Source organism: Aeromonas sp. s9 (assembly GCF_040907765.1).
Lineage (GTDB): Bacteria > Pseudomonadota > Gammaproteobacteria > Enterobacterales > Aeromonadaceae > Aeromonas > Aeromonas caviae.
Genome location: NZ_JBFOCK010000031.1, coordinates 56,683 through 110,176, shown reverse-complemented (window position 1 = coordinate 110,176; position 53,494 = coordinate 56,683). Strand labels below are relative to the sequence as shown.

Annotated in this window: 58 protein-coding genes, 2 pseudogenes and 1 riboswitch (1 of these 61 cut by a window edge); of the genes and pseudogenes, 33 read left to right on the top strand and 27 right to left on the bottom strand. The window is 62.7% G+C overall.

Annotated elements, in window-relative coordinates:
* Positions 1–33: 33 nt before the first annotated feature.
* The 3 genes from AB5Y54_RS06060 to AB5Y54_RS06050 form a co-directional block, all read right to left on the bottom strand.
* Positions 34–237, bottom strand: a complete 204-nt coding sequence (locus AB5Y54_RS06060) for a hypothetical protein (protein ID WP_041212219.1) — start codon at positions 235–237, stop codon at positions 34–36.
* 159 nt (positions 238–396) lie between these two features.
* Complete coding sequence (locus tag AB5Y54_RS06055) at positions 397–1,119, bottom strand: MarC family NAAT transporter (RefSeq protein WP_045522936.1); 723 nt, start codon at positions 1,117–1,119, stop codon at positions 397–399.
* 120 nt (positions 1,120–1,239) lie between these two features.
* Entirely contained in the window at positions 1,240–2,556 is a 1,317-nt protein-coding gene (locus AB5Y54_RS06050; RefSeq protein ID WP_039040437.1) for an MFS transporter, read from the bottom strand.
* 154 nt (positions 2,557–2,710) lie between these two features.
* On the opposite strand from AB5Y54_RS06050, the gene AB5Y54_RS06045 reads away from it, so the two are divergent.
* A complete protein-coding gene (locus AB5Y54_RS06045) occupies positions 2,711–3,388 on the top strand; it encodes an ATP-binding domain-containing protein (protein ID WP_041214318.1) in 678 nt (225 codons plus the stop codon).
* Positions 3,389–3,533: 145 nt separating this feature from the next.
* On the opposite strand, the pseudogene AB5Y54_RS06040 reads toward AB5Y54_RS06045, so the two are convergent.
* Both AB5Y54_RS06040 and AB5Y54_RS06035 read right to left on the bottom strand, forming a co-directional pair.
* A pseudogene (locus AB5Y54_RS06040) lies at positions 3,534–4,306 on the bottom strand (neutral zinc metallopeptidase); the annotation flags it as partial.
* Positions 4,307–4,380: 74 nt separating this feature from the next.
* The gene (locus AB5Y54_RS06035; protein WP_201997438.1) at positions 4,381–4,644 is read right to left on the bottom strand and encodes a hypothetical protein; all 264 of its coding nucleotides are present in this window, start codon (positions 4,642–4,644) and stop codon (positions 4,381–4,383) included.
* A gap of 139 nt (positions 4,645–4,783) precedes the next feature.
* Between AB5Y54_RS06035 and AB5Y54_RS06030 the strand changes: the two genes are divergently transcribed.
* The gene (locus AB5Y54_RS06030; protein ID WP_010672652.1) at positions 4,784–5,305 is read left to right on the top strand and encodes a GNAT family N-acetyltransferase; all 522 of its coding nucleotides are present in this window, start codon (positions 4,784–4,786) and stop codon (positions 5,303–5,305) included.
* A gap of 103 nt (positions 5,306–5,408) precedes the next feature.
* Here the strand turns inward: AB5Y54_RS06030 and AB5Y54_RS06025 are convergent, their stop codons facing one another.
* Both AB5Y54_RS06025 and AB5Y54_RS06020 read right to left on the bottom strand, forming a co-directional pair.
* Positions 5,409–5,585, bottom strand: a complete 177-nt coding sequence (locus AB5Y54_RS06025) for a hypothetical protein (RefSeq protein ID WP_368153368.1) — start codon at positions 5,583–5,585, stop codon at positions 5,409–5,411.
* Between the two features lie 471 nt (positions 5,586–6,056).
* A complete protein-coding gene (locus tag AB5Y54_RS06020; protein WP_041214319.1) occupies positions 6,057–7,334 on the bottom strand; it encodes a sodium:proton antiporter in 1,278 nt (425 codons plus the stop codon).
* Between the two features lie 204 nt (positions 7,335–7,538).
* Here AB5Y54_RS06020 and metH point away from each other — a divergent pair, with 204 nt between their 5' ends.
* The 3 genes from metH (at position 7,539) to rimK (ending at position 13,458) form a co-directional block, all read left to right on the top strand.
* Entirely contained in the window at positions 7,539–11,234 is a 3,696-nt protein-coding gene (gene metH, locus AB5Y54_RS06015) for a methionine synthase (RefSeq protein WP_324034236.1), read from the top strand.
* A 67-nt stretch (positions 11,235–11,301) separates the two neighbouring features.
* The gene (locus AB5Y54_RS06010; protein ID WP_201997436.1) at positions 11,302–12,369 is read left to right on the top strand and encodes a Gfo/Idh/MocA family oxidoreductase; all 1,068 of its coding nucleotides are present in this window, start codon (positions 11,302–11,304) and stop codon (positions 12,367–12,369) included.
* Between the two features lie 192 nt (positions 12,370–12,561).
* Entirely contained in the window at positions 12,562–13,458 is an 897-nt protein-coding gene (gene rimK / locus AB5Y54_RS06005) for a 30S ribosomal protein S6--L-glutamate ligase (RefSeq protein ID WP_010672657.1), read from the top strand.
* 154 nt (positions 13,459–13,612) lie between these two features.
* On the opposite strand, the gene AB5Y54_RS06000 is transcribed toward rimK, so the two are convergent.
* The gene (locus AB5Y54_RS06000; protein ID WP_103261571.1) at positions 13,613–14,869 is read right to left on the bottom strand and encodes a HAMP domain-containing sensor histidine kinase; all 1,257 of its coding nucleotides are present in this window, start codon (positions 14,867–14,869) and stop codon (positions 13,613–13,615) included.
* Positions 14,866–15,534 (bottom strand): response regulator transcription factor, encoded by a 669-nt coding sequence (locus AB5Y54_RS05995; protein WP_039040446.1) that lies wholly within the window; start codon positions 15,532–15,534, stop codon positions 14,866–14,868. Before AB5Y54_RS05995 ends, AB5Y54_RS06000 begins: the two co-directional genes overlap by 4 nt.
* Before the next feature lie 90 nt (positions 15,535–15,624).
* Here AB5Y54_RS05995 and AB5Y54_RS05990 point away from each other — a divergent pair, with 90 nt between their 5' ends.
* The 9 genes from AB5Y54_RS05990 to AB5Y54_RS05950 all read left to right on the top strand — a co-directional run bounded on the left by AB5Y54_RS05990 (position 15,625) and on the right by AB5Y54_RS05950 (position 24,873).
* A complete protein-coding gene (locus AB5Y54_RS05990; RefSeq protein ID WP_029313554.1) occupies positions 15,625–16,053 on the top strand; it encodes a hypothetical protein in 429 nt (142 codons plus the stop codon).
* 78 nt (positions 16,054–16,131) lie between these two features.
* Entirely contained in the window at positions 16,132–16,620 is a 489-nt protein-coding gene (locus AB5Y54_RS05985; RefSeq protein WP_042864552.1) for a hypothetical protein, read from the top strand.
* A gap of 62 nt (positions 16,621–16,682) precedes the next feature.
* A riboswitch (TPP riboswitch) is annotated at positions 16,683–16,796 on the top strand.
* Between the two features lie 257 nt (positions 16,797–17,053).
* Positions 17,054–19,057, top strand: coding sequence for a phosphomethylpyrimidine synthase ThiC (thiC, locus tag AB5Y54_RS05980; protein WP_279988167.1), 2,004 nt, complete (start codon positions 17,054–17,056; stop codon positions 19,055–19,057).
* Positions 19,054–20,661 (top strand): thiamine phosphate synthase, encoded by a 1,608-nt coding sequence (gene thiE / locus AB5Y54_RS05975; protein ID WP_319869418.1) that lies wholly within the window; start codon positions 19,054–19,056, stop codon positions 20,659–20,661. Before thiC ends, thiE begins: the two co-directional genes overlap by 4 nt.
* The gene (locus AB5Y54_RS05970) at positions 20,651–21,430 is read left to right on the top strand and encodes a HesA/MoeB/ThiF family protein (RefSeq protein WP_319869420.1); all 780 of its coding nucleotides are present in this window, start codon (positions 20,651–20,653) and stop codon (positions 21,428–21,430) included. The genes thiE and AB5Y54_RS05970 overlap by 11 nt, the downstream gene beginning before the upstream one ends.
* Positions 21,431–21,432: 2 nt before the next feature.
* Entirely contained in the window at positions 21,433–21,633 is a 201-nt protein-coding gene (gene thiS / locus AB5Y54_RS05965) for a sulfur carrier protein ThiS (protein WP_010672666.1), read from the top strand.
* Positions 21,634–21,718: 85 nt separating this feature from the next.
* The gene (locus AB5Y54_RS05960; protein ID WP_042057215.1) at positions 21,719–22,486 is read left to right on the top strand and encodes a thiazole synthase; all 768 of its coding nucleotides are present in this window, start codon (positions 21,719–21,721) and stop codon (positions 22,484–22,486) included.
* Positions 22,483–23,754 (top strand): 2-iminoacetate synthase ThiH, encoded by a 1,272-nt coding sequence (thiH, locus tag AB5Y54_RS05955; protein WP_319869422.1) that lies wholly within the window; start codon positions 22,483–22,485, stop codon positions 23,752–23,754. The genes AB5Y54_RS05960 and thiH overlap by 4 nt, the downstream gene beginning before the upstream one ends.
* A 579-nt stretch (positions 23,755–24,333) precedes the next feature.
* Positions 24,334–24,873, top strand: coding sequence for a transposase (locus AB5Y54_RS05950; protein WP_201985583.1), 540 nt, complete (start codon positions 24,334–24,336; stop codon positions 24,871–24,873).
* 118 nt (positions 24,874–24,991) lie between these two features.
* Here the strand turns inward: AB5Y54_RS05950 and AB5Y54_RS05945 are convergent, their stop codons facing one another.
* The 4 genes from AB5Y54_RS05945 to AB5Y54_RS05930 all read right to left on the bottom strand — a co-directional run bounded on the left by AB5Y54_RS05945 (position 24,992) and on the right by AB5Y54_RS05930 (position 27,526).
* The gene (locus AB5Y54_RS05945; protein ID WP_201985585.1) at positions 24,992–25,690 is read right to left on the bottom strand and encodes a hypothetical protein; all 699 of its coding nucleotides are present in this window, start codon (positions 25,688–25,690) and stop codon (positions 24,992–24,994) included.
* Between the two features lie 207 nt (positions 25,691–25,897).
* The gene (locus AB5Y54_RS05940) at positions 25,898–26,446 is read right to left on the bottom strand and encodes a GNAT family N-acetyltransferase (RefSeq protein WP_201985855.1); all 549 of its coding nucleotides are present in this window, start codon (positions 26,444–26,446) and stop codon (positions 25,898–25,900) included.
* Positions 26,446–26,862, bottom strand: coding sequence for a GNAT family N-acetyltransferase (locus AB5Y54_RS05935; protein WP_368153367.1), 417 nt, complete (start codon positions 26,860–26,862; stop codon positions 26,446–26,448). The genes AB5Y54_RS05940 and AB5Y54_RS05935 overlap by 1 nt, the downstream gene beginning before the upstream one ends.
* 28 nt (positions 26,863–26,890) lie before the next feature.
* Positions 26,891–27,526, bottom strand: coding sequence for a Vat family streptogramin A O-acetyltransferase (locus AB5Y54_RS05930; protein ID WP_201985857.1), 636 nt, complete (start codon positions 27,524–27,526; stop codon positions 26,891–26,893).
* A 223-nt stretch (positions 27,527–27,749) separates the two neighbouring features.
* Between AB5Y54_RS05930 and AB5Y54_RS05925 the strand changes: the two genes are divergently transcribed.
* On the top strand, positions 27,750–28,334 hold the full coding sequence (locus AB5Y54_RS05925) for a hypothetical protein (RefSeq protein WP_010672673.1): 585 nt from the start codon (positions 27,750–27,752) through the stop codon (positions 28,332–28,334).
* A 327-nt stretch (positions 28,335–28,661) separates the two neighbouring features.
* Entirely contained in the window at positions 28,662–29,552 is an 891-nt protein-coding gene (locus AB5Y54_RS05920; RefSeq protein WP_052814437.1) for a sensor domain-containing diguanylate cyclase, read from the top strand.
* Positions 29,553–29,615: 63 nt separating this feature from the next.
* On the opposite strand, the gene AB5Y54_RS05915 is transcribed toward AB5Y54_RS05920, so the two are convergent.
* The gene (locus AB5Y54_RS05915) at positions 29,616–30,254 is read right to left on the bottom strand and encodes an exopolysaccharide biosynthesis protein (RefSeq protein ID WP_010672675.1); all 639 of its coding nucleotides are present in this window, start codon (positions 30,252–30,254) and stop codon (positions 29,616–29,618) included.
* Positions 30,255–30,455: 201 nt separating this feature from the next.
* Here AB5Y54_RS05915 and AB5Y54_RS05910 point away from each other — a divergent pair, with 201 nt between their 5' ends.
* Together AB5Y54_RS05910 and AB5Y54_RS05905 are read left to right on the top strand one after the other, a co-directional pair.
* Positions 30,456–31,070, top strand: coding sequence for an outer membrane beta-barrel protein (locus AB5Y54_RS05910; protein WP_103259388.1), 615 nt, complete (start codon positions 30,456–30,458; stop codon positions 31,068–31,070).
* A gap of 45 nt (positions 31,071–31,115) precedes the next feature.
* Positions 31,116–31,645: pseudogene (locus AB5Y54_RS05905) on the top strand (GNAT family N-acetyltransferase).
* Here the strand turns inward: AB5Y54_RS05905 and AB5Y54_RS05900 are convergent.
* Positions 31,626–31,931 carry a monooxygenase gene (locus tag AB5Y54_RS05900; protein ID WP_039040460.1) on the bottom strand — a complete coding sequence of 102 codons (306 nt, stop codon included), beginning with the start codon at positions 31,929–31,931 and terminating at the stop codon, positions 31,626–31,628. The pseudogene AB5Y54_RS05905 and the gene AB5Y54_RS05900 overlap by 20 nt on opposite strands.
* A 121-nt stretch (positions 31,932–32,052) precedes the next feature.
* Here AB5Y54_RS05900 and AB5Y54_RS05895 point away from each other — a divergent pair, with 121 nt between their 5' ends.
* Positions 32,053–32,409, top strand: a complete 357-nt coding sequence (locus AB5Y54_RS05895) for a helix-turn-helix domain-containing protein (RefSeq protein ID WP_042015355.1) — start codon at positions 32,053–32,055, stop codon at positions 32,407–32,409.
* Here AB5Y54_RS05895 and AB5Y54_RS05890 read toward each other — a convergent pair.
* The 3 genes from AB5Y54_RS05890 to AB5Y54_RS05880 all read right to left on the bottom strand — a co-directional run bounded on the left by AB5Y54_RS05890 (position 32,381) and on the right by AB5Y54_RS05880 (position 36,323).
* Positions 32,381–33,418, bottom strand: a complete 1,038-nt coding sequence (locus AB5Y54_RS05890; protein ID WP_368153365.1) for an acyltransferase — start codon at positions 33,416–33,418, stop codon at positions 32,381–32,383. The genes AB5Y54_RS05895 and AB5Y54_RS05890 overlap by 29 nt on opposite strands.
* A gap of 176 nt (positions 33,419–33,594) precedes the next feature.
* Positions 33,595–34,215, bottom strand: coding sequence for a PepSY-associated TM helix domain-containing protein (locus tag AB5Y54_RS05885; protein WP_181023106.1), 621 nt, complete (start codon positions 34,213–34,215; stop codon positions 33,595–33,597).
* 65 nt (positions 34,216–34,280) lie between these two features.
* Positions 34,281–36,323 (bottom strand): TonB-dependent siderophore receptor, encoded by a 2,043-nt coding sequence (locus tag AB5Y54_RS05880; protein ID WP_039040464.1) that lies wholly within the window; start codon positions 36,321–36,323, stop codon positions 34,281–34,283.
* Between the two features lie 272 nt (positions 36,324–36,595).
* On the opposite strand from AB5Y54_RS05880, the gene AB5Y54_RS05875 reads away from it, so the two are divergent.
* Positions 36,596–37,078 (top strand): GNAT family N-acetyltransferase, encoded by a 483-nt coding sequence (locus AB5Y54_RS05875; RefSeq protein WP_069785524.1) that lies wholly within the window; start codon positions 36,596–36,598, stop codon positions 37,076–37,078.
* Positions 37,079–37,548: 470 nt separating this feature from the next.
* Entirely contained in the window at positions 37,549–38,286 is a 738-nt protein-coding gene (locus AB5Y54_RS05870; protein ID WP_201985864.1) for a bifunctional 2-polyprenyl-6-hydroxyphenol methylase/3-demethylubiquinol 3-O-methyltransferase UbiG, read from the top strand.
* 59 nt (positions 38,287–38,345) lie between these two features.
* On the opposite strand, the gene AB5Y54_RS05865 is transcribed toward AB5Y54_RS05870, so the two are convergent.
* Complete coding sequence (locus AB5Y54_RS05865; RefSeq protein WP_029313567.1) at positions 38,346–39,404, bottom strand: porin; 1,059 nt, start codon at positions 39,402–39,404, stop codon at positions 38,346–38,348.
* Between the two features lie 218 nt (positions 39,405–39,622).
* Between AB5Y54_RS05865 and glpX the strand changes: the two genes are divergently transcribed.
* Both glpX and AB5Y54_RS05855 read left to right on the top strand, forming a co-directional pair.
* Positions 39,623–40,633: a class II fructose-bisphosphatase gene (gene glpX / locus AB5Y54_RS05860; RefSeq protein ID WP_039040467.1), complete on the top strand. Its 1,011-nt coding sequence runs from the start codon at positions 39,623–39,625 to the stop codon at positions 40,631–40,633.
* 355 nt (positions 40,634–40,988) lie between these two features.
* Positions 40,989–41,240: a YkgJ family cysteine cluster protein gene (locus AB5Y54_RS05855; protein ID WP_010675884.1), complete on the top strand. Its 252-nt coding sequence runs from the start codon at positions 40,989–40,991 to the stop codon at positions 41,238–41,240.
* Between the two features lie 163 nt (positions 41,241–41,403).
* Here the strand turns inward: AB5Y54_RS05855 and murA are convergent, their stop codons facing one another.
* The 7 genes from murA to mlaF are packed head-to-tail and all read right to left on the bottom strand — an operon-like array spanning position 41,404 to position 45,925.
* Positions 41,404–42,660: a UDP-N-acetylglucosamine 1-carboxyvinyltransferase gene (gene murA / locus AB5Y54_RS05850; protein ID WP_041211853.1), complete on the bottom strand. Its 1,257-nt coding sequence runs from the start codon at positions 42,658–42,660 to the stop codon at positions 41,404–41,406.
* Positions 42,661–42,679: 19 nt separating this feature from the next.
* A complete protein-coding gene (gene ibaG / locus AB5Y54_RS05845; protein WP_010675882.1) occupies positions 42,680–42,937 on the bottom strand; it encodes a BolA family iron metabolism protein IbaG in 258 nt (85 codons plus the stop codon).
* Positions 42,937–43,209 (bottom strand): lipid asymmetry maintenance protein MlaB, encoded by a 273-nt coding sequence (locus AB5Y54_RS05840; RefSeq protein WP_010675881.1) that lies wholly within the window; start codon positions 43,207–43,209, stop codon positions 42,937–42,939. The genes ibaG and AB5Y54_RS05840 overlap by 1 nt, the downstream gene beginning before the upstream one ends.
* Positions 43,206–43,838 carry a phospholipid-binding protein MlaC gene (gene mlaC, locus AB5Y54_RS05835; RefSeq protein WP_039040470.1) on the bottom strand — a complete coding sequence of 211 codons (633 nt, stop codon included), beginning with the start codon at positions 43,836–43,838 and terminating at the stop codon, positions 43,206–43,208. Before mlaC ends, AB5Y54_RS05840 begins: the two co-directional genes overlap by 4 nt.
* A 2-nt stretch (positions 43,839–43,840) precedes the next feature.
* Positions 43,841–44,338, bottom strand: coding sequence for an outer membrane lipid asymmetry maintenance protein MlaD (gene mlaD / locus AB5Y54_RS05830; protein WP_010675879.1), 498 nt, complete (start codon positions 44,336–44,338; stop codon positions 43,841–43,843).
* 7 nt (positions 44,339–44,345) lie between these two features.
* A complete protein-coding gene (gene mlaE, locus AB5Y54_RS05825; protein WP_010675878.1) occupies positions 44,346–45,125 on the bottom strand; it encodes a lipid asymmetry maintenance ABC transporter permease subunit MlaE in 780 nt (259 codons plus the stop codon).
* Positions 45,125–45,925, bottom strand: a complete 801-nt coding sequence (mlaF, locus tag AB5Y54_RS05820) for a phospholipid ABC transporter ATP-binding protein MlaF (protein ID WP_029314846.1) — start codon at positions 45,923–45,925, stop codon at positions 45,125–45,127. The genes mlaE and mlaF overlap by 1 nt, the downstream gene beginning before the upstream one ends.
* A gap of 206 nt (positions 45,926–46,131) precedes the next feature.
* Between mlaF and AB5Y54_RS05815 the strand changes: the two genes are divergently transcribed.
* From AB5Y54_RS05815 to npr, 10 genes are all read left to right on the top strand, one after another.
* Positions 46,132–47,127 carry a KpsF/GutQ family sugar-phosphate isomerase gene (locus tag AB5Y54_RS05815; protein WP_029314845.1) on the top strand — a complete coding sequence of 332 codons (996 nt, stop codon included), beginning with the start codon at positions 46,132–46,134 and terminating at the stop codon, positions 47,125–47,127.
* The gene (gene kdsC / locus AB5Y54_RS05810) at positions 47,127–47,681 is read left to right on the top strand and encodes a 3-deoxy-manno-octulosonate-8-phosphatase KdsC (protein ID WP_041211851.1); all 555 of its coding nucleotides are present in this window, start codon (positions 47,127–47,129) and stop codon (positions 47,679–47,681) included. Before AB5Y54_RS05815 ends, kdsC begins: the two co-directional genes overlap by 1 nt.
* Complete coding sequence (gene lptC, locus AB5Y54_RS05805) at positions 47,678–48,238, top strand: LPS export ABC transporter periplasmic protein LptC (protein ID WP_039040473.1); 561 nt, start codon at positions 47,678–47,680, stop codon at positions 48,236–48,238. Before kdsC ends, lptC begins: the two co-directional genes overlap by 4 nt.
* The gene (lptA, locus tag AB5Y54_RS05800) at positions 48,225–48,743 is read left to right on the top strand and encodes a lipopolysaccharide transport periplasmic protein LptA (RefSeq protein ID WP_010675873.1); all 519 of its coding nucleotides are present in this window, start codon (positions 48,225–48,227) and stop codon (positions 48,741–48,743) included. The genes lptC and lptA overlap by 14 nt, the downstream gene beginning before the upstream one ends.
* A gap of 12 nt (positions 48,744–48,755) precedes the next feature.
* Positions 48,756–49,481, top strand: a complete 726-nt coding sequence (gene lptB / locus AB5Y54_RS05795) for an LPS export ABC transporter ATP-binding protein (protein WP_010675872.1) — start codon at positions 48,756–48,758, stop codon at positions 49,479–49,481.
* 65 nt (positions 49,482–49,546) lie between these two features.
* Positions 49,547–50,986, top strand: coding sequence for an RNA polymerase factor sigma-54 (locus AB5Y54_RS05790; RefSeq protein ID WP_041211850.1), 1,440 nt, complete (start codon positions 49,547–49,549; stop codon positions 50,984–50,986).
* 20 nt (positions 50,987–51,006) lie between these two features.
* The gene (gene hpf / locus AB5Y54_RS05785) at positions 51,007–51,294 is read left to right on the top strand and encodes a ribosome hibernation promoting factor (protein WP_005305957.1); all 288 of its coding nucleotides are present in this window, start codon (positions 51,007–51,009) and stop codon (positions 51,292–51,294) included.
* A gap of 2 nt (positions 51,295–51,296) precedes the next feature.
* Positions 51,297–51,743, top strand: coding sequence for a PTS IIA-like nitrogen regulatory protein PtsN (gene ptsN / locus AB5Y54_RS05780; protein WP_010675870.1), 447 nt, complete (start codon positions 51,297–51,299; stop codon positions 51,741–51,743).
* Between the two features lie 40 nt (positions 51,744–51,783).
* Complete coding sequence (gene rapZ / locus AB5Y54_RS05775; protein ID WP_279976251.1) at positions 51,784–52,650, top strand: RNase adapter RapZ; 867 nt, start codon at positions 51,784–51,786, stop codon at positions 52,648–52,650.
* 20 nt (positions 52,651–52,670) lie between these two features.
* Complete coding sequence (gene npr / locus AB5Y54_RS05770) at positions 52,671–52,943, top strand: PTS phosphocarrier protein NPr (RefSeq protein WP_005305943.1); 273 nt, start codon at positions 52,671–52,673, stop codon at positions 52,941–52,943.
* A gap of 15 nt (positions 52,944–52,958) precedes the next feature.
* On the opposite strand, the gene AB5Y54_RS05765 is transcribed toward npr, so the two are convergent.
* Positions 52,959–53,494, bottom strand: the 3' portion of a protein-coding gene (locus tag AB5Y54_RS05765; protein ID WP_368153362.1) for a transcription antiterminator. The gene runs 1,369 nt beyond the window's last position; the window shows 536 of its 1,905 coding nt (coding positions 1,370–1,905); its start codon lies beyond the right edge, outside the window — the gene reads right to left on this strand; it ends in the stop codon at positions 52,959–52,961.

Below are 53,494 nucleotides of genomic sequence, written 5' to 3'. Positions count from 1 at the left end.
CCGGCAGGCGCCGGGGCTGGGAAAGGGGTCGGGTCAGTTGACCGAAATGGCGCGGGCGTCGATGAAGAAGCGGGCATGGCCGTGGTCATCCACCCTTATCTGGGCGAGCAGGCGATCCTTTCGCTTGAACTCCCATCCTGTCTTGATCCGGGTCAGCGCGGGGCTGGCGGCACCGACCACATTCAGATACTCATGAAACAGGCTGTAGCTTCCAATCTCGGTCAGCATCTTTTCCATTTGCATATCTCCTCAAGTAATGGGCTCAGCACATGCCACGCTAGCGGCAACCTTCTGAACCCTGCCTGTACAAAAACCAGACTACCCCATCAAGATGAAGGCAATATGATCAGGCGCAAGATTAGGAGGGATTTGTACGAAAAATGACACCGTTTTCAATCAGGGCTGGCGCGGCACGGCGAGATGATCGAAGGCGGTGGATCCGGCATGGGACGGCAAGGCGGCAGCGGGTTGTTCCATCACCTGACCATGGAAGACGGGATCCTGCGCCACCTCCTTGACGCCGTTGATACAGAACTGCATACCCATGCACACCAGCAGGAAACCCATGATGCGTGTCATGGCGTCGATGCCGGTGGCACCCAGGATCTTGCACACGGGATCTGCCAGCTTGAGCACACCCCAGCTGATCAGGCTCATCAGGGCGAAGGCGGTGACCATGGCGGCATAGATGACGACGCGATCGGCCTCGGCCGGCAGCTCGGCGATCTGGGCCGCGCCGCTGATCACCAGCGCCATGGTGCCGGGTCCGCACATGCTGGGCATGGTCAGGGGCACGAAGGCGATATTCTGGTTGGCCTCGACCCCGGCAGACTGGTTTGGCGAGGGGAACAGCATGCGAAAGCCGATGAAGGCGATGATGAGGCCACCGGCCAGGCGCAGGCCGGGAATGGAGATCCCGAACAGATCCAGGATGGAGGATCCGATGAAGAAGCTGACGCACAGGGTGGCGAACAGATAGAGGGCGGCCATGTTGATCTGGCGGCGAATGTGCTCGCGGGACATGCCCTTGCTCAGTCCCAGCAGCAGGGTGGCCGTGGTGGGCGGGTTGACCATGGGCAGCAGGGCCAGCAAGGCGAGAAAGATGACCTGGAAGAACATAGTGGACCTCGGGCAGGTGGACGGATTGGGGTGAGCTGGCAGGTCCGCAGCGGACCGCCACCCGGTCGATGATATCCGCAAAGAACAAGCCCCGACAGTGCGGGGCTTGCTTGGGAAGGATCAGGCGGCCTGCGGGGTGGCCTGGCGTTGGCCGCGCTGGCGCAGCCAGAGCCAGATGCCGAGCACGAAACCGAGGGCGGCCAGGCTGACCACATAGTGGGAGGGGGCCAGCACGTCCTCCTTCATCCAGAGGGTGACCAGCATGGGGGTGAGGCCGCCGAAGATGGCGTAGGCCACGTTGTAGGAGAACGACAGCCCGGAGAAGCGCACCACCGGCGGGAAGGCATTGACCATGACGTAGGGAACGGCGCCGACGATCCCCACTGCAAAGCCCGCCAGCATGTAGAGGGGCACCAGCTGATCCGTGCCGGCTGCCAGGCTGTGGTAGAAGGTATAAGTGGCGCCGGCCAGCAGCAGGGAGCCCAGGATGAAGGTAGGGCCGCTGCCGATGGCATCGATCAGGCGGCCATAGACGATGCAGCCCAGGGTGAGGGCGACGATGGCCAGGGAGTTGGCGGTCAGGGCATCGGCCGGACTGATGCCGTGGACCTTCTGCAGATAGGTCGGGGTCATCAGGATCACCACCACGATGCCGGCGGAGAGCAGCCAGGTCAGCAGCATGGAGACGACGACGCTGCCCTTGTGCTCACGCAGCACCGTCTTGAGGGGCAGCTCCTCGGCCAGGGACTTGTTGGCCTGCATCTCTGCGAAGACCGGAGTCTCGTGCAGCCAGCGGCGCAGGTACATGGCGACGATGCCGAACACGCCGCCGAGCACGAAGGCCAGACGCCAGCCCCAGTCGCTCACATCCCCCGGGCTCATGCCACGGTTGATGGCGGTGGCCACCAGGGAGCCGAGCAGGATGCCGGCGGTCAGCCCTGCGGTGAGGGTACCGCAGGCGACACCGACCCGGCGGGCGGGCACGTGTTCGGCCACGAAGACCCAGGCTCCGGGGACTTCCCCGCCGATGGCGGCCCCTTGCAGGATCCGCAGCAGCAGCAGCAGGAGGGGGGCGGCGATGCCGAGCACGGCGTAGGTGGGCAGCAGGCCGATCAGCAGGGTCGGCAAGGCCATCAGGATGATGCTGAGGGTGAACATCCGCTTGCGGCCGATGAGATCGCCAAAGTGGGCCATGATGATGCCCCCCAGGGGGCGGGCCAGGTAGCCGGCGGCGAAGATGCCGAAGGTCTGGAACTGGCGCAGCCACTCGGGAATGTCGGCCGGGAAGAAGAGCTCGCCGATGACCACGGCGAAGAAGACGAAGATGATGAAGTCGTAGAATTCGAGGGCGCCGCCCAGCGCCGCCAGGCTCAGGGTCTTGTAATCCTGTCGATTGAGGGGGCGACCGTGGTCGTGCGATGTGCTGACTTTACTCATATCCTTATGTTCCCCATCGTTTTTTTAGTTATTCTCCCCGGTGTGCTGCGGGGATACGCTCACCCACGAGGGTATGCTTTTGTGTCCCGCAATGTAAATCGCACAATTCGCAACACTGTCTTGCAGCACGGTGCGGCAAGTAGCTGGAGAGATCATGACGAAGAAAAAGGTACTGCTCTCCTGGAGCAGCGGAAAAGACAGCGCCTGGGCCTTGCATCGCCTGCGCCAGGATCCGGCCATCGAGGTGGTGGGGCTGTTCACCACCCTCAACCAGGCGTTCGAGCGGGTGGCCATGCACGGGGTGCGCAAGCAGTTGCTGCTGGCACAGGCTGAGTGTGTGGGCTTGCCGCTGACCACCATCGACCTGCCCTGGCCCTGCAGCAACGAGGAGTATGGGCGCATCATGACGGGCTTCATCGCCGATGTGCAGGCCAAGGACATTTACCACATGGCGTTCGGGGATCTCTTTCTTGAGGATGTGCGCGCCTATCGGGAGCGGCAACTGGCGGGGACCGGCATCACGCCGCTCTTCCCGCTCTGGGGCAGCGACACGACCGAGCTGGCGCAGGCGATGATCGACGCCGGGCTCAAGGCCAGGGTCTGTACCCTGGATCCGGGCAAGCTGGACGCCGGGTTAGGTGGTCATGAATTCGGCCCGGCCTTGCTGGCTGCCCTGCCCGCCGGGGTGGATCCCTGCGGCGAGAACGGGGAGTTCCACACCCTGGCCTGGGATGGCCCCATGTTCCTGCATCCCTTGCCCATCCGGGTGGGGGAGACGGTGCTGCGGGACGGCTTCGTTTTCACCGATCTGCTGGCGGAGGATCCCGAATGAGGGAAGACCCCCTCGGGTGAGAAAGGAAAGGGGCCGGCTCCGTGAGGAATCGGCCCCTTTGCGTTTGTCCCCTTCAGCGGGCGGCGAAGGTGTCGCAGCTGGCGGGCTTGCCGCTGTCAAAACCGCGTTTGAACCAGGTGAGGCGCTGGGCCGAGGTGCCGTGGGTGAAGCTGTCGGGAACGCCCGGCCCTGACCCTGCTGCTGCAACCTGTCGTCGCCGATGGCCTGGGCGGCGTTGAGCGCCTCTTCTAGATCGCCGCGCTCCAGCACCTGCTCTTTTTCCATGTAGTGGCCCCAGACCCCGGCGAAGCAGTCCGCCTGGAGTTCGAGCTTGACCGACAACCGGTTCTGGGCGACCTGGCTCAGCCCCTGTTGCTGCTGGCGCACCTTGGTGGAGATGCCGAGCAGGTTCTGCACGTGGTGGCCCACCTCGTGGGCGATCACATAGCCCTGGGCGAAGTCGCCGTCGGCCCCCAGCTTGTCGCGCATGTCCTGATAGAAGGAGAGATCGATGTAGACGGTGCTGTCGGCCGGACAGTAGAAGGGACCCATCACCGACTGCCCCTGGCCGCAGCCGGTGAGGGTCGCGCCGCGATAGAGCACCAGTCTGGGGGCCTGATAGTGGTTGCCGCTTTGCTGGAACATCTCGCCCCAGGCGTCCTCCGTGGAGGCGAGCATCACCGAGGTGAAGCGGGCGAGGGGATCGTTGGCAGTCTGGGACGAGTTCTGACGCTGGGGCTGGCTCTGCGGGGCCGGATCCTGCAGCAGGGGGCCGAGGTCCACGCCGTAGTACCCCGCCACCATGACCACCACCAGCAGGATCAGGCGCCCCTTGCCGCCGATGGGCAGGCCGCCGCCCCCGCCTTGCTGGCGTCGGTCTTCCACATTGTTGCTCTCACGGCGATCTTGCCAGCGCATATCCCCATACTCCCGTCATTGGTGGTGGCAGTAATGATAATGGCTGGCGCCGGGGCTTGCCTAATCGGCCCGGGTCATTCGGCCCAGGGCATCTCGGGCAGGCTGTCGAGAAACTCGCCGTAACGGACGAGGTTGAAGGGGCTCTGTTCGGCTTCCATGGCCATGAGTTCGGCGCCCAGGGCGCAGGCGATGTATTGCAGCGCTTCTTCCCGCGGGGTGCCCTTCATCACCAGGCGCATCAGGGTGGCTTTCACCTGGAGGGGATGGCCGTCGGCGAGCTGGTTCTCCACCATCTCCAGCAGTGTCTCTTCATCAAAAAATTCGGGGGTATCGGTCATGGCCGTTCTCCTGCCTGTTCCATGGGGTGGGCAGTATAGCGGGGACGCGGCTCCCGGGGCGAAAATATCGTCCGGGTCTTGCCAAGGAAGCGGGGCGGGAGCAGTCTTGGACACTCTCTCTGCCGAACGAGCCCATGTCATGATCCTCTCCGAGCGCCTGGAACTGCGCGAACTGACCATTGTCGATGCCCCCTTCATTCTCGAACTGCTCAACGATGGTGATTTTCACCGCTACATCGGCGATCGCGGGGTGCGTACCCTGGCGGATGCCGAAAACTATATCCAGCAGGGGCCTGCGGTCAGTTATGCCCGCCACGGTCACGGACTCTATCTGGTGGTGCGGCGGGAAGACGGGGCCAGGCTCGGCATCTGTGGTCTGATCAAGCGCGATACCCTGCCCTGTGAAGACATCGGCTATGCCTTCCTGCCCGCCTGGCGCGGCCAGGGCTATGCCATCGAGGCCGCGCGGGCGGCCATGGCAGATGGCCGTGAACGGCTCGGTATCGAGCGGGTGGTCGCCATCGTCACCCCGGGCAATGAGCGCTCGGTCCGGCTACTCGCCAAGCTGGGGCTGAGTCAGGGCAAACGGGTCAGGCTGGGAGCCGGCGAGGAGGAGTGCCTGCTGCTGGAGGCGCCGGACAAGGAGACTTGCGGGGTCTAGTCATCGCTCGGGTGGTGGGACCATGCAGACTATGACGTCAGGCAAGGAGGCCGCCGTGAGTTGCGGCCTGTCTGCATCGGGCGCTGCCGGTGGGCAGGCAAAGTCAGTTGAGCTCTTCGATGGAGAACTCGCCGGCGATACCATCACAGGAGATGGCGAAGCCGCCGCTGAAGCGGGTGCTGAACTGGATCAGGAACGCATCGTCGTCGTGTTCTTGCACGGGCAGGTTGATGGGTTTGCTGCGACGCAGGGGGTTGCGGATTTGTACGTGTTTCATCATGGTATTTCTCTATATAAATTAAGTGTTTGCTCCTTGTATTGGCAAATGTCAGGTCAATGGGCGCGGTCAGCACGATGGCGGACGAGCGCGCAGGAATACCCAGCCCGGTTCAGGGGCGTCTGCACTTTCAAGGAAGGCGCCAAGGACCATGCGGATGCATGATGCTACTTGGGAGTGGGCAGATCGGGTCTGCACCGTGAGAGCCGGGCAACGCAGGCAGACAGCCTGAACGGTTCTCAAGGCGAGTAAATCAGAAGAAGGTTATGCGGGTACTGGCAGGATTCATCGTGAGGTGAAGCATTGCGAACATAATCAGGGCTGATTAACTAGCCGACGCGCATTCTCTCCTCGAAATGTGTAAAAAGCAAACACTAATTGTGCGTTCACCCAGTCATTCCCTGTTTTTCACGGCCACGGGGACGGCAAAAGGGCTCCCGAGGGAGCCCTTTTCATTGCCGGTCAGGGACGGGCTCAGGCGTCGCCGCAGGCCTTCTTGGCGGCGGTGATCATGGGGGTAATGGTCATGCCCTGTACCACGATGGAGAACATCACCACCGAGTAGGTCATCACCAGGATCACCTGGCGCAGATCGACGTTGTGCTCCGGGATCATCATGACACCGGATGGCAGTGCCAGGGCCATGGCCATGGCCAGACCGCCACGCAGGCCGCCCCAGGTGAGGATGCGCACCGAGAAGGTGTTGTAGCTGCGGAACTTGCGGAACGTCACATAGGGCAGGGAGACGCTGATGAAGCGGGCGGCCAGGCAGAGCGGCACCGCGATGACCAGCAGGATCCAGTCGCGCCAGTCGAGGTCCAGCAGCACCAGTGCCAGACCGATCAGCAGGAACAGCAGGGCGTTGAGGAACTGATCCATCAACTCCCAGAAGTGATCCAGGTGGTGCTGGCTCTGCTCGGAGAAGCCGGAATGACGGGTCCAGTTGCCGATCATGATGCCGGTCACCACCATGGCCAGGGCGCCGGAGACGCCGATCATGTTGGCGAAGGCGAAGCCCGCGGTCGGGATGCAGAGGGTCAGCAGCAGCTCCAGGGAGCCGTCGTCGGTGGCGCTGATCATCACGTGGGCGATGAGACCCAGCACGGCCCCGAACAGGATGCCGCCGAGAGCCTCATGCAGGAATAGACCGGCCACGCTGCCGAAGGTGGGCTCCACGCCGCCAAAGGCCACGGCAAACACGGTGGCGAAGATGACCAGACCGACACCGTCGTTGAACAGGGATTCCCCCTCGATCTGGATGGCGATCTGGGGTGGCGCCTTCATCTTTTTGACGATGGCCAGTACGGCGATGGGGTCGGTGGGGGAGATCAGGGCACCGAACAACATGCAGTAGACCAGTGGCACATCCCAGCCCAGCAGCTTGGCGATGAACCAGAAGCCGTAGCCGATGAGGAAGGTGGAGAGCAGGGTAGCGGCTATGGCCAGAATGGTGATTTCCCACTTCTGGCTACGCAACGCCTTGAGGTTGATGCCAAGCCCGCCGGCGAACAGCAGGAAGCCCAGGATCCCCTTCAACAGGAAGTTCTGGAAGTCGATGCTCTCCATGGTCTTGATGGCGAGAGGCTCCAGATTGAACCAACCCAGTTTGCCAAACAGCACCAGCAGCGCGGAGATCAGCATGGAGCCCGCAGTGATGGCGATGGTGGTCTGGATCTTCACAACATACTGGTTGGCAAAGGCGATGAAGATCGCCAACGCTGCCAGGAAGCAGAGTGTGTAGTAGACGCTCATAGTTATTTTTCTCTTTGGTAAACAGCAAGCACGTATCCCTCTTGAGGACGGGCATAGGGTACTCCCGGGTTAGATCATGCTCATTACCTATTTATGGTTATATTTAATCGTCACCACGGACAGATAGACGGCTAGATTTCCATTTGATTTGATTGCTGCTAGGATGGGCATCACGCAGTTGCATGGATGTAAGGGGTACGAGCGGTGTCGAGCAGAGAGTCGAACAAGAAAGCGGATGTCACAACCAGGCTGGAAGCCTGTCTCAAGGAGCGGATCCTGATCATCGACGGGGCCATGGGCACCATGATCCAGGGTTACAAACTCGGTGAGGCGGACTATCGGGGGGAGCGGTTTGCCGACTGGCATACCGACATCAAGGGCAACAACGACCTGCTGGTGTTGAGCCGTCCCACCGTCATTCGCGAGATCCACGACCAGTATTGTGCCGCCGGGGCCGACATCCTCGAGACCAACACCTTCAACGCAACCCGCATCGCCATGGCGGACTACGAGATGGAAGCGCTCTCGGCCGAGATAAACCGGGAGGCGGCCCGCCTGGCCCGCGCCGTGGCGGACGAGTGGACAGCCAAGGACCCGGCCAAGCCGCGCTTTGTGGCGGGGGTCCTGGGTCCCACCAACCGTACCGCCTCCATCTCGCCGGACGTGAACGATCCGGGCAAGCGCAACGTCACCTATGACGAGCTGGTGGCCGCCTACACCGAATCGACCCACGCCCTGATCGAGGGCGGCGCCGACATCATCCTGATCGAGACCATCTTCGACACCCTCAACGCCAAGGCGGCCGCCTTCGCGGTGGACCTGGTGTTCGAGGAGCTGGGTTACAGCCTGCCGGTGATGATCTCCGGCACCATCACGGACGCCTCCGGTCGTACCCTCTCGGGCCAGACCACCGAGGCCTTCTATCACTCCCTTCGCCACGTCAAACCGGTCTCCTTCGGCCTCAACTGTGCGCTGGGGCCGGACGAGCTGCGCCAGTACGTGGAGGAGCTCTCCCGCATCAGCGAGACCCATGTCAGCGCCCACCCCAATGCCGGTCTACCCAATGCGTTTGGCGAGTACGATCTGGACGCGGTCGAGATGGCGGAGCATATCCGCGAGTGGGCCCAAAGCGGCTTCCTCAACCTGGTGGGCGGCTGCTGCGGCACCACCCCGACCCACATCCGCGCCATGGCGGACGCCGTGGCGGGCATCAAGCCCCGCGCCCTGCCGGATCTGCCGGTAGCCTGCCGGTTGTCGGGCCTGGAGCCTCTCATCATCACGGCGGACTCCATGTTCGTGAACGTGGGTGAGCGGACCAACGTCACCGGCTCGGCCAAGTTCAAGCGCTTGATAAAAGAGGGGCTCTACGACGAGGCCCTCGACGTCGCCAAGCAGCAGGTGGAAAACGGCGCCCAGATCATCGACATCAACATGGATGAGGGGATGCTGGATGCCGAGGCGGCCATGGTGCGCTTCCTGAACCTCATCGCCGGGGAACCGGACATCGCCCGGGTGCCGGTGATGATCGACTCCTCCAAGTGGGAGGTGCTGGAGGCGGGCCTCAAGTGCGTGCAGGGCAAGCCGGTGGTCAACTCCATCTCCATGAAGGAGGGGGAGGACAAATTCATCGAGCAGGCGAAACTGCTGCGTCGCTACGGCGCCGCCGTCATCGTCATGGCGTTCGACGAGGTGGGCCAGGCCGATACCCGGGCCCGCAAGTTCGAGATCTGCCAGCGCGCCTACCGCATTCTGGTGGACCGCGTCGGCTTCCCGCCGGAAGACATCATCTTCGACCCCAACATCTTCGCGGTGGCGACCGGCATCGACGAGCACAACAACTACGCGGTGGACTTCATCGAGGCGGTGAAGGACATCAAAACGCACCTGCCCCACGCCATGATCTCCGGCGGCGTCTCCAACGTCTCCTTCTCCTTCCGTGGCAACGAGCCGGTGCGCGAAGCCATCCACGCCGTCTTCCTCTACCACGCCATCAGGAACGGCATGGACATGGGGATCGTCAACGCGGGCCAGCTTGCCATCTACGAAGACATCCCGGTCGAGCTCAAAGAGAAGGTCGAGGCGGTGGTGCTGAACCTCAACGACAACGCCACCGAGGCGCTGCTGGCCATCGCAGAGAAGTATCGCGGCGCGGGTGCCCAGGCGGAGGATCCGCGGGATCAGGAGTGGCGTAGCTGGCCGGTGGGCAAGCGGCTCGAACACGCCCTGGTCAAGGGGATCACCGACTTTATCGAGGAGGATACCGAGGAGGCGCGCGCCCAGGCCGAGAAGCCGCTGCACGTCATCGAGGGGCCGCTGATGGATGGCATGAATGTGGTGGGCGATCTGTTCGGCGCCGGCAAGATGTTCCTGCCCCAGGTGGTGAAGTCGGCCCGGGTGATGAAGCGGGCGGTGGCCTACCTGCAACCCTACATCGAGGCGGAGAAGTCCGGCGGTTCCAGCAACGGCAAAATCGTGCTGGCCACCGTCAAGGGCGACGTGCACGACATCGGCAAGAACATCGTCGGGGTGGTGCTCCAGTGCAACAACTTCGAGATCGTGGATCTCGGGGTCATGGTCTCCTGCGAGACCATCCTCAAGACGGCCCGGGAAGTGAACGCCGATATCATCGGCCTGTCGGGCCTCATCACTCCGTCCCTGGACGAGATGGTGCACGTAGCGAAAGAGATGGAGCGTCAGGGGTTCAAGCTGCCGCTGCTCATCGGCGGTGCCACCACTTCCAAGGCCCACACCGCGGTGAAGATAGAGCAGAACTACTCCGAGCCTGTGGTCTATGTCTCCAACGCCTCCCGCGCCGTGGGGGTGGCCCAGAGCCTGCTGAGCCCGGAGCTCAAGCCCGCCTTCGTCGCCCGCATCGACAAGGAGTACGAGATTGCCCGGGATCAGCATGCCCGCAAGCAGCCGCGCTCCAAGCCGGTTTCCCTGGCCCATGCCCGGGCCAACCGCCATCAGCTGGACTGGGTCGGTTATGAGCCCCCGGCGCCCCGGGAGCCCGGCGTGCAGACCTTCGAAAACGTGCCCATCTCTGTGCTGCGCCCCTATATCGACTGGACGCCGTTTTTCCTGAGCTGGGAGCTGGCGGGCAAGTTCCCCCGCATCCTGGAAGATGAGGTGGTGGGGGAGGAGGCGACGCGCCTCTACGCCGACGCCAACGCCATGCTGGATCAGCTGGAGAAGGATCAGAGCGTGCGCTGCGCCGGTATCGTCGGCCTGTTCCCCGCCAACGCCGTGGGGGACAGCATCGAGGTCTACACCGACGAGACCCGCACCCAGGTGCGCAAGGTGCTGCACCACCTGCGCCAGCAGAGCGAGAAGCAGGGCTTCCCCAACTACTGTCTGGCGGACTATGTGGCGCCGAAGGAGAGCGGCAAGCCCGACTGGATCGGCGCCTTCGCGGTGACCGGCGGCATCGGCGAGGAGGCCATCGCCAAGGCCTACAAGGCGGACCACGACGACTACAACGCCATCCTCATCCAGGCGGTGTGCGATCGCCTCGCCGAGGCCTTTGCCGAATACCTCCACGAGCAGGTGCGCAAAGTGCACTGGGGCTATGCCCCGGACGAGGCGCTCAGCAACGAAGAGCTTATCCGCGAAAATTACCAGGGGATACGTCCGGCGCCGGGCTACCCGGCCTGCCCGGAGCACACCGAGAAGGGGAGCATCTGGGAGCTGCTGGGGGTGGAGCAGGCCATCGGTATGCAGCTCACCGAGTCCTACGCCATGTGGCCGGGGGCGGCGGTATCCGGCTGGTACTTCTCCCACCCCGAGAGCAAATACTTCGCCGTGGCCCAGATCCAGCACGATCAGGTGGAAGACTACGCCATGCGCAAGGGGATGACCCTGGCAGAGGCCGAACGCTGGCTGGGGCCCAACCTGCATTGATCCCCGTCTGCCCCGCCTCACGCGGTGCGGGGCAGACGCCGGGTACGCACGCCATATCGAGGTTGCCATGAAGATTGGATTTGTCGGTCTGGGGGCCGTGGTGCAGACAGCCTATCTGCCTGCACTCGCCGCACTGGCGGAAAATCCCAAGATATGGGGTTTTGATCCCGCCATCACCCTGCCCGGCGTCATGTCCGCCCCGACCCTGGAAGCCCTGCTGGCCGAACCCCTGGATCGGCTGGTGATCGCCACCCCTTCCCTGCTGCATCTGCCTGTGCTGGAGCAGGCACTGGCCAGCGCCATTCCCCTCATCCTGGTGGAGAAACCCGTGGTGGCCACCTTGGCCCAGCACGATCGTCTGCACGCCCTGCTGGAGGACCCCGAGGTCGCAGCCAGGGTGCTGGCGCTGGATCACTGGATGGCCCGCAATGCCGTCCAGCAGTTGCTGCTGAGCGGCAAACTGGATGAAGGCTGGCAGCCTCGGGAACCAGGCGGCGCCGGGGTCGGGCTGGCCACCCTCGCCGATATCAGCGCGGTGGAGGGCTTTTTGCTGGAACCCTGTGGCCTGGACGAGGCGGGGCATCCCTATGCCCTCAACTTCGCCACCGGGGAGCCGGATCGGCGGGTCCTGCGCCATCCAGACGGGGTGATCCTCGACATCGGCACCCATCTGCTGGCGATGATCCGGGAACTGCTGGTGGCCCTGGGTGGGGACGACCGCCTGCACCTGATCGCGGAGGGCGTCTGCGACCGGCTGGGGCAGCCCATCCGGCGCGGGGATCTGGAGACCGCCGAGGGGCGGGCCTGCCTGCGCGGCGAGGCGGCAGGGGTGCCCCTGACCCTCTGGCTCGACAAGTATGCCGGTCCCGGGGTGGAGAAGAAGGGGCTTTGCCTGCACTTCAAGGACGGGCGGCGCATCGAGCTGCTTCGCCGCGGCAACCTGGAGTGGTTGCACCATCACGACGTCGACGGGATGCGGGGCTGGCAACATGAGGGGCCCCTCTATCGCCACTGTATCGCCCAGACCCTGCTGGCCCCCGTGCCTTTGGGAGGCTGGGCCGGCACCACGGCGCGCCGTTTGCAGGAGGTCGCCCTGCTGCTTGAGTTGCAGCAAGGGCTGCGCGGCCCCCATTGACGTCGCTGTGCGTCATCCGGCATGAGGGCTGGTGGCTGGCGCCGTCTTGCAGAACGGTCCGTTCTTGAGTGCGGCACTCTCGGTTTTTGCCCGTTCTTGCAGAACCGCGCATGGTGAGGGGAAAGGATTGGCGTTGCCAGTCGTTCATGGCACCTTATACTCTCCAGTCCGATTATCAGGTCTGCCATTTCCATGAATATTGCCATTTTATCCCGTGAGCCCAACAACTACTCCACCCGCCGTCTGGTCGAGGTGGCCCGGGCCCGTGGGCATCAGGTCGAGGTGCTCGACACCCTGCGCTGCTACATGAACATCGCCTCCCACAGCCCCTCCATCCATTACGAAGGACGGGAGCTGGAGAGCTATGACGCCGTGATCCCGCGCATCGGTGCCAGCATCACCTTCTATGGCACCGCCGTGCTGCGCCAGTTCGAGATGATGAGCACCATGGCTCTCAACAGCTCGGTGGCCATCTCCCGCTCCCGGGACAAGCTGCGCGCCATGCAGCTGCTCTCCCGTCACGGCATCGGCCTGCCGGTGACCGGCTATGCCCACAGCACCCACGACGTACCGGATCTCATCACCATGGTGGGGGGCGCCCCCCTGGTGGTGAAACTGCTGGAGGGCACCCAGGGGATTGGCGTGGTGCTGTGCGAAACCCAGAAGGCCGCCGAGAGCGTCATCGAGGCCTTTATCCAGACCAACAACAACATTCTGGTGCAGGAGTACATCCGCGAGGCCAACGGCGCCGATATCCGCTGCTTGGTGGTCAACGGCAAGGTGGTGGCCGCCATGCGCCGCCAGGCCCAGCCGGGGGAGTTTCGCTCCAACCTGCACCGGGGCGGCACCGCCGAAGCCATCAAGATCACGCCGGAAGAGCGTGCCACCGCCGTGCAGGCCGCCAAGATCATGGGGCTGGACGTGGCCGGGGTGGATATTCTGCGAAGCGCCCGCGGCCCGCTGGTGCTGGAGGTGAACTCCTCCCCCGGTCTGCAGGGGGTGGAAGCCGCCTCCGGCAAGGACGTGGCGGGCAAGATCATCGAGTTCCTCGAGCTCAAGGCGAGCCGCAAGCACAAGCCGGCGGAATGAGTCCAAAACGAGTGTCAGACAGGTAAACACAGGGCGCCCTCGGGCGCCTTGTTGCTATCTGGCGGGTGGGCTGGAAGGCAGCGGGCTTGCCGGGAAGTGTCTCCCTTCTCCCGCTGTGTTGAACAGCCGGGGAGAAGGGCCGGGGATGAGGGGGTTATACCGCCCCGGGGGCGCCGGGGATCATCACCAGCCGGGCGCTGAAGACCCCCTCCACCAGGTGGGTCTCAATCTGCCAGCCCAGCTTCTCGCAGATGCGCTGGATGATGGTGAGGCCGCAGCCGTAGCCGAGGATCTGATCCGGCGCGGCGGCGGTGGGGTTGCTGATGGTGAGCACCTGCTCGTGCAGGGTGATCTCGATGTGCCCCTCGGCGTAGCTCAGGGCGTTTTTCAAGAGGTTGCCGAGGGCGATGGCGAGCAGAGAGAGGGGAGCCTGCACCTCGCTCTCCTCGTCCAGTTGCAGGCGAATGTCCAGCGTCTCCCGTTGCAGCAGGGGGGCGAGGCGGGTCAGCTCCCGGCGAATGAGCGGCGCCACCTGCTGGGGCGGGCGTTCCACGGCCTCCTTGCGTCCCAGCAGCAGGAAGGTTTCGGTGAGCAGGGCCATCTCGTCGGCGGCGGCGCGGATGCGGCTGACTGCGCGGGCTGCCGGGGCGGGCAGGTCATTCACCTTGCCGAGCAGGGCCGCGGATCCCTGGATCACCATGTTGGGGGTGCGCAGCTCGTGGCTGGCAAAGCGGCTGAACTCCTGTTCACGGGCAAACACGGCGGCTACCTCGTGCTTGCCCGCCAGCAGCGCCTGCTCTATCTCTCGCAGCTCCTGCCAGGGGGCATCGGGCACGAAGTCCCCCTGATCCGGGGTGAGGTGGGCGACCCGCTGGCGCAGCCGCTCCAGCGGCCTGGTGATGTGACGCACCAGCCAGATGCCGAAGGCGAGGCTCCCCAGCAGCAGGGCCAGGCCGATGAGGCGGGTCACCAGATGCAGCTTGGCTTCGTAAGGGTCCAGGTAGTCGTCCGCATCGTCGTTGAACACCAGATAGAGCAGCCCCTGACCCGAGGGGTGGGCGCGTACCAGGAAGTGCTTGTCCTCCCGGCCCAGCTGATGCTCGAAGAAGCCTGGGCTCTGGTAGGCCTTGAGCCAGGCGGGCAGGCGGCCCGCCTCTGTCCAGTAGCTGGAGAACTGGCGCGGGCTGGGGGCGGGGGCCGCCATTCCGAGGCGCAACCAGTCGTCGTCATAGCGGGTTGCCTCCGCCTCCAGCCAGTGGCGCAGGCTCAGCTCCTCCATCTTGTTCTCGGCCACCACCATCAGCAGGCTCAGGATCACCAGCAGCAGCAGACCGGCCCCTCCCAGCGCCAGCACCAGGCGCCGGCGCAGGCTCGGCAGGCCGGGGGCAAGGGGCGGCGTCGGGTTCGTCATGGGGTCACCAGCCGGTAGCCCTGGCCGTGCAGGGTCTCCAGCATGGGGGTGGGGAAGGGCTTGTCGAGGACATTGCGCAGGGCATAGATGTGGCTGCGCAGGGCGTCGGAGTCGGGCTCCTCGTCGCCCCAGACGGTGTCGAGCACCTCCTGGCGCGTCACCAGCTGGGGGGCGCGCTTCACCAGCAGGGTGAGGATCTGGAACGGGATCTTGCCGAGTTTGAGCTCGACCCCGGCGCGGGTGGCGCGGCCGCTGGCGGGATCCACCGTCAGATCGCCAAAGCAGAGCACGCCCATGTCCCCTCTGGGGCCACGCAGGCTGAGGGCCTCCAGGCGCACCTCCAGCTCCTCCATGGCGAACGGCTTGACCAGATAGTCGTCGCCCCCCGCCCGAAAGCCTGCCAGCTTGTCCTCCAGGCTGTCACGGGCGGTGAGAAAGAGCACCGGGGTCGCGATGCCGTCCGCACGCAGCCGCTCCACGGTACGCAGGCCGTCGAGGCGCGGCATCATGACGTCCATGATGATGACGTCGAAGCGCTCTTGGGCCAGCAGTTGCAGCGCGGCCTGGCCATGATAGGCGCAATCCACCCTGTGCCCGGCCAGCGCCAGATAGTCCATGATGGTCTCCGCCACCTGGGGACTGTCTTCCACCACCAGTATTTTCATGCTCTGATCTCCTGGTCTGTGCCGCTATTTCACGGCCATTTCACACCGGATGGGTCATCCTGTGTGCCAGTGTAACCCCGAGGATCCCCGATGAAGAAGTCTCTCTGCGCCTTCTGGTTATTGATTCTATTGCCTTTTGGTCTGGTGCAGGCGGCCGAGTTCAAGCTCACGGGCCGCACCACCTGGCAGCTTGGCCAGTTGATGGTCAACGGCATTCCCTTCGTGATCGATGAGCGCACCCGCTTCAAGGATGGCCTGGATGAGGACGATCTCGGCGGGACCTGGGTCGATCTGGAAGGGGTCGTGCAGGAGACGGCGGCAGGGGCGCGGCGGCTCGTTCGCGAGGTGGAGGCGCTGGAGGAGGAGGACGAGATGGAACTGGAAGGGCCGGTGGAAGGGGGACGGATCTGGGGTTATGTCACCTCGGATGGGAGCCTCTCCCCGTTCGAGGGACGCTGGCTGGAGCTGGAGTGCAAGTTTGACGGCATGCGCCTGAGCCAGTGCCGGGAGGATGACTGACCGGTCAGGGCGGACCGGGAAAAAATGCCCGTCCGGGGCCATAGTTAAACCTCACCCCGTGACCCCGGACCGCCTGCCATGACCCGAACCGCACTCTGCCTGCTGCTGTTGCCCTTCTGCACCCTTGCCGACGACGCCGAGCTCTGGCTGGTGGAGCTGGAGCACAACGACGGGGTGCGCCTGCAATTCCAGGGGGCTGAGCTGGAGCTCGGCAGTGCCGAACTGCACGGCGTGGCGCAGCCGGACGGGCTAGTGCCCGGCATGCACCTCGCGATCCAGAGCCGCTACGGCGTCGCCGAGACGATCCGGGTGCTCGACGGGGCGCCGGATCCGGCGCTCGGGGCCAGCTGGCGGCGGGCGGAGGATCGACTGCTCACTCATAATCAGCAGGCATTGCTGCTACAGGATCTCGGTGTGCTGGTGTTTGATGCTGACACTCGCTGGATCAACGGCAGCACCGCCGATCTGCAACCGGGTCGCCGCCTGGTGCTGAGCCGGGATGAAGAGGGCCGCCTCACCGACATCCTCATTCCCGACCCCGAGGATCCCCTCGACGCCGAAGAGTGAGACCTCTCTCCCTTTCCCCTTGTTAATGGCTTGTACTTTAAATTTCCCCACTTATACTGGCGCACATCTTGTCGGAGTGCTGACCGTCGAACGACGCTAAGCTGAGACCGTTAATTCGGGATCCGTGGAACCTGATCAGGTTAAGACCTGCGAAGGGAAACAAGGGTAACTTGCGGGTTACCGCGCCGGGGAAGGCACACCTTCCCGCCAGCTGGAGGCAGACCGCCTCTGGCTGGCACAGGCGCACAGGGGGAGGTTGTCCCGCCGGGCCGTCAGGCCTGCGGATCTGCCACACAGGGCAGAGGGACGGCAGAGCAGGGAAGATCCATGCCCGACTCACTCCCCCGAGCACACCCCGCCGCAAGTTCATCTTCTCCTCGAACTCCAGACAAGCAAACACCCATAACTTCAACCAGTTAATGTGAGTTTTGCTATGTCTACCAATGTTTCTGATACCACCAAATCCAGCCGCCGCGAGCAGCGCTCCAGCGCCCAGACCTTTATCGACAACTTGAAAGGGATGGCTCACCCCAACTCCCGCCGCATCTTTATCCAGGGTTCTCGCCCTGACATCCGGGTGCCTTTGCGGGAAATCCAGCTGGCCGACACCTTCGTCGGCGGCACCAAGGAGGCTCCCCAGTTCGAGCCCAACGAGCCGGTGCCGGTTTACGATACCTCGGGCCCCTATGGGGAAGAGGCCGCCCCCATCGACGTGCGCCGTGGTCTGCCGCGCCTGCGCGAAGCCTGGGTGCTGGAGCGTGCTGACACCGACGCGCTGGAGGGGCTGAGCTCCACTTTCACTCAGGAGCGGCTGGCGGACGAGGGGCTGGATCACCTGCGCTTCGAACATCTGCACTCTTCGCAACATAAGGCCCGCCGTGCCAAGCCGGGCCGCCGGGTCACCCAGCTGCACTATGCCCGCCAAGGCATCGTCACTCCCGAGATGGAATTTATCGCCATCCGCGAGAACATGGGCCGCGAGCGGGTGCGCTCCGAGCTCCTGCGCACCCAGCATCCGGGTCAGGGCTTTGGCGCCAGACTGCCCCAGAACATCACCCCCGAGTTCGTGCGCGATGAGGTGGCCGCCGGTCGCGCCATCATCCCCAGCAACATCAACCACCCGGAAGCGGAGCCTATGATCATCGGCCGCAACTTCCTGGTGAAGATCAACGCCAACATCGGCAACTCGGCGGTCACTTCCAGCATCGAAGAGGAAGTGGAGAAGCTGGTGTGGTCCACCCGCTGGGGCGCCGACACCGTGATGGATCTCTCCACCGGCCGCTATATCCACGAGACCCGCGAGTGGATCCTGCGCAACAGCCCGGTGCCCATCGGTACCGTGCCCATCTATCAGGCGCTGGAGAAGACCAACGGCATCGCTGAAGACCTCACCTGGGAGCTGTTCCGCGACACCCTGCTGGAGCAGGCCGAGCAGGGGGTGGACTACTTCACCATCCACGCCGGCGTCTTGCTGCGCTTCGTGCCCATGACCGCCAAGCGCCTCACCGGCATCGTTTCGCGCGGTGGCAGCATCATGGCCAAGTGGTGCCTGTCGCACCACAAGGAGAACTTCCTCTACGAGCACTTCCGCGAGATCTGCGAGATCTGCGCCGCCTACGACGTGAGCTTGTCGCTGGGTGACGGTCTGCGTCCGGGCTCCGTCTACGACGCCAACGACGAGGCCCAGTTCGCCGAGCTGCGCACCCTGGGCGAGCTCACCAAGATTGCCTGGGAATACGACGTGCAGGTGATGATCGAGGGCCCCGGCCACGTACCCATGCACATGATCGAGCGCAATATGACCGAGCAGCTGGAGCACTGCCACGAGGCGCCCTTCTATACCCTGGGCCCGCTCACCACCGACATTGCCCCGGGGTACGATCACTTCACCTCCGGCATCGGAGCCGCGCTCATCGGCTGGTACGGCTGCGCCATGCTCTGCTACGTGACCCCCAAGGAGCACCTGGGCCTGCCCAACAAGGAGGACGTGAAGCAGGGGCTGATTACCTACAAGATCGCCGCCCACGCCGCTGACCTTGCCAAAGGCCACCCGGGCGCCCAGATCCGCGACAACGCCATGTCCAAGGCGCGCTTCGAGTTCCGCTGGGAGGATCAGTTCAACCTGGCCCTCGACCCCGACACCGCCCGCGCCTACCACGACGAGACCCTGCCTCAGGAGTCCGGCAAAGTGGCCCACTTCTGCTCCATGTGCGGGCCCAAGTTCTGCTCCATGAAGATCACCCAGGACGTGCGCGACTACGCCGCCAAGCTGGAAGCCGTAGAGATAAAGCTGGTCGGCATGGACGGTCAGCAGGAGCGGGTGGTGGCCGAGGTCGAGAGCGGCATGGCCCGCATGGCTGAAACCTTCAAGGAGACCGGCGGCGAGATCTACCATCAGGCGGCGACCCTGAAGCAGGCCGCAGGGGAGGAGGCGTGAGCAGCGAGCGCGGGGCTGTCAGCCCCGCCGACCTGTCCGCCGTGACGCAGGCCCGCCCCGTGGTCTGGACCATCGCCGGGTCCGACTCCGGCGGCGGGGCCGGCATTCAGGCCGACTTGCACACGATGCATGACCTCGGCGTGCACGGCTGCTCCGTCATCTCCGCCATCACGGCCCAGAACTCGGTGGCGGTGAAGATGGTCGACCCCGTGCTGATGCAGACCTTCGCCGCCCAAATCGATGCCCTGGGGCTGGATCTGCCACCCGCCGCCATCAAGATAGGCCTGCTGCCGACCCGGCTGCACGTGGAGGTGCTGGCCCGTCGCCTGTCGACCGTCGAGGCGCCCTTCGTGGTCTACGACCCGGTGGCCATCGCCAGCACCGGTACCCCCATGGCGGAGCCCAGCATGCTGGTGGCGGTGCGCGAGCACCTGCTGCCACGTCTGTCGCTCATCACCCCCAACGGTCCCGAGCTGGAGGCCCTGACCGGCCTGCCCGCCACCAGTCCCGAGCTGGTGCGCCTCGCCGCCCGGCGGCTGCGCGAACTCGGCGCTCGCGCCGTGCTGGTCAAGGGGGGCCACCTTGAATGGGGCGGGGATCTCTGCCTCGACTACTACCAGGATGAGACCCGCGAATTCTGGCTCGCCGCGCCGCGCCTCGATACCCGCCACGGCCACGGCACCGGTTGCGCTTACGCCAGCGCCATCGCCGCCGTGGTGGCGCAGGACTATCCGGTGGAGGACGCCATCACCCTGGCGCGGGCCTACCTGCAACAGGGCTTGGCGGCGGCGCAGGGGGTGGGGGCGGGCCCGGGGCCCATCGCCCACCTCGGCTGGCCTGCCGATCTTGCCCACTTCCCCCGTGCCGTGCTGGCGGGATCACCGCTCGATCGCCGCTTCGGACTTTATGAAGCGAGCAGCGCCCGTCTGCCGCAGGGCCCCTTTGCGCCGACCGAACACAACCTCGGCCTCTATCCGGTGGTGGACTCGGTCAAGTGGCTCAAACGCCTGCTGGGGGCCGGGGTCAAGACCATCCAGCTGCGGATCAAGAATCTGCCCGCCACAGAGGTGGCGCCGGCCATTCGTGATGCGGTAGAGCTCGGTCGCCGCCATGGGGCGCGGCTCTTTATCAACGACTACTGGCAGCAGGCCATCGAGGCGGGCGCCTGGGGCGTGCATCTGGGGCAGGAGGATATGGAGACCGCCGATCTCGCCGCCATTCAGGCGGCGGGGCTGCGCCTTGGCATCTCCACCCACGGCTACTTCGAGCTGATGCGGGCCCGCGAGCTTGCCCCCTCCTATATCGCGCTGGGCCATATCTTCCCGACCAACACCAAGGCGATGCCTTCGCGCCCCCAGGGGCTGGCGCGGCTGCACCACTACCGCACCCTGATGGCGCAGTGGCCCACGGTGGCCATCGGTGGCATCAGCGAGGAGCGGGTGGCGGCGGTCAAGGCAAGCGGGGCCGGCAGCATTGCGCTGGTCTCGGCCATCACGGCGAGCGATGACTGGCTGGGCGCGACCGAGCGGCTGCTCGCTGCCGTGGGGGCGGGGGATGAACCGCGCTCGGCCAGCGTGATACGGGAGGCAGAACATGCGCTCTGATGCCGCTTCTCTCAGTGACAAAGAGTATCTGCGATACGGCCGCCAGCTGATGCTGGCGGAAATTGGGGAAGCCGGTCAGGCGCGGCTCAAGGATAAGTCCGTGCTGATCGTCGGTCTCGGCGGGCTCGGCTCGCCGCTCGCCCTCTATCTGGCGGGGGCCGGGGTGGGCACTTTGTGGCTGGCCGATGGCGATACGGTGGACTCCAGCAATCTGCCGCGCCAGATCCTGTTCGATAGCGAGGCGGTCAACCACTCCAAGGCGGAGCTGGCCCGCGAGCGCTTGGCCGCCCACAACCCGCTGGTGGAGCTGATTGCCATCAATCAGCGACTCGATGCCGCCAGCCTGCCGGAGTTTGTGACCGAGGTGGATCTGGTGATCGACTGCTGCGACAACCTCGCCACCCGCCAGGCCATCAACGCCGCCTGCGTGGCCCAGGGCAAGCCCTGGGTCTGTGCCGCCGCAGTGGGCTGGCAGGGGCAGCTGATGGTGCGCACCAGCAGCGATCACGCCTGCTACGCCTGCCTCTACCCGGCGGATACCGAAATCAAAGAGAGCTGCCAGAGCAGCGGCGTCACCGGCCCCCTGGTCGGGGTGATGGGCTCTTTGCAGGCGCTGGAGGCACTGAAACTGCTGCTCGGGATGCCGAGCCCGGTGGCGGGCACATTGCGCCGTTTTGATGCCCTGACCCATCAGTGGCAGACCCTCACGCTGGCTCCCGATCCCGATTGCCCGGTCTGCGGCAGCACCCACCCGGCCCTGGAGAATTAACCATGAAGATCCGATTGAACGATATCGAGCTGACGCTGCCCACCGGCCAGCGCCTGACTGAGCTGCTGGCGGTGCAGGAGATTTCCCCTCAGGGGGTAGCGGTGGCCCTTAACGGCGCCGTGCTGCCCCGTGGCCGCTGGGCCGAGACCCGTCTCAATGACGGGGATGAACTCCACCTCTTCACCGCCATTGCGGGAGGCTGACCCATGATGCTCGCCGTCCCATCTTCGCGTGTTCTGCCTTGCGGCGGCACTTCATCTCTTCTTACCACTGTGGCGGGAGGCTGACATGCTCAAGATTGCCGATCACACCTTCTCTTCGCGCCTCTTCACCGGCACCGGCAAGTTTGCCCGCCCGGAACTGATGGCCGCCGCCATCGAGGCGAGCGGCTCCCGGCTGGTCACCATGGCCATCAAGCGGCTCGAACCGGGCAAGGCCCACGACGATATCCTGAGCCCCTTGCTCAAGCTCGGGGTCAAGCTGCTGCCCAACACCTCGGGGGCCAAGACCGCCGCCGAGGCGGTGTTTGCCGCCCACCTGGCCCGCGAGGCGCTGGGAACGAACTGGCTCAAGCTCGAGATCCACCCCGATCCCCGTTATCTCTTGCCCGATCCCATCGAGACGCTGAAAGCCGCCGAGCAGCTGGTGAAAGAGGGCTTTGTGGTGCTGCCCTACTGCGGTGCCGACCCCGTGCTGTGCAAGCGGCTCGAAGAGGTGGGTTGCGCCGCCGTGATGCCGCTGGGTGCGCCCATCGGTTCCAATCAGGGGCTGGTGACCCGGGAGTTTCTCTCCATCATCGTCGAGCAGGCCAATGTGCCCGTGGTGGTGGATGCGGGCATAGGGGCGCCGAGCCATGCGGCCGCCGCCTTCGAGCTCGGCGCCGACGCCGTGCTGGTAAACACGGCCATTGCCGTGAGCGGCGACCCGGTCGCCATGGGCCGCGCCTTCGCCCTGGCCTGCGAGGCCGGCCGCAGCGCCTATGAGGCGGGCCTCGGCGCCCGCGCCCTGCAGGCCCAAGCCTCCAGCCCGCTTACCGATTTTCTGGGGGCGTTATGAGTCAGCATGCTAATGACCCCACCCCGACCCTCCCCTTGCCAGGGGAGGGAGTGTCGACTTCGCCCTCTTGTGAAGTAGGAGATCGGGGGGGCGGATTAACACCTCCCCCTTGTGAAGGGGGAGGCCGGGAGGGGGTTGAGAGAAAGTCGGAGAGTTTTCTCGATAGATGGCAGGAGCTGGAGTGGGACGATATCGGCATGCAGATCCGCGCCAAGACCGCCGCCGATGTAGAGCGGGCGCTGACTACCTCCCGCCGCACCCTGAGCGATTTTATGGCGCTGATCTCGCCAGCCGCCGAGGCGTATTTGCCGCAGATGGCAGCCGAAGCCGAGCGCCTGACCCGCCAGCGTTTCGGCAACACCATTGGCTTCTATGTGCCGCTCTATCTGTCGAACCTCTGCGCCAACGACTGCACCTACTGCGGCTTCTCCATGAGCAACCGCCTCAAGCGCAAGACCCTGAATGCAGGGGAGATTGAGCGCGAGTGTCTGGCCATCAAGGCGCGCGGTTTTGACAGCGTGCTGCTGGTGACCGGCGAGCACGAGCACAAGGTGGGGCTCGCCTATTTTCGCGAGGTGATGCCCATCATCCGCCGCCACTTCAGCACGGTGGGGATGGAGGTGCAGCCCCTCTCGCAGGCCGAATATGCCGAGCTGAAGAGCCTCGGCCTCGACGCCGTCATGGTCTATCAGGAGACCTACCACGCCCCCACTTACGCCCGCCACCACCTGCGCGGCAACAAGCGGGACATCGCATGGCGCCTCGCCACACCGGATCGGCTGGGCCGCGCCGGTATCGACAAAATCGGTTTGGGGGCACTGATCGGCCTCTCCTCGGATTGGCGCGCCGACAGCTACTTTGTCGCCGAGCATCTGAGCTGGCTTGAGCGCCACCACTGGCAGAGCCGCTACTCGCTCTCCTTCCCGCGCCTGCGCCCCTGCACCGGTGGGCTGGAGCCTGCCGTGGTCATGTCGGATCGCCAACTGGCCCAGCTGATCTGCGCCTGGCGCCTCTTCTCGCCGACGCTGGACTTGTCCCTCTCCACCCGCGAGTCGGCTACGTTTCGCAACGGCGCGGTGCGCCTTGGCATCACCCAGATGTCGGCCGAGTCGCGCACCCAGCCGGGTGGCTATGCCGAGGGGGATGCAGAGGAGCTGGAGCAGTTCGCCATCCACGACGACCGCCCGGTGGGGGAAGTGGCCGCCGCCGTGCGGCAGGCAGGGTTGCAGCCGGTGTTCAAGGACTGGGAACCGTTTTTAGGCCGATAGGGGCGGCTAGGCCCCTTTGCTGGTGGCATCCCGGCGTCCAGCCAGACTCCGTGCCTGTGGCAAGCAGGCACGGCTGCATCGTGTAATCGTCCGTTCCGAGGTATGGTGTTGGCGGCAGGAGCCGTTGTGTGGTGGCACGGCTTCGCCGTGCAGGACGCGAGGCCGCTGGCCTCGAAGGGGTTTCGCCCGCCCTTCGGGCTTGGGCGAGTGACTTTGGAAAGACCCAAAGTCACCAAAGGTCTTCTCCCCCGCCAATCCGACCGCTACGCGGTTTCCCTCGGGTCAGGAACAAGGTCGGACGGACCGCCGCAGACGGCACATCCCTGTGCCGGCTGCGTCTGCGCCATCATCCCTGATGGCGCTCCTGACCTTTCACCTTCCCCTCGGCGGATTGGAGGGGGAGCCCAAACCGTGCCCTCCATAACCTCAGGGCGTTGTCGTAGTCGTAGGGTGCAATAAGCGGAGCGCATTGCACCGCTATTGTGATGAGAGGTGCAATTCACTTCGTTCATTGCACCTTACGTTTTGCTTCGTTTGAACCACATTTAACAACATGGTTGATTGTCGGTTGGGCAAAGCATGGCGAATTACATACGGGCATGGCGACCGGGGGGAACCTGGTTTTTTACGGTCGTGCTGGCTGAACGCCAGAACAACCATCTACTGGTCGAACGGATCGATCTGTTGAGGAAGGTTGTCAGGGAGGTGCAAGAGAATCATCCATTCCGGATCCACGGCTGGGTTGTCTTGCCCGAACATCTGCATGCCTTGCTGGAATTGCCGGAAGGGGATACCAATTTTCCGTTGCGCTGGCGCCAAATAAAAAGCAAGTTTTCACGATCAATCCCCAATTCGGAGGCTCGCTCAGAATCTCGTTGGCAGCGTGGTGAGCGGGGTATTTGGCAGCGACGTTATTGGGAGCATTTGATCCGCGATCAGGAAGATTTCAATCATCATCTCGATTACATCCATATCAATCCCGTCAAACATGGATTGGTAACAGCCCCGAAAGATTGGCCATATTCCACCTTCCATCGCTGGGTACAACAGGGCCGGTATCCATTATCTTGGGGAGATACCGCCACGCCAGAAGATGCAATACCACATAACAATAAATAATCGGAATTAACGTGGTTAACGTAGGGTGCAATAAGCGGAGCGCATTGCACCGCTTTCATTATGATAGTTGTGAAGATAGAGGTGCAATTCACTTCGTTCATTGCACCCTACGGTATTATCACTCATGTTCTTCTTTTCCCGTCTGCTGTGTTTTTGATATTTCATTAGCTATATCAAGAACTGCTTTTGCATCGTATGGTTGCAAGTAATCAATTAGTGTTAACTTTTTTGTGACACCATTTAATGAGGTTCCCATAACTATTCCTTTTTTGTTGTCTGCATCAAGCCAAAACCTATCATGAATTTCATCTGTTCTGATGTCTTTTATTATTATGTCTGAATTAATGGATTTTAATATGTTGTGCATGGCATTTGGGCTGCGCTTTTTAGCGTCTTTAGGTTTGGGCTCTTGAGTGAAAAATGTGATGCTTTGCAGTGAGTCAGATAGCTCAATTATCATTTTTTTAAACAGATTCAGAACGCTTTCTTCGTTTGAGTAGAAGAATGCATCGATAATCATTAGGTTTTTCACACCTTTCAATGTACGGATAAATCCAAGAATTACGATCTCAACTTCATCTACAGTTATACCTGGGTGTAAGATAGAGTCACAGGTTATATGGTATCGGAATAACGATGATGGCCCATTCTTGATGAACTCTTCACGTAAAAGATCTTGAATGTGAGTGGTGTTTAGTCGAGTCAACATGAAATCTCGACTTAAATCTGGATTGTCATAAAAGCGTTGAAAAATATCTCTGCTATTAACTCCGTTGCTAGCGTGGCATGCAATGATTGTTATTTCCTTATCGCTCATAATGTCTCTTTTTAATAATTAATGTGGTAGTTTTGGTTGTTGGCTAGTGTACAGTCACCTTGGCAAAATTATCAAACTCTGAGTATTACATCGTGATAATTAGCGCGTCACGATATATCAGGGCTCAGGAGTTGTTGTGATAAAAATAGCCATAGTCTTCATCTGTTCACATGATAGAGAACGATAGTATTCGCTTTGCTACAGAAATCAGCCTGATGGCACAAGAGAATAAATAAGTGCATCAATAGGCTGGCCATGGAGGAATATACGGTTCCTTGCCCGACACTCAAAGGCGGCCCCGGCAGCGATGGCGACGTCTTCGCTGGCGCTGTTGCCAATTCCCATCACGATCTCCAGCCGAAATAGGCCCAACTGCTGAAAGCCAAAGTCACGGAGCAGGGCGACCGCCTGACGGGCGATGCCGCAGCCTTGGCGAGATTGCCTCACCCAATAGCCGATATTGCCGTAGCGATGATGGGGCGACAGCTGGTTGATACCTGCGCCACCCAGCAGTTGGCCGGTGGTGGCGCAGAAGATGCCCATGTCAAAGGCGCGTCCCGCCGCGCGATCCTGATCGCAGGTCGCAAACCATCCCATCGCCTGCTCCCGGTTGAACGAGGGAGTGCACCAGCTCATCCATTTGCCGACCGTCTCGATGGATTCGTGGGCCGCGCGGACAAACTCGTCGGCATCGCCCGCTTCGAATGGACGGATCATGAGTTTGGCGTTGGCATTGGCAAGACGCTGGAATGGCATCACTTATCCTGCTTCTTCAAGAAATAACTCACATGCCCCGGCGGCATATCGGGCAACTGGCCAAAGACCTCGTAACCCTGCTTCTGGTAGAAGGGGAGGGCCTGAAAACTGGTGGTTTCCAGATGGTAGTTGGTGATGCCCTTGCTTTGGGCGTACAGCTCCATGGCGCCGAGCAGGCGGCCGCCCCAGCCATCGCGGCGGATGCGTTCGTCGATCCAGAGCCAGTCGACGTGCAGCCAGCCCCACTTGATGTCGGCGATGATGCCGCCGTGAACCTTGCCCTCTTCATCCTTGATAAAGCTGGCGATCCGCTCGCGCAGATGGGTGCCGGCGTGATCCTTGTTGTAGCCCGAGAGACCAATGCGCAGCGCTTCGATCTCATCGTCCTGAGGCGGTTGGGGTGGGGTGAGTTGCATAGTGCTTCCTGCTTGATGGTGGTTGTCTCTAACGGGTTGCCGCTTCCAGCGCGGCTATCTCGCCGCCGCTGATAAGCGGCAGGTTGCGGCTGATCTGCTCTACCGGCCAGTCCCACCAGGCGATGGCGTTGAGACGGGCGATGGTGTCGTCGTCGAAGCGGTAGCGGATCACCTTGGCCGGGTTGCCGCCGACCACGGCATAGGCGGGAACGTCTCCGGTGACCACGGAGCGGGCGGCGATGATGGCGCCGTTGCCGACCTTGACCCCCGGCATAAGCAGGGCCTCATAGCCAATCCAGACATCGTTGCCGATGACGGTATCCCCCTTGTAGGGGAGGCTGCCAGGGGCGGGGGCGGCGCTCTCCCAGCCGTTGCCGAAGATAAAGAAGGGGTAGGTGGAGAAGCCGGAGGTCTGGTGGTTGGCGCCGTTCATGATGAACTTCACCCCGCGGGCGATGGCGCAGAACTTGCCGATGATGAGCTTGTCGCCGATGAAGGGGAAGTGGTAGAGGACGTTGCGCTCGAAGCCCGCCGCATCCTCCGGATCGTCGTAATAGGTGTAATCACCCACCTCGATATTGGGCCCCTTGATGGTGTTCTTGATAAAGCACACCTGGGGGAAGCCGTTCATGGGGTGGGGGTTGGCGGGATCGGGTCCGTGCATGGGGGACTCCTCTGGGATCTGGGCTCAGGCTACCCTAACGGAATCGGGTGGAGCCTTGCCACCCTTTTGTGCCCTCCGCTTCGCCAGTCTCTGTCGCCCCCTGCCCATGTGCGCATCGACCCGGGGCGGGTTTGTCTCTAGCATGGAGGGGCGGCGGAGTCTGGCTCCGTCAAAATGGATGATGGACGAAGTGCGCCTTGCACACTTCTGGCGGAGAGAAAAGATGAAGCTGCGTTCCTTGTTGATGGTGGGTGCCCTGCTGCTGGGCGGATGTGCGGTCAATCCCTATGGGGGGACGCCTGCGCCGGTCGGCGAGCCGGACAAGCCGGTGACCAAACCAGAGAAACCCGTGGCCGAGCCTGACAAGGCCGAGCCGGTGCCTGCTCCCAAACCCGTGGCACCGACGGGGCTGGCGGTCGCCCTGGCCGATGACTTCCTGAAGGCCGCCGATGTGCAGGCACTGGCGGGCAGCAGCCCGGTACTGCTGCTGATGGCGCCCCAGAACGGTACAGGTGAGCCCTTCAGCACCCAGCCCCTGGCGGTGGCCATGATCCAGCGCATTCAGGCCAATAGCGGCTTTCGTTTCGCAGACCCGGGCCAGGTGGCGGCCATCACGGGTCAGCTTGAATACCAGCAGGGGGGCATGAACCCCGCCTCCCTGGTGCGTCTGGGTCGCCAGACCGGGGCGGGTTACATGCTCTACGGGGATCTCCTCTCTGAAGGGGGCCGCTACCGGCTCGCCATGAGCCTGATGGATCTCAAGAGCGGCGAACTGCTCTGGAACGCCAGTCGATCCGCTGCCCGCTGATGCCGGCTCGCCGGATCCCGCTTGACCGGGATCCGGCCTTGTCCCCTTCTCCGGGGGCGGGAATACCCCTGTGGCGCCCCTGACGTCACAGGGGTTGGCATGTCGCACTGCCTGAGGGCAAAAAAACCTTCCTGACTGTCTGACAACCCTGGTTCTGACAGCATCCCCAATTGCTACCATTCACTTTGCCGGAGGCTTGTCCGGTGAACACGTCACCGACCGCATCCTTCCCGCCCGGCAGGCAGCTTTCTGCCCCTGTGCGATACTCCATGAGTCTTGTATAACAGGAGTACAGGGACCCACTCCCACGGATAGCAAGGAGCTCGGATGGCGCTCTCAGTGGCACAACTCTACGAAGTGATGGCCCAGTTGCCGGATCCCGTTTTCATCCTCAGCGAAGATGGCTACTACATCGAGTACATCGGCGGGATGGAGCAGCAGTCCTACCAGAACGGCAACCCGCTGATCGGCAGACAACTGCTGGACGTGCTGCCCGAGGACAAGGCGCAGTGGGTGATGGCGCAGGTGGCTCAGGCCCTCGCCAGCGGCCAAGTGCAGGTGGTGGAGTATGACCTCTCCCCCGCCGAGGTGGACGGCATCGACGCCGACGCCGGGCCCCAGGGAATGCAGCGTTTCGAGGGCAAGATAGCGCCCTTGCCCTCTTTATATGAGGGGAAGCGGGCGGTGACCTGGATGACCCGCAGCATCACCCGCCAGCACGAGCTGCAACAGCGGCTCAAGCGGCTCGGGGAGACGGATCAGCTCACCGGCCTCTACAACCGCCACTTCTTCTTCGACCAGTATCACCACAGGGTGCAGGGGCAGCATCTCACCGGCCTCATCATGCTGGATCTCGATCACTTCAAGCAGATCAACGATCGCTTCGGCCACCAGACCGGTGACAAGGTCCTGTGCCGGGTCTGCGAGTGCGTCTCTGCCCAGTTGCGGGGGGAGGATCTCTTCGTGCGCAGCGGTGGCGAGGAGTTTCTGATCCTGCTGCCGCAGATAGACGAGGGGATATTGCTGAAGGTGGCGGAGCGGATCCGCGCCGCAGTGGCGGCCATGGCGCCGGATCCCGCCCCCGTGACCGTGAGCCTGGGCACCACCCTGATCCGGCCGGGAGAGGATCTTGGCACCGTGCTGGCCCGGGCGGACGAGTGGCTCTATCGGGCCAAGCGGGGCGGGCGCAACCGGGTGGCCCACGATGGGGCACCCTGAGGGGCGCAGTGAACAGGAAAGAGGGCGACCCGGGGTCGCCCTCTTTCATTTGGCCGGGCCAGATCAGCCAAACAGGGTCGAGATATTCTGCCCCGCCATCAGCAGGCCGATGGCCAGGGCGCTGAACCAGACCAGGGTAGCGGCGACCAGGGCATAGCCGAGGGCGACGAAGAGCCCGTCCCGCTGCAACATGCCGATGGCCAGCAGCAGGATGGCCCAGGCGGGCATGGCGTTGGTGAAGGGAATGGCGCCCAGCGGCAGCATCAGCAGCAGGGCGGCCAGCATGATGAGCAGGCCGTTGCAGCGGTTGATGGTCACGCTGCCGGTCAGGATGAGCAGGCGCGGGCGGATGAAGCGGTCGATGCGGGCCAGCAGATCCGCCCCCTTGTGCAGGGTCGGCTTGAGGTGCTCGGCGGCGAAGCGGCGCTCCATCAGGAAGGCGGGCAGCCAGGGCACCCGGTTGAGGGTGATGCCGATGCCGATGAAGAGGATCAGCAGGCCAAAGGGGGTGCTGACGCCGGGAATGGAAACCGGCAGCAGGAAGGGAACCGTGAGCAGCACGCAAAACAGCAGCATGCCCTGCTCGCCCACCAGGGCCAGCATCTGGCGCAGGCTGATGTGGCTCTCCTCGATGGCGTGGGCGGTGGCCCTCAGGGTATCGGAGAGCGTGCTTTGGGGGTCGTTGAGTTGCGCGGCAACCATTCCTGAGATCCTCGTCTGTTGATGCCACTGCTGTGGCGCCGCCAGCTTACGGGGACGAGGTTAATCCCGGATGAATAACCCCGGGGAGCACAGATTTTTCCATCGGAAGCGGGGCAATGGGGCTGGTACAGCCCCCGTCCAGTGTGGGAGACGGGCGCTCTGATATGCTTTGCGCAGGTCTTTTCACCAAAGGATGAGCACATGAGAGGAGCGATGGGGATGGTGCCTGGGTTGCTGCTGCCCCTGGCGGGCTGGGCAGCCGAGCCCCCGGCGACGGGCTGGCAGCTGACTCCCTTTGCGGGATACAGCTCGGCCATCGACTTTCGGGCCATGGACGAGCCGGCCCCCACGCCGCACGGGAGCGACATCGACACCCTGCAAGGGGAGCGCTCCGGCAGTTGGGGGCTCTTCATCAGCAGGGAGGTGGATGACCCCGGCATGGTGGAGCTGCTCTACAGCCACCAGTCGACCCGGGTGTCCCCCGAACTGCCCGACAGGCTGACGGTGGACACCCTGCACTTCGCCGGGGCCCTGACTCTCTCGGACAACCTGATGGCCCCCTATATCGGTGCCGGGATAGGGGTCACCCGCTTCGATGCCTACGACAGCGAGACGGCCCCTTCCATGTCCCTGGCCCTCGGGGTGCAGCCGCGCCTGACCGAACATCTGGCTGTGCGGGCCGAGGTACGCGGTTATGGTGCCCTGGTCAACGACGACAGCCAGTTTCTCTGCAACCCCGAGATCTGCGCCTTTCGGGTGAGGGGGGAGCTGATCACCCAGTGGCAGGCCAATATCGGCTTGACCCTGAGGTTCTGAGCCTCATGATTGGGCTCCTTTGACCAGACAAGGCGATACGACTCCGTGCCATCCCTGCCCCGTGAACTGCCCGTACTGCTGACGCCAAGGGGGCGACTGCGCCCCTTCGATGGGCGGGATGCTGCCGATCTCTTCGCCATCTACGGGGATCCCCTGGTGATGCGCTTCGTCGGGGAGCCGCCGTTTCCCTCCCTTGCCACCGTGTCGCAGATGCTGGCTAGCGTCGAGCGGTTGCTGGCTGGCGGCGAGTCGCTGGAGTGGGGGCTGGAGTTACGCGGCAGCGGCCGCCTGGTGGGCACCTGCGGCTTGCACAGCTTTGCGGCCGGCGCCAGCCTGCGCCAGGCGGAGGTGGGCTGCATGCTGGCCCGCAGCCACTGGGGACAAGGTCTGATGGGGGAGGCGCTGAGCGCCCTGATCGCCTATGCCCGCCAGCTTGGCATCATCACCCTGCTTGCGGATATCGAACCGGACAATCTGCCAGCCAGCGGCTATTTGAGCGGCTGGGCTTCATCTGGCAGCAGGATACCTGCTACCGGTTGCTGCTGGGCGAGGAGATCACACCAGACCGCGCGTGACGCGGCTGAGGGGCTCGTTGACGTCGAACACCTTGTACTGCACCGCGCTGGCGCCCATGGCGAGCACCCGCTGCTCGTGCATGGTGGCGTAGGCGAGGGCGCTCCCCTCATCCTCGAACAGATAGATGCCGCCCGCCTCGCCGGTGCGCGGGTTTTCGGTCCAGATCTTGGAGATGAAGCCCGGCTCCCGGGTGATGGAGTCGGCCAGCGGCATGGCCGCAGCAGTGAGGGCCGGTCCCATCATCTCGGCGGGGAAGTTGAAATGGATCTGCAGCAGGCTGGGCATGATAAACCTCTCGTGGGCGTTGATTGACGGAATCCGCATCATAGGAAGCCAGCATCTTGGCTGCAAGAAGGCACATTTTCGTGGCATAGTTACCGCAAAGTAACCACTCACGAGCCATACCGTGCCCTCACTGCCCTGTCCCGCCTATCAGGTATTGCGCCTGCTGACCGGCAAATGGAAGCCGGCCATTCTGTTTCATCTGCGCGAACAGACCCTGCGCTTTGGCGACCTGCGCCGCTGCCTGCCCGAGGTGAGCCAGAAGGTGCTCACCGCCCAGCTCAAGGAGCTGGAGAGCGACGGTGTCATCATCCGCACCCTCTACCCCGACGTACCGCCCAGGGTGGAGTACAGCCTGAGCCCCCTTGGCGTCGCCCTGATCCCCCTGCTCCAGCAGATGCACGATTTTGCGCTGAACCACGTTGATCTGCTGGCTGGTCAGGGTCCTGTTTCTAGCGAGCCCGCAGCAACCAGCGGCTGAGGGCGGTGGCCGCCAGCAGTCGGTAGCCGAGCAGAGTGAGCGCCAGCAGCGCGGGTACCTTGAGGAGTTCCCACCACACCTGCTTGCCCTGGGGGCCGAAGATCATCAGCCACACCACCAGCATCATGTGCAGACAGTAGAGGCCGAGCACTTTGGGGGCCTGGCGCTCCAGCCAGCTGCCTTTGCCCCATACCGGGTTGGCCAGCAGCAGGCCGAACAGCCCCAGCGCCCAGGGGAGCGAACCCAGCAGGAAATCATGACGAGCGAGGGGGACGGCGGCAACGCGCAGCAGCCCTGCGGCCTCCAGGGCGTAGAGCCCCATCCCCGCCATCATCATCAGGGCGCAGCGCCTGGCGTCCGGCTGCCAGGCACGCAGGCGCAGCTCGGCGCCAAGCGCCACGAACAGCAGGGAGAAGAAGGGGCCGTTGCGGGTCAGCAGGGCCCACTCGCCCCCCGGCAGCAGCGGGCCATAGGAGCCACCGATCAGGGCCAGGGCGTAGAGCAGGGCCCCCAGCAGCAGGGCCAGCCTCGGCAGGCGGACCTGCTGGCATAGCCCCAGGATCAGCACTGCCACCATCAGGGCGGGCAGGAACCAGAGGTGGATCATGCCGCCCACCCACCAGACGTTGAGCGGATCCCCGAGCTGCATCTGCCACTGGCCTGCCATGGCGGGCAGGTAGCCCTCGCTCACCGCCGCGAGCGGGTTGAAGGGTATCAGCACGTAGAGCAGGCTCCACGCCAGCCAGAGCCCCAGCAGGGGTCGGCAGTAGCGCAGTGCGACCGTCAGCGGGTGGCCTGCGGTGAGGGCGGGCTGCAAGAAGTAACCGGCGCACAGGAAGAACAGCGGCACCGCGAAGCGGCAGAGCTGGTTGATGACGGCCCCGACCAGAGGGTAGGGCGTGCCGTCCCACAGGGCGGGGTCGAAGGGGTTGCTGAAAGGGGAGAGATGGATGGTCATCACGGCCAGGATGGCCACCACTCGCCCGCATTCGATGCTGGAGATGCGCATGATTCCTCGTGGCGTTCGGGAGCTGGGCGCACCCTATCAGCCGCAGGTGCTCCCTATCCAGCCGCCTGGTCGCCAACTGTGACCCCCATCGGAGGCCGGTTACCCTTTGTTACCCGAGGTGCGGGCAAGGTTACCGCCGCCGGGAGCAGGATCCCGTTTTGGTGTCGGTAAAAGGGCTAGAGCAGGGCCACCAGCACGGTGACCAGGGCGCCCAGCAGCAGCAGGGCGATGCCGCGACCGGCGGGGCCGTGCAGCTTGTTCCACATCAGCAGGCTGGTGAGGGCCAGCAGCAGCATGGCCAGGGCCGCCAGATCGCCCACCAGTTGCCAGGGCAGGCCGGTGCCCATGCCACGGTGCAGCCGGTTGAGGCTGGCAGCGAAGTTGGCCTGCTGCAGCTCGGTGCGCACCAGCAGAGTGCCTTCCACATAGCTGGCGGCCACGCTCTGGCTGAGGGTGACACCGCGCAGCTCCCAGCGGGCCGGCAGGGTGAGGGCGCCGGATGGTGTGGGCAGGGTCTGGGGCGGGGTGATCTGGGGTCGCCCCTCCTCGAACATGTCTGCATAACGCTGTTGCAGCAGGGCTTTCAATTCATCCGGGCTGGCCAGCGGCGTGCTCAGTACTATCTCTTCGCTCGATTTGGCGGTGTGGGGACCGGGCAGGGGCAGCACGGCCCTGTGTTGCAGCCAGAGGCCGGTGAGGCCGTAGAGCAGCATCAGGGTGAGGGTGGCAAAGCCGGCCCAGGCGTGGATGCGGCGCACCCACTTGTTGTTGTGCAGGGGGAGTTTTCTGCGTGTCATCGTTCGGTGCTTCATAACAATCTGGCCAGCGAACGCTGGCCAGAGGGGTCGGTAAACAGGGAGGATCAGAAGCGGTAGGCGGCGGTCAGGTGCAGCTGACGGGGCGTGCCCGGCATGATCTGGGCCGCGCTGGTGGCGCTGACGAAGTAGTCGTGATCGGTCAGGTTCTCCACGCTCAGCTGGGCTTCCCACTGGGGCCAGCGATAGCCGGCACGGGCGTCGAAGCGGGCGTAACCGGGCAAGGTGGTGGTGTTGGCGTTGTCGGCGAAGCGATCCCCCACCGCCGTCATCCCGGTCTCGCCGAACCAGCCCTGCTTGCCGCTCTGGTAGCCGGCGAACAGCTGGCCGTTCTGACGGGAGACGTTCATCGGCCGCTTGCCTTGCAGGTCCGCATCTGCCTTGACCTGCTCGGCATCCTGGATGGCGACGCCGCCGCGCAGATAGATCTCGTCGGTCAGCTGGGCACGGGCGCTCAGCTCGATGCCGTCGGTGCGCTGCAGACCGGTGAGGATCACCCGGGTGGGATCCAGCGGATCCTTGCTGCGCTTGTTGTACATCTCCAGCCGGTAGAGAGAGAGGGTGGTGGCGAGGCGGCCGTTCAGCCAGTCGCTCTTCACGCCCCCTTCATAGAGCCGGGTGTGCTGGGGATCCAGGTTGTTGTTCTTGTCCCCCGGGGTGATGCCGATAAGCTCACCGCCCACCGGGGTGAAGGTCTTGCTGTAGGAGGTGTAGAAGGCATGCTCCTCGATGGGGTTCCACACCAGGCCCAGGCGCGGACTCAGGCTGGTGACCGAGAGGGTCTCTTCCTTGTCGAGGTCGTTGCGGCGGCTGGTGACGGTGAAGTCGTCGCGGCGCAGGCCTGCCAGCAGGTGCCAGTCGCCCAGGCTGAGCTGATCCTGCACATAGAGGCCGACACCGCGCACCCTGTGATGGGCGTCGCTGGAGAGTTTCATGGCGCCGTCGTAGGTGGGCAGGGAGCCCGGATCATAGAGGTTGCCTGCCGGGATCGGGTTGGCGTTCTGGTAGAGCTTGGGGGTGCGATCCTGCCAGCCCTGCTCCAGACCCACCAGCAGACGATGGGCGATGGGGCCGGTTTGCAGCTGGCCTTCCGCCTCGGTGTTGCTGGTGAGGCTGCTGGCCTTGAGATCCTGCTGCCAGCGGGCGCGGGTCACCTTGTCACCCTTGACGCTGGTGACATAGGTATTGTCGAACTGGCTGTCGAGGGTGGTGTAGCCGAGCTGCTGGCGCAGTTGCCACTGATCGTTGATGTCCCAGGTGAAGCGGGAGCGGGTGGACTGGGCCACATCGTCGATGAAGTCGCGGCGGGTGTCGCTGTAGACGCTCTCGATGGGGACATCCGCCGGGCGACCATCGACGCCGGGAATGCCGCGATCCGGGGTGCGATCGTGCTCGTTGCGCTCGTATTGCACCAGCCAGTTCAGGGTGTCGGTGATCTCCCAGTTGACGGAGGGGGCCAGCAGGGTGCGCTTGCTGGTCACGTCGTCGCGAAAGCTGTCTTTGTCTTCCTGGGCCAGGTTCAGGCGCACCTGTACCCGCTCTCCTGCCTCGCCGTTGAGGTCGGCGGCGAAGCGTCGGCTGTCGAAGCTGCCGACCTGGGCGCTGACGCTGGAGGCCTGCCCCTTCTGGGGAACCTTGCTGACCCGGTTGACGATGCCGCCCGTGCTGCCACGGCCGTAGAGCACGGCGGCGGGGCCCTTGAGCACTTCGACCCGCTCGATGTTGCCAAGGTCGCGGGTGTATTGCATGTCGTCGCGCAGGCCGTCGAGGTAGAAGTCGTTGCTGGCGCTGAAACCGCGGATGGTGACGCCGTCAAAGCGGGTGTCGCCGCTGGCGTTGACGCCAGGGATGCCGGTCAGGGCTTCACTCAGGGTGGGCTGGCCGAAGGCGGTCAGCTCGCTTGCCTTGACGGTCTCGATGCTCTGGGGCACCAGCTTGGCCGGGGTGGCGGTACGGGTCGCGGTGGCGACCTCTTCATGTTGGCTGCGTTTGCCGACCACGGTCAGGGTTTCGTCTTCGGCACGGGGGCTGGTGCAAACCGCCAGCAAGGCGACGCCCAGCAAGGCGCGCGGGGAGTTGGAATGGTTCATCTGGGTGTGACTCTTTTTCGACCAATTGGCCTGAACTTGTTGATTTAATTGTAATTATTGATTTCTCTCATCGCGAGAGGTTGCTAATGATATTGATTTTCATTTGCCTTGCAAGGAGAAGATGCAAGAAAAAGAGATCATTGGCGGCAGGCTCTGAGGGGGCTGGAGCCTCGGGGAAAAGGCCGGGGGAACCTTGGTTCGGTTCGGAGGGGACGCTACCATGGTAGCCTCGCGCCTTGGCGCACCATCCGGCACACACAAGGGAGAGAAACATGGTCGAGATCATCAGGGCGGATCTGCACAACCCTCGCCACGGCGAGGCGCTGATCGCGATGCTGGACGAATACGCCAGGGACGAGATGGGGGGCGGCAGTGCACTGGCGGACGAGGTGAAGGCGAATCTGGCCGAAGCCCTGGCCGCGCGACCCGGTGCCCATGTGCTGCTGGCCTGGGTCGATGGGGAGCCCGCTGGCGTTGCCACCTGCTTCGAGGGCTTCTCGACCTTCGCCTGTCAGCCGCTGCTCAATATCCACGACGTGGCGGTGCACCCTGCCCATCGCGGCCACGGCATCGGCAAGCAGCTGTTGGCGGAGGCGGAGCGGCTCGCCCGGGAGCTCGGTTGCTGCAAGCTGACCCTGGAGGTGCTGGAGGGGAACAAGGTGGCCCAGGCTGCCTATCGTGCCAGCGGCTTTGCGGGTTATGAGCTGGATCCCGAGGTGGGCCGGGCTATGTTCTGGCAGAAGAAGCTGGGGTGAGAGGGTCGGCAAACATGATCTGCCGGGCTTGCCTCTGAGACTCCTGTCCCCTAGAGTGGCACCAGATTTTTCAATGTGTTGATGGAACCGGCCCGGCCGGGTGAGTGACATGACCCTTTATGCTTCGGATCAGCGAGTGACCCGAATGAACTCCGTACAGATGCGCACGATGAAGCATTGTCCGGAGCCGGTGGAGGCCCATACCTCCCATCCATTCATCGTGCAGTGACGACCGGATCTCGCTACCTCGCGGGAGCCGTGACCTTGCCGCACGACTGAACCAAGGCCATAGACGTTGCCTCGTCTATGGCCTTTTTTGTTGCCCCGCAGCCAGGCTGCGGGTGCGAGACAGAGCAGAGGCCCGCCCGGGTCTCTGCTTTTTTTATGGTCTGTCATGACCGACGGGTATGCTTGGCAAGGGCCGTGTCGTTGGCCAGAGAGGCTGACCATCTTCAAGAGGAAACAGTGCAATGTCACAAAATATCTATGATGAACCAGGGTTTTTTGAGGGCTATGCCCAACTGCCACGCTCCCTTCACGGGCTGGCGGGGGCGCCGGAGTGGCCGGCGCTGCACGCCATGCTGCCGGATCTTGCCGGCAAGCGGGTGCTGGATCTGGGCTGCGGTTATGGCTGGTTCTGCCGGGCAGCCAGAGATCTCGGGGCTGCCGATGTGGTCGGTATCGATCTCTCCGCGAAGATGCTGGCCCGTGCCGCCGAGCTGACCCGGGATGAGACCATCCGCTATCGGCAGGGGGATCTGGACGGTCTTGCGCTGTCCGATGAACCTTTCGATCTCATCTACAGTTCCCTGGCGCTGCACTACCTGCCTGAGGTGGCGCCGCTGTTTGCGGAGATCCACCGTGCGCTGGTGGCTGGCGGCAGCCTGGTGTTCTCGGTGGAGCACCCCATCTTCACCTGCCCGCAGCCGCAGGGCTGGCTGGTGGATGCAGAGGGACGCCGCTCCTGGCCCATCAACGGCTATCAGGCGGAGGGCAAGCGGGTCAGCAACTGGCTGGCGGAGGGGGTGATCAAGTATCACCGCACCCTGGGCACCTACCTCAATGCCCTTGTCGCCGCCGGGTTCCAGATCCGCCGCGTGGAGGAGTGGGGGCCGACGGCGGCGCAGATTGCGGCCACCCCGGCCCTGGCGGAGGAGGCGGAGCGCCCCATGCTGTTGCTGGTGTCGGCGTACAAATCCCTGGCCTGACGCAATAAAAAACGGCGCGCAGAGTGCTCTGCGCGCCGTGTCGTCAGGTGGTTGCCGACTTAGAAGTCGTAGCGGGCCGCCAGCTGGAAGTCATCCTTGGTGTTGAGCTTGCCGCTGTCATGGCTGTCGAGGTTGTTGATGCGGTACTCGCCGATGACGCGCAGGTTCTTGTTGAACTTGTACTGGGCACCCAGGGTGTAGTAGTCGATGGAGTCGTAGTCAGACTTGCCAGCCTGCTCCACCTTCTGCTTGTTCCACAGGGCCATCAGGCCGAAGCCGCTCTCGAAGTTGTAACCCAGCGCCCCTTCCCAGCCGGTGTGATCCTTGCCGGTGGCCAGGAAGTCGCTGCCGTCGGCATAGCTCAGAGCGGCGTAGAGGGCCTTGTTGTCGTACTTGGCGGAGAGCAGCCACAGCTTGGCATCCTCTTCACCGCTCTTGTCGCGGATGCCCACGTTGTAGGCGGTCCCCAGGGAGAGGTTGAACGGGAAGGTGTAGGCCACGGCGGCACCGTAGGCGGCATCGCTGTCCTTGCTGGAGGTCTCTTCGGTGTCACCGCCATCGAACTTGTAGCTGGTATCTACTTGGAAACCGTTGAACAGGCCGGAGTACTTCAGCACGGAGCCGGCGCGGTTGGTGGCGAAGGTGTCGGTCTTGGCGCCCAGTGCCTCGTTGCCGTAACCATCGGAGAGAGAGACATCAGTCCAGTCCGCCAGGAAGCCAGGAGCCCCCTTCTGGCGACCGAAGGTGACGGTCCCCCAGTTGGCGCCGACACCGGCGAACGCCAGACGGGTGCGCAGGTTGTCGGAGTTCTCGCTGACGGTCTTCTCGCTGTCGTTGATGTACATCTGCAGTTCGTACTGGGCCAGCGCCTTGAGACCCGGGTTGATCTCGCTCTCTACCTTGGCACCCAGACGGACAAACTGGTTGGCCCCCTGCTTGTCGCTGTATTCGTTCTTGATGTCACCGTTGGCGTCCAGCTCTTTCTTCTCGCCGAAGAACTGGCCGGCGTAGATGCGGCCGTAGAGGTCGAGCAGGGTGCTCTCGTTTTTGTACACTTCGACGGCTTGAGCCTGGAAGGCGGCGGTAAGAGCCAATGCTACTACTGTCAGCTTTTTCATCATGATCCCTTGTGTTGCAAGCTTTTGTTTTAAAAGACGGGGCCATGCTAGAAGTGACAGATGACAGTCGGGTGACCGTGCAATGAACAAACCGTGTCGGTTCCATGTCAGCGGGATGAAAACCGGGATTTATGTGGCTGGTCGCCACTTTTACGCGCAAAGGTTTGCCCTTGTGGTAGAATGCCGCCCGTTTTCGAGCTCCTAAGGTTGGATATGCGATGAGACGTGAACTGGCAATCGAATTTTCCCGAGTGACGGAAGCGGCTGCACTGGCTGGCTACAAGTGGCTCGGACGTGGTGACAAGAATATCGCCGATGGCGCGGCCGTGGCGGCCATGCGTCACATCCTCAATCAGATCCAGATCGATGGCGAGATTGTGATTGGCGAAGGGGAGATCGACGAAGCCCCCATGCTCTACATCGGCGAGAAGGTGGGCACGGGTCAGGGCGACGCCGTGGACATCGCGGTCGACCCCATCGAGGGGACCCGTATGACTGCCATGGGTCAGGCCAATGCCCTGGCCGTGCTGGCGGTGGGCGACAAGGGATCCTTCCTCAAGGCCCCCGACATGTACATGGAAAAGCTGATCGTGGGCCCCAAGGCGAGAGGCGCCATCGATCTCGATCAGGCCCTGGAGCTGAACCTCAAGGCCGTGGCCAAGGCGCTCGGCAAGCCCCTCTCCCGTCTGACCGTCATCACCCTGGCCAAGCCGCGTCATGACAAGGCGATCAAGGAGATGCAGGGCCTGGGGGTGCGGGTGTTCGCCATTCCCGACGGTGACGTGGCCGCTTCCATCCTCACCTGTCTGCCGGACAGCGAAGTGGACATGCTCTACGGCATCGGTGGCGCGCCGGAAGGGGTGATCTCCGCCGCGGTGATCCGCGCCCTGGACGGCGACATGCAGGCTCGTCTGATCCCCCGCCACCAGGTCAAGGGTGACAGCCCCGAGGTTCGCGCCCTGGGTGAACAGGAGATCGCGCGCTGCGAGGAGCTGGGCATCGACGTGAGCAAGGTGCTCAAGCTCGAAGATCTGGCCAAGAATGACAACGTCATCTTCTCGGCCACCGGCATCACCAAGGGTGATCTGCTGGAAGGGATCACCAGCGACGGCGTCATGGCGACCACCGAGACCCTGCTGATCCGCGGTAAATCGCGCACCATCCGTCGTATCAAGTCGATCCACTTCCTGGATCGCAAAGACAGCGTGGTACGCGACATCATCCTGTAAGCAGGAGAATGGCGGTGGCGGCAAGTCACGTACTCTCATGCCGTCGTATCAAGCCGATCCACTTCCTGGATCGCACGGACAGCGTGGTACGCGACATCATCCTGTAAGCAGGAGGATGGCGGTAGCGGCAAGTCACGTACTCTCATGCCGTCGCATCAAGTCGATCCACTTCCTGGATCGCAAGGACAGCGTGGTACGCGACATCATCCTGTGATGTGCTGACTCCCGCAGCAAAAAGCCCGGCACTGCCGGGCTTTTTGCGCTCTGCAGGGCGCCAGGGTGCCCGGGCAGGGATAAGGCTTAGGAGAAACCGGACTCCTTGCTACACTGCAGTGCCCCACAGAGGAAACATCACATGGAATGTCGTCAGGGATGTGGTGCCTGCTGCATCGCCCCCAGCATCAGCAGTGCCATTCCCGGCATGCCGGACGGCAAGCCCGCCGGTGTGCCCTGTGTGCAGCTCGATGCGCACCTGGGGTGCAAGATCTTCGGCCAGCCGGAGCGCCCGGCGGTGTGCGGCGGCTTTCGCCCCATGGCGGACGTGTGCGGCTCCCATCGCCAGGAGGCCATCTGGCTTATCGGCGAGCTGGAGCGGCTGACCGCCTGAGCCCTTGACCCTCTCCCTCGGGGAAAGGGTGTCTGCTTGTCTCCCTTCATCTCCGCCCCTTCTCCCGCAAGGGGAGAAGGGGGGACCGCCATTCGGAGTCATGAAAAAGGCCCCCTCGCCTGGCGAGGGGGCCTTTTTATGGTCGGCTCATGGTGAAGCCAGCTTATTCCTTGATGCGCTCGATGCGACCACCCAGGCCTTGCAGCTTGTGCTCGATGTCTTCGTAGCCACGGTCGATGTGATAGATGCGATCGACGATGGTGGCCCCTTCGGCCACGAAGCCGGCCAGCACCAGGCTGGCGGAGGCGCGCAGATCGGTCGCCATCACCTGGGCACCCTTGAGCTGCTGGGTGTCGCGGCAGATGGCCACATTGCCCTGCAGTTCGATGTCGGCACCCATCCGTACCAGCTCGGGCACGTGCATGAAGCGGTTCTCGAAGATGGTCTCGGTGACCATGCCGGTGCCCTGGGCGACCGCGTTCAGCACGGTGAACTGTGCCTGCATGTCGGTCGGGAACGCCGGGTAGGGGGCGGTCTTGATGGTGACAGGTTTCAGGGTGCGACCTGTCATGTCGAGGGTGATCCAGTCGTCACCCTTTTCAATCAGGGCGCCAGCCTCTTCCAGTTTGACCAGTACGGCTTCCAGCAGGCTGGGGTCGGTGTTGCGGCAGGTGATCTTGCCACCGGTCACGGCGGCGCCCACCAGGAAGGTGCCGGTCTCGATGCGATCGGGCTGCACGCTGTAGCTGCCACCGTGCAGACGTTCTACGCCGTCGATGGTGAGGGTATCGGTGCCGGCGCCCTGAATGTTAGCTCCGAGCGCGTTGAGGAAGTTGGCCAGATCGACCACCTCCGGCTCACGGGCGGCGTTTTCGATCACGGTGCGACCGTCAGCCAGGGTGGCGGCCATCATCAGGTTCTCGGTACCGGTCACGGAAACCATGTCCATCAGGATGTGGGCACCTTTCAGGCGGCCGTCGACGCGGGCTTTGATGTAGCCCTCTTCGATGACGATCTTCGCGCCCATCAGCTCCAGGCCGTGGACATGCAGGTTGACCGGGCGGGCACCGATGGCACAGCCGCCGGGCAGGGAGACGTCTGCTGCACCGAAGCGGGCTGCCAGCGGGCCCAGGGCCAGGATGGAGGCACGCATGGTCTTCACCAGCTCGTAGGGGGCGACATGATTGTTTACCGCACCGGTCAGCACGGTCACGTTGCCGTTGACCTTGGTGGTGGCGCCCAGCATCTCCAGCAGCTTGAGGGTGGTACCCACGTCTTTCAGGCGCGGTACGTTGGAGAGTTGAACCTCTTCGTCACACAGCAGGGTGGCAAACAGGATGGGCAGGGCGGCATTCTTGGCGCCGGAGATGGTCACTTCACCGGAGAGGGTGCAGGGGCCGGTGATCTTGAATTTGTCCATGGTTTACTTCTTTACCAAATCAGGAGGGCAGCTGGAATTTACGCTCGCGTTTCCACTCGGCGTCGGTATAGGCCTTGATGGAGAGAGCGTGGATCTCGTTGGTGGCGATCTTGTCCATCAGCGGGGCATAGATGGCCTGTTGTTTCTTGACCCGGCTCATGCCGTCAAACATGTCGCCGACGGCGATCACCTGGTAGTGACTGCCGTCCCCTTTGACATGGACTTCGGACAATGGCAAAGCCTCGAGGAGTATCGCTTCAATTTCAGAGACTTGCATTATGAGTCCTCAGTTGTGAGCGGGGTTGAATGAAAGAGGCTGGCCACCCCGTAGAGGTTGGCCAGCGTATGGAAATCGTTGGAGGCACCCACCAGTGTCGGAGTGGCACCCCGTGCCAGTGCCGCCTTGGCCCACTTGACCAGCAGGGCAAGGCCGGCGGAATCCAGGGTAGTGACGGCACCGAGTTCGAGCCGATCGTCCTGCCACCAGTCGGCGCGGCGTTGCCACAGATCGTTGACCTGCGGGGCCTGCAAGTCACCGCTCAGGATCATGACTTGATCACCAGCGGCTTGGCGTTGTGTTCACGCAGCTGGGCGATCACCGCATCGATGCCGTTCTGGCGAATGAGGCCGCCCAGCTCGTTCTGCTTGGCGGAGAGCAGGCTGATCCCTTCGGCAACCATGTCGAAGGCTTTCCACTCGCCGGTCTTGTTGTTCTTGCGCAGCTTGAACTCGAGGAAGATGTCCGGCTTGCCGGCCTCTTTCACGCTGACGTTGACGGCGGTGATGTTGCTCTCGGCGGCTTTGCCGGGCTGGACCTTGACGGTCTGCTTGTCAAAGTGTGCCAGGGCGTCGGCGTAGGAGCTCACCATGTACTCGGTGAAGACGTCCACAAAGGCGTCACGCTGGGCAGGGGTCGTCTGTTTGATCTGGTTGCCGAGCACCTTGTAGGCGGCGAAGCGGTTGTCCACGTAGGGCAGCAGCTCCTCGCGGATGATGACGCGCAGGTGATCGGGGTTGCTCTTCACCTGGGCCTGATCGGCTTTCAGGCGGGCAAAGGTCTGCTGGGCGGCCTGATCCACGAGGGCATAGGGGTCCGAAGTGTTGACATCCGCACGGGCGACGAGGGAGAACAGCATGCTGGTCATCAGACCCAGCATCAGGGCGATCTTCTTGAACATGGTTACTCCTTGGTTGCGGGTGTGTTGGCCGGGGAGGACTGGCTGTAGAGGAACTTGCCAATCAGATCTTCCAGCACGATGGCGGACTTGGTGTCTTCGATCATGTCGCCATCCTTGAGCATGCTGGTGCCCATCTCCTCATCGCTGAACCCCGGTGCCAGACCGATGTACTGCTCACCGAGCAGGCCAGAGGTCAGGATGGAGAGGGTGCTGGTCTCGGAGAACTCGCCGGCACTCTTCTGCATCTGCAGGGAAACGATGGGGACCTGGCTCTTGGGATCCAGGGTGATGTCGCTGACACGACCGACGACGACGCCGCCGACCTTGACCGGCGAGCGTACTTTCAGGCCGCCGATATTATCGAAATGGGCGCGCAGGGTATAGGTTTCTCCTTCCGGTTTGAAACTCAATCCCGCCACTTGCAGTGCCAATGCCAGAATGGCCGCGATGCCAGCCAGCATGAAGGCGCCAACCAGAAATTCTACTTTGCTGAACTTCATCTTTCCCTTATCCAAACATGACTGCGGTGAGTATAAAATCCAGACCGAGCACGGCCAGGGATGAGTGAACCACGGTACGGGTGGTCGCCTGACTGATCCCGGCCGAGGTCGGTTTGGCATCATAGCCGTTGAAGAGCGCTATCCAGGTCACCACCAGGGCGAAGATCAGGCTCTTGATGGCGCCCTGCATGATGTCGTCCTGCCAGTCGACGGAGGCCTGCATGGCGGACCAGAAACTGCCTTCGTCCACCCCCAGCCAGTCGACACCAACCAGCTTGCCGCCAAAGATGCCGATCAGGCTGAACATGAAGGCCAGCAGCGGCATGCTGATGACCCCGGCCCAGAAGCGGGGCGCCACGACCCGACGCAGCGGATCGACCGCCATCATCTCCAGGCTGGAGAGCTGCTCGGTGGCCTTCATCAGGCCGATCTCGGCGGTGAGGGCGGAGCCCGCACGACCGGCGAACAGCAGGGCGGTGACCACAGGACCCAGCTCACGGAGCAGGGAGAGGGAAACCAGAGGCCCCAGGCTCTGCTCTGCGCCGAAATCCTTCAATACGTTGTAACCCTGCAGGGAGAGCACCATGCCGATGAAGAGGCCGGACACCAGTATGATGGCGACGGATTGCACTCCCACCACATACAGTTGCTGCACCAGCAGCGGGAAGTGCTTGCGTGGCTGGGGTCGTCCTGCCAGTGCATGAAACAGCATGATGGTTGCCCGGCCGACGGCGTTGATGAAACGCACACCGCTGCGGCCCAACTTGCTTATCTGACTTGTCAACATCACAGATCCTGTAGCAGGTCGCCTGCCGGAAAATGAAACGGAACAGGACCGTCGGGCAATCCCTTGAGGAACTGCTCGACTTCGGGATTGTGCTCCTCGCGCAGCTGCTCCGGTGTGCCGTGTGCCACTACCTTGCGGTTGGCGATGATGTAGGCGTAGTCGGCGATGCTCAGCACCTCCTTCACGTCGTGGGTGACGATGACGGAGGTGATGCCGAGGGCATCGTTGAGCTCCTTGATGAGCTTCACCAGCACCGCCATGGTGATGGGGTCCTGCCCCACGAAGGGCTCGTCATACATGATGAGATCCGGATCCAGCGCGATGGATCTCGCCAGGGCCGCGCGACGCGCCATGCCACCGGAGAGCTCGGACGGCATCAGCTTGGCCGCCCCGCGCAGACCGACAGCCTGCAGTTTCATCATGACTATGGTGCGGATCAGCTCTTCCGGCAGGCCGGAGTGCTCCCGCAGCGGGAAGGCCACGTTGTCGAATACGGTCATGCCGGTGAACAATGCGCCACTCTGGAACAGCATGCTCATCCGTTTCCGCACTTCATACAGGCGTGAACGGGAGAGCGTGGGAACGTCTTCCCCGTCAAACAGGATGTGACCGGACTCAGGCTTGAGCTGGCCCCCGATCAGGCGCAGCAAGGTGGTCTTGCCGATCCCGCTCGGACCCATGACGGCGGTGACCTTGCCACGGGGAATGGTCAGGTTGATCCTGTCGTACAGCAGCCGATCCCCGTGACTGAAGGTCAGGTCGGAGATGGTGATCAGGTCATCGTTCAAACAATTGTCCATCCGGTATAAATGAAGAGCGAATTTTATGGGCTAGTCTAGGTCTAAGCAACAGCGAGGAACAACTATTGAGCGGGTTTCCCCCCCAAGCACGCGACAGTTTTATGTAACAACCTGCGTCAATGACCGCCCATTCCGCATCCGATTCGCTTATCTCGGCAGACTTTTTTATAATCCCGCAGCAAATTTCGGCCCGGAGCTGTGCCTTTATGTCTGTAAAGCCTGAAAAAGTGTCTGAATTGTTCGATTTCCGTCGCAGCGCCCGAGCGGTGCTGGACATAGAAAAACAAGCCATTGATGGACTCTACCAGTACCTTGACGAGGCGTTCGAGCGCGCCTGCGAGATGGTGCTGCGCTGTGGCGGCAAGATAGTGGTGACCGGCATGGGCAAGTCGGGTCATATCGGCAACAAGATTGCCGCGACCCTGGCCAGCACGGGAACGCCCGCCTTCTTCCTGCACCCGGGCGAGGCCAGCCACGGGGATCTCGGCATGATCTCAGCCGGGGATCTCATCATCGCCATTTCCAACTCCGGCGAGAGCGACGAGATCCTGGCCCTGCTGCCGGTGCTCAAGCGCCGCGGCATTCCACTCATCTGCATGACAGGCAATCCTGCTTCCACCATGGCGAAAGAGGCCAACGTGCACCTGTGCATCAAGGTGGAGAAAGAGGCCTGCCCCCTCGGTCTGGCCCCGACATCCAGCACTACCGCCACCCTGGTGATGGGGGACGCGCTGGCCGTGGCCCTGCTGGAGGCCCGTGGCTTCACCGCCGATGACTTTGCGCTGTCGCACCCGGGCGGGTCCCTCGGCAAGCGGTTGCTGTTGCGAGTGGGCGATCTGATGCACAGCGGCGAGCTGTTGCCCAAGGTGGGGATAGATGCCACCATCAGCCAGGCGCTGCTGGAAGTGAGCCGCAAGGGGCTCGGCATGACGGCGGTGGTGGACGATCAAGGGCTGCTTGCCGGTCTGTTCACCGATGGTGACCTGCGCCGCATTCTGGACCTGCAGGTGGATATTCATCACACCCCCATCAGCCGCGTCATGACGGTGAACTGTGTTACCGTAGGGCCTGAGATGATGGCTGCCGAGGCCGTCAAGCTGATGGAAACCAGGAAAATCAACGGGTTGTTGGTCGTGGATGGGGAGAGACACCCGCTGGGTGCCTTCAACATGCATGACCTGCTGAAAGCCGGAGTAATTTGATGCAAGACGTACCGACCCTCTATGGTCCGGTGACGCGCAGCCAGTACGAGAAGGCGGCGCAGATCCGCCTGCTGGTGTGCGATGTGGATGGGGTGCTCTCCAACGGCTTCATCTATATGGGCAATAACGGCGAAGAGCTGAAGACTTTCTGCACCCGTGACGGTGCCGGCATGCGTGCCCTGCTCAATGCGGGCATCGAGATTGCCATCATCACGGGGCGAAACTCCCGCATCGTCAGCGATCGCATGAAGAGTCTGGGAGTCCAGCACCTGGTGCAGGGTGCAGACCAAAAGCTGCCCCACTTCGAGGCCTTGCTGACCAAGCTCGGGCTGGATGCATCGCAAGCCGCCTATATGGGAGATGACACCATCGATCTACCGGTGATGCAGGCTTGCGGCCTGGGTATCGCCGTTGCCGACGCCCATCCGCTTGTGCTGGCGAAGGCGGATCTGGTGACGCGGCTTGGCGGTGGCGTCGGGGCCGTGCGCGAGGTGTGCGACCTGATCTTGCAGGCCCAGGGATTGGCTGACTATCAACCCGAGGCGTCGCGATGAACAAACAGACTGTGCTGTTCGGCCTGCTGTTTCTGGCTGCGCTGGCGGCCTGGCAGCTGGGGGAGATCGAGCTGGTCCCCGAGCCGACCACCAAGACGGAAAATTTTCAACCGGACTTCACCGCCAGAGAGTTGGTGACGACCCGCTTCAACGAGCAGGGCAAGCGCACCGAGCGGCTGGAATCCGAATATGCGGAGTACTACCAGGTGCTCGAGCAGGCCACTTTCACCAAGCCGGTGGTCTACATGTTCGATGACAAGGGCGCGGCCGAATGGAAGCTGACGGCCGAAACCGGGGTGCTCAACACCGATGACAATGTGATCCTCCGTGACAAGGTGCATCTGGACGGTCTGCTGCCCGCCTCCTTCATCTCCACGCTGGATACCTCCTATCTGGAGCTGGATCTGGTGACGCAGGGGATGAGAAGCAACCAGCACATCAGCATTGTGGGCCAGGAGTTCCAGACCGAGGGCGTTGGCCTCAAGGGTCACCTGGAGCGTAAATATTTCGAGTTACTGGATAAAGGCCATGCCACTTATTTCAATGAAAAACGTTAATCTGGCCCTCACGGCCCTGTTGCTGTGCGGTTCCCTGAATGCCAAAGAGTCCGACTTTGCCGAGAAGGTCTATGTGGATGCTGTCAAGCAGGTGGCCGAGATGCAGGACAACCGCATCACCTTCAGCGAGGATGTCATCATCACCCAGGGCACCATCAAGATTAAGGCCGACAAGGTGGTGGTGATCCGCTCCGGCGACAAGGGCGCCGAGGTCATGACCGCGTATGGCAACCCAGCCACCTTCTTCCAGGTGCTGGACAACGGCAAACCGGTTAATGCCCATGGCAACAGCATCCGCTACGAGCTTAAGAACCGGCTGGTGACCATCACCGGCAATGGCCAGCTCAAGCAGGAAGACAGCCAGGTGACCGGCGATCTCATTCGCTACGACATCGTCAAGCAGAAGATGATTGCCGAGAGCAAGGGGCCCACCCAGCGCGTCAAGACGGTGTTCCTGCCGGATCAGGTGGAGAACTTTGACAAACCCGCCGATCAGAAGAAGTAGGAAACAACAGCCATGGCAGTGTTAAAAGCAACGGGTCTGCAAAAGAGCTACAAGCGCCGCATGGTGGTCAGCGATGTGAGCCTGGAGGTGGGAACGGGCCAGATCGTGGGCCTGCTCGGCCCGAACGGTGCGGGCAAGACGACCTCCTTCTACATGATCGTGGGCCTGGTGCAGCGGGATGCCGGCCTCATCACCATCGACGAGCAGGACATCAGCCTGCAGCCCATGCATATCCGTGCCCGCAATGGCATCGGCTATCTGCCTCAGGAGGCCTCCATCTTCCGGCGCCTGTCGGTGTTCGACAACTTGATGGGGGTCATGCAGACCCGCAAGGGGTTGAGCCGCGAAGAGCGGGAGGATAAGGTCGAACAGTTGCTGGAAGAGTTCAATATCACCCATATCCGCGACAGCCTGGGCCAGAGCCTCTCGGGTGGGGAGCGGCGCCGGGTGGAAATCGCCCGGGCGCTGGCGGCAGAACCGAGATTTATTCTGCTCGATGAGCCTTTCGCAGGTGTTGATCCTATTTCAGTCATCGATATCAAAAAGATCATCCAGCATCTGAAAGAGCGCGGGTTGGGTGTGCTGATTACGGACCACAACGTCAGAGAGACGCTGGATGTGTGCGAGAAGGCCTATATCGTCAGCCACGGCAAGATGATTGCCGAGGGCGCGCCGGCCGATATCCTCGCCGATGAGCAGGTCAAGCGCGTCTATTTGGGCGATCAATTCAGTCTATAGTAAGGGGGCACCCCTCATTTTTGTTAGGTGACTGCCTCGCTGAACATAAGGATATCCCGACGTAGATGAAGCCGACATTACAGTTGCGTCTCGGTCAGTCCCTGACCATGACGCCACAATTACAACAAGCGATTCGTCTGCTCCAGCTCTCCACCCTGGAACTCCAGCAGGAAATTCAGCAAGCGCTCGACAACAACCCCTTGCTGGAGCAAGAGGAGAACGAGGCGCAGGAAACCAGTCAGGCAGAGACACAGGACGCCAGTCAACTCGACTCCAGCGATGCCATGGCCCAGGAGAGCATGCCGGATGAACTGCCGGTGGACACCACCTGGGACGAGGTCTACTCGGCCGGTACAGCTCAGAGTGCAGGCCCCATCCATGACGGGGAAGACAGCGTCTATCAGGGGGAGACCACCGAGAACCTGCAAGACTACCTGCTGTGGCAGATGCGGCTCACCCCGTTCAGTGATGTGGATGCGGCCATCGCCCTTGCCATCATCGATGCCATCGACGAATCCGGGTATCTGACTGCCACCCTCGAGGATATTCAGGCTGCAGTCAGCAGCGAGGAGGTAGAAGTCGAACTGGATGAGATCGAAGCCGTGCTCAAGCGGGTGCAGCATTTCGATCCGGTCGGCATCGCCGCCCGTTCGGTGCAAGAGTGTCTGCTGATCCAGCTCGGCCAGTATTCGCCGGACCTGCCCTGGCTCGACGAAGCCAGAGAGGTGATCCGCGAACACATGGACCTGCTCGGCAATCGCGACTACCGCACCCTGGCTCGCAAGACCCGCCTCAAGGAGAGCGATCTCAAGGAGGTGCTGGATCTCATCCAGCAACTGGAGCCCAGACCCGGCAACGGCATCATCCAGAGTGAATCCCAGTACGTGATCCCGGATGTGTCCGTGGTCAAGAAGGGCAGCAAGTGGGTGGTTGAACTCAATCCGGATTCTGCTCCGCGCATCCGTGTCAACGAGGCCTATGCGGCCATGGCGCGCAATGCCCGCAGCAGCACGGATACCCAGTTCATCCGTTCTCATTTGCAGGAGGCCAAGTGGTTCATCAAGAGCCTGGAGAGTCGTAACGACACCCTGCTCAAGGTGGCCAGCTGCATCGTCGAGCAGCAGCAGGGCTTTTTCGAGTACGGCGAAGAGGCCATGAAACCCATGGTACTCAACGACATCGCGGAAGCGGTGGAGATGCATGAGTCGACCATTTCACGGGTCACGACCCAGAAGTACATGCATACGCCCCGCGGCATTTTTGAACTGAAGTTTTTTTTCTCCAGTCACGTCAATACGGAGGGAGGAGGAGAGTGCTCATCGACCGCTATTCGCGCCCTGATCAAGAAGCTGGTGACGGCGGAAAACCCCGCCAAGCCGCTTAGTGATAGCAAGATCGCGGATTTGCTGGCCGAACAGGGTATTATGGTGGCGAGACGCACGATCGCAAAGTACCGTGAATCCTTGTTGATCCCGCCATCCAATCAGCGCAAACGCCTGGTTTAGGCAAACAAAAGGAAGACGTTATGCAAATTAACCTGACCGGACACCATGTCGAGATTACCGAAGCTCTGCGTGATTATGTGAACAACAAATTTGCCAAACTCGAGCGTCACTTTGACCATATCAACAACGTACACGTGGTGTTGAGCGTCGAAAAACTGAACCAGATCGCTGAAGCCAAGCTGCATGTCAGCGGGGGAGAGGTGTTCGCCAATTCGCAGCATGCCGACATGTATGCGGCGATTGATACCCTGCTGGATAAACTGGATCGGCAGATCATCAAGCACAAAGATAAGTTAAATCAAAAATAACTATGCAACTTGAACACATACTGAGTCGGGACTGCACCAAGAGTGCGGTCCCTTGTACCAGCAAGAAACGCGCGCTCGAGATCATCAGTGAACTGGCCGCAGAGCGCCTCGGCGCTTCCCGCCAGGTCCTGTTTGAAAGCCTGCTGGCGCGAGAAAAGATGGGCAGTACCGGGATCGGAGCCGGTATCGCCATCCCCCACGGCCGGATTGACGACGCCTTCGCGCCGACCGCCGTGTTGATGACCTTCTCCGAGCCCATCCCTTTCGATTCTATCGACAATCAACCGGTTGACCTGCTCTTTGCATTGCTGGTGCCGGAAAGCGAGTGCAAGCAGCACCTCAAGACTCTTTCCCTGATGGCATCCAAACTGGGTGACAAGGCCGTCTGCCGCCAGCTGCGCCAGGCGACCAGCGACGAAGAACTCTATCAGATCATGACGTCGGCCTGAGGCCGGGTCTGACACAGCCACGTTGGCGTGAGGGGACAAGATGCAGTTAATAGTAGTAAGCGGTCGTTCGGGCTCCGGCAAGACGGTGGCCCTGAGGGTGCTCGAGGATCTCGGGTACTACTGCGTGGACAACCTGCCGGTCAACCTGCTGCCCCAGTTGATCGTCTCGGTCGAGAGCCAATATGACAAGCTGGCGGTCAGCATCGACGTGCGCAACCTGCCGGCGAGCCCGGACAAGCTGGAAACCCTGCTGGCCCAGGTTCGCAACGAGGGGCGAGTGGAGTTCTCGAGCTTCTTCTTCGATGCGGAAAACTCTACCCTGCTCAAGCGCTACGGCGAGAGCCGCCGGCTGCACCCCTTGTCACGCAATCAGTTGTCGCTGGACGAGGCGATTCGGGAAGAGACCCATCTGCTGGCACCGCTCTCCTCGACGGCCGACCTGCGCATCGATACCACCAACCTCAGCATTCACGACCTGAGCGAGCTCATCAAGACCCGGGTGCTCGGCAAGAAGGAGAACGAGCTGGTGCTGGTGTTCGAGTCGTTCGGCTTCAAGTACGGCATTCCCAAGGATGCCGACTTCGTGTTCGATGCCCGCTTCCTGCCCAATCCGCACTGGATCCCCGAGCTCAAACCCTTCACCGGCAAGGATGAGCCGGTGGCCCGCTACCTCTCCAGCCAGCCCGACGTGATGCAGTTCATCCTGCAGATCGAGAACATGCTGGCGACCTGGTTGCCTCACCTGGAGCGCAACAATCGCAGCTATGTGACGGTCGGTATCGGTTGTACCGGTGGCCAGCACAGATCGGTATTCATTGCCGAGCAGCTGGCCGGCGCCTTCCGTCTGCTGGGCAAGAACGTCCAGATCCGCCACCGCACCCTCGACAAGAGTACACCGCAATTTTGATGGACCAATAGGAAGATCAGATGACCGTCTCAGCCTCGGTGGAAGTGAAAAACAAACTGGGCATGCATGCCAGACCGGCCATGATGCTGTTCGAGCTGGTGCAGGGGTTCGATGCCCACGTGTTGCTGCGCAACGAAGAGGGGGTCGAGGCCGACGCGGACAGCGTGATCGGCCTGCTGATGCTGGACTCCGCCCAGGGCAAACAGGTGGAGGTGCAGGTGGAGGGCCCCGAAGAGGTGGAGGCCTTGGCCGCCGTGGTGGCGTTGTTCACCTCGGGCTTCAATGAGGAGTAATACGCCTCGGCGTGCTCAAGGTGCGCTACGAGCCAGCGCCTTGAAAGCGGCAAAATCCCGACAAGCCAGCAGACTTCTGCTGGCTTTTTCGTTCATCAGTGCCAGAAACAGATCATAAAGTCCCATGGCTTCCTCATAATCCGCCTTGGCGATGGCCAGCACGAAGATGAGGGTAGCGCTCTCGCCGTTGCCCCAATCGATCCCCTGGGGGGCCAGCACGGTATAGACCAGGGTGCGGCGCGCCAGCAGGCCGAGGGAGTGGGGCAGAGCGATGCCGTCCCCCAGCATGGTTGAGACAATTCGCTCCCGCTCCTGCAAGGATCCCCGGAATCCGCTCTCCACCAGATCCTCCGCCTCAAGCTGGCTGCAGATGCGATCAAACAGTGCAGCCTGGCTGAGCGGTTCGGTGACCACCATGAAGTGGTCGGCATCGAAGTACTTGTCGAGCAGGTAGGGGCGGGTGCGATCGACCAGCACCAGTTTGCCGAGCTGCTCCAGCTGGTACTGGGTCGGGAAGGGGGCGACCTGCACCACGGGCACGTTCTTCTCGC

What these genes read in the sequence shown, in the direction of transcription:
- AB5Y54_RS06060 (WP_041212219.1), bottom strand. Translation starts at nt 237, where the DNA reads ATGGAAAAGATGCTGACCGAGATTGGAAGCTACAGCCTGTTTCATGAG.
- AB5Y54_RS06055 (WP_045522936.1), bottom strand. Translation starts at nt 1,119, where the DNA reads ATGTTCTTCCAGGTCATCTTTCTCGCCTTGCTGGCCCTGCTGCCCATG.
- AB5Y54_RS06050 (WP_039040437.1), bottom strand. Translation starts at nt 2,556, where the DNA reads ATGAGTAAAGTCAGCACATCGCACGACCACGGTCGCCCCCTCAATCGA.
- AB5Y54_RS06045 (WP_041214318.1), top strand. Translation starts at nt 2,711, where the DNA reads ATGACGAAGAAAAAGGTACTGCTCTCCTGGAGCAGCGGAAAAGACAGC.
- AB5Y54_RS06035 (WP_201997438.1), bottom strand. Translation starts at nt 4,644, where the DNA reads ATGACCGATACCCCCGAATTTTTTGATGAAGAGACACTGCTGGAGATG.
- AB5Y54_RS06030 (WP_010672652.1), top strand. Translation starts at nt 4,784, where the DNA reads ATGATCCTCTCCGAGCGCCTGGAACTGCGCGAACTGACCATTGTCGAT.
- AB5Y54_RS06025 (WP_368153368.1), bottom strand. Translation starts at nt 5,585, where the DNA reads ATGATGAAACACGTACAAATCCGCAACCCCCTGCGTCGCAGCAAACCC.
- AB5Y54_RS06020 (WP_041214319.1), bottom strand. Translation starts at nt 7,334, where the DNA reads ATGAGCGTCTACTACACACTCTGCTTCCTGGCAGCGTTGGCGATCTTC.
- AB5Y54_RS06010 (WP_201997436.1), top strand. Translation starts at nt 11,302, where the DNA reads ATGAAGATTGGATTTGTCGGTCTGGGGGCCGTGGTGCAGACAGCCTAT.
- rimK (WP_010672657.1), top strand. Translation starts at nt 12,562, where the DNA reads ATGAATATTGCCATTTTATCCCGTGAGCCCAACAACTACTCCACCCGC.
- AB5Y54_RS06000 (WP_103261571.1), bottom strand. Translation starts at nt 14,869, where the DNA reads ATGACGAACCCGACGCCGCCCCTTGCCCCCGGCCTGCCGAGCCTGCGC.
- AB5Y54_RS05995 (WP_039040446.1), bottom strand. Translation starts at nt 15,534, where the DNA reads ATGAAAATACTGGTGGTGGAAGACAGTCCCCAGGTGGCGGAGACCATC.
- AB5Y54_RS05990 (WP_029313554.1), top strand. Translation starts at nt 15,625, where the DNA reads ATGAAGAAGTCTCTCTGCGCCTTCTGGTTATTGATTCTATTGCCTTTT.
- AB5Y54_RS05985 (WP_042864552.1), top strand. Translation starts at nt 16,132, where the DNA reads ATGACCCGAACCGCACTCTGCCTGCTGCTGTTGCCCTTCTGCACCCTT.
- thiC (WP_279988167.1), top strand. Translation starts at nt 17,054, where the DNA reads ATGTCTACCAATGTTTCTGATACCACCAAATCCAGCCGCCGCGAGCAG.
- AB5Y54_RS05970 (WP_319869420.1), top strand. Translation starts at nt 20,651, where the DNA reads ATGCGCTCTGATGCCGCTTCTCTCAGTGACAAAGAGTATCTGCGATAC.
- thiS (WP_010672666.1), top strand. Translation starts at nt 21,433, where the DNA reads ATGAAGATCCGATTGAACGATATCGAGCTGACGCTGCCCACCGGCCAG.
- AB5Y54_RS05960 (WP_042057215.1), top strand. Translation starts at nt 21,719, where the DNA reads ATGCTCAAGATTGCCGATCACACCTTCTCTTCGCGCCTCTTCACCGGC.
- thiH (WP_319869422.1), top strand. Translation starts at nt 22,483, where the DNA reads ATGAGTCAGCATGCTAATGACCCCACCCCGACCCTCCCCTTGCCAGGG.
- AB5Y54_RS05950 (WP_201985583.1), top strand. Translation starts at nt 24,334, where the DNA reads ATGGCGAATTACATACGGGCATGGCGACCGGGGGGAACCTGGTTTTTT.
- AB5Y54_RS05945 (WP_201985585.1), bottom strand. Translation starts at nt 25,690, where the DNA reads ATGAGCGATAAGGAAATAACAATCATTGCATGCCACGCTAGCAACGGA.
- AB5Y54_RS05940 (WP_201985855.1), bottom strand. Translation starts at nt 26,446, where the DNA reads ATGCCATTCCAGCGTCTTGCCAATGCCAACGCCAAACTCATGATCCGT.
- AB5Y54_RS05935 (WP_368153367.1), bottom strand. Translation starts at nt 26,862, where the DNA reads ATGCAACTCACCCCACCCCAACCGCCTCAGGACGATGAGATCGAAGCG.
- AB5Y54_RS05930 (WP_201985857.1), bottom strand. Translation starts at nt 27,526, where the DNA reads ATGCACGGACCCGATCCCGCCAACCCCCACCCCATGAACGGCTTCCCC.
- AB5Y54_RS05925 (WP_010672673.1), top strand. Translation starts at nt 27,750, where the DNA reads ATGAAGCTGCGTTCCTTGTTGATGGTGGGTGCCCTGCTGCTGGGCGGA.
- AB5Y54_RS05920 (WP_052814437.1), top strand. Translation starts at nt 28,662, where the DNA reads ATGGCGCTCTCAGTGGCACAACTCTACGAAGTGATGGCCCAGTTGCCG.
- AB5Y54_RS05915 (WP_010672675.1), bottom strand. Translation starts at nt 30,254, where the DNA reads ATGGTTGCCGCGCAACTCAACGACCCCCAAAGCACGCTCTCCGATACC.
- AB5Y54_RS05910 (WP_103259388.1), top strand. Translation starts at nt 30,456, where the DNA reads ATGAGAGGAGCGATGGGGATGGTGCCTGGGTTGCTGCTGCCCCTGGCG.
- AB5Y54_RS05900 (WP_039040460.1), bottom strand. Translation starts at nt 31,931, where the DNA reads ATGCCCAGCCTGCTGCAGATCCATTTCAACTTCCCCGCCGAGATGATG.
- AB5Y54_RS05890 (WP_368153365.1), bottom strand. Translation starts at nt 33,418, where the DNA reads ATGCGCATCTCCAGCATCGAATGCGGGCGAGTGGTGGCCATCCTGGCC.
- AB5Y54_RS05885 (WP_181023106.1), bottom strand. Translation starts at nt 34,215, where the DNA reads ATGACACGCAGAAAACTCCCCCTGCACAACAACAAGTGGGTGCGCCGC.
- AB5Y54_RS05880 (WP_039040464.1), bottom strand. Translation starts at nt 36,323, where the DNA reads ATGAACCATTCCAACTCCCCGCGCGCCTTGCTGGGCGTCGCCTTGCTG.
- AB5Y54_RS05875 (WP_069785524.1), top strand. Translation starts at nt 36,596, where the DNA reads ATGGTCGAGATCATCAGGGCGGATCTGCACAACCCTCGCCACGGCGAG.
- AB5Y54_RS05870 (WP_201985864.1), top strand. Translation starts at nt 37,549, where the DNA reads ATGTCACAAAATATCTATGATGAACCAGGGTTTTTTGAGGGCTATGCC.
- AB5Y54_RS05865 (WP_029313567.1), bottom strand. Translation starts at nt 39,404, where the DNA reads ATGAAAAAGCTGACAGTAGTAGCATTGGCTCTTACCGCCGCCTTCCAG.
- glpX (WP_039040467.1), top strand. Translation starts at nt 39,623, where the DNA reads ATGAGACGTGAACTGGCAATCGAATTTTCCCGAGTGACGGAAGCGGCT.
- AB5Y54_RS05855 (WP_010675884.1), top strand. Translation starts at nt 40,989, where the DNA reads ATGGAATGTCGTCAGGGATGTGGTGCCTGCTGCATCGCCCCCAGCATC.
- murA (WP_041211853.1), bottom strand. Translation starts at nt 42,660, where the DNA reads ATGGACAAATTCAAGATCACCGGCCCCTGCACCCTCTCCGGTGAAGTG.
- ibaG (WP_010675882.1), bottom strand. Translation starts at nt 42,937, where the DNA reads ATGCAAGTCTCTGAAATTGAAGCGATACTCCTCGAGGCTTTGCCATTG.
- AB5Y54_RS05840 (WP_010675881.1), bottom strand. Translation starts at nt 43,209, where the DNA reads ATGATCCTGAGCGGTGACTTGCAGGCCCCGCAGGTCAACGATCTGTGG.
- mlaC (WP_039040470.1), bottom strand. Translation starts at nt 43,838, where the DNA reads ATGTTCAAGAAGATCGCCCTGATGCTGGGTCTGATGACCAGCATGCTG.
- mlaD (WP_010675879.1), bottom strand. Translation starts at nt 44,338, where the DNA reads ATGAAGTTCAGCAAAGTAGAATTTCTGGTTGGCGCCTTCATGCTGGCT.
- mlaE (WP_010675878.1), bottom strand. Translation starts at nt 45,125, where the DNA reads ATGTTGACAAGTCAGATAAGCAAGTTGGGCCGCAGCGGTGTGCGTTTC.
- mlaF (WP_029314846.1), bottom strand. Translation starts at nt 45,925, where the DNA reads ATGGACAATTGTTTGAACGATGACCTGATCACCATCTCCGACCTGACC.
- AB5Y54_RS05815 (WP_029314845.1), top strand. Translation starts at nt 46,132, where the DNA reads ATGTCTGTAAAGCCTGAAAAAGTGTCTGAATTGTTCGATTTCCGTCGC.
- kdsC (WP_041211851.1), top strand. Translation starts at nt 47,127, where the DNA reads ATGCAAGACGTACCGACCCTCTATGGTCCGGTGACGCGCAGCCAGTAC.
- lptC (WP_039040473.1), top strand. Translation starts at nt 47,678, where the DNA reads ATGAACAAACAGACTGTGCTGTTCGGCCTGCTGTTTCTGGCTGCGCTG.
- lptA (WP_010675873.1), top strand. Translation starts at nt 48,225, where the DNA reads ATGAAAAACGTTAATCTGGCCCTCACGGCCCTGTTGCTGTGCGGTTCC.
- lptB (WP_010675872.1), top strand. Translation starts at nt 48,756, where the DNA reads ATGGCAGTGTTAAAAGCAACGGGTCTGCAAAAGAGCTACAAGCGCCGC.
- AB5Y54_RS05790 (WP_041211850.1), top strand. Translation starts at nt 49,547, where the DNA reads ATGAAGCCGACATTACAGTTGCGTCTCGGTCAGTCCCTGACCATGACG.
- hpf (WP_005305957.1), top strand. Translation starts at nt 51,007, where the DNA reads ATGCAAATTAACCTGACCGGACACCATGTCGAGATTACCGAAGCTCTG.
- ptsN (WP_010675870.1), top strand. Translation starts at nt 51,297, where the DNA reads ATGCAACTTGAACACATACTGAGTCGGGACTGCACCAAGAGTGCGGTC.
- rapZ (WP_279976251.1), top strand. Translation starts at nt 51,784, where the DNA reads ATGCAGTTAATAGTAGTAAGCGGTCGTTCGGGCTCCGGCAAGACGGTG.
- npr (WP_005305943.1), top strand. Translation starts at nt 52,671, where the DNA reads ATGACCGTCTCAGCCTCGGTGGAAGTGAAAAACAAACTGGGCATGCAT.